Here is a 51,796-nt window from a genome sequence, read left to right on the forward strand (position 1 = left end):
CTTATACTTGGGCGTTTTGCGAAAACTGCTATACTTTTTTAGGTCACATAAATAAACACCTCGAATAAATTTTATTAGCTGTAAAGTTTCATATAATTATAAAATAGTCTAAAAAAACAGACCTAAATATTATACCAATTTAGCTTTAAAAATACTGGAATATTTATTGAGGATGTTGTCATTCCGAGGAACGAGGAATCTCATAATTTGAATAACTTGATGAGATTCCTCGTTCCTCGGAATGACAAACTGTATGTTTTTTTATCCCAGTAAATTTAAACTTTAAATGGTATTAGGTTGATGTCTAAATCTTTCAATCGGTTTAAATTTATTTATTCTCTTACAATATTTGCGCCTATGGCTCTTAAGCGTTCATCTATACGCTCGTAACCACGATCTATTTGTTCGATGTTTTGTATAATACTGGTTCCTTTTGCAGTAAGTGCAGCGATTAGCAACGAAATTCCGGCTCTAATATCTGGCGATGACATTGTGGTTGCTTTGAGTTGCGATTCGAAATCATGTCCCATAATAACAGCTCTGTGCGGGTCGCAAAGCATAATTTTTGCGCCCATATCTATTAGTTTATCTACGAAGAACAAACGACTTTCGAACATTTTTTGGTGTATCAAAACATCCCCTTTTGCTTGTGTTGCCACTACAAGAATAATACTTAATAAATCTGGTGTTAATCCTGGCCAAGGCGCATCGGCAATAGTCAAAATCGAACCATCAATATCGGTTTTTATTTCATAGTTCTCATGTGTAGGAATGTAAATATCATCGCCTCTTTTTTCTAAAGTAATTCCTAATTTTCTAAAAGTATTTGGAATAATACCTAAATTGTCCCATGATACATTTTTGATGGTAATTTCGCTTCTTGTCATAGCCGCAAGACCAATCCAAGAGCCTATTTCGATCATGTCTGGTAAGATTCTATGCTCACAACCACCAAGAGAATCTACTCCTTCTATAGTTAATAAGTTAGATCCTACGCCAGTTATTTTTGCCCCCATCGAGTTTAGCATCTTACATAATTGTTGTAAGTAAGGTTCGCAAGCGGCATTGTATATGGTTGTAATTCCTTGGGCAAGAACAGCTGCCATTACAATATTTGCGGTTCCAGTTACCGATGCTTCGTCGAGTAGCATATAAGCACCTTTTAGTTTGCCATCAACTTCTACACCATAAAAATGGTCTTCTCTTTCGTATCTAAACTTAGCTCCAAGATTTATAAATCCTTCAAAGTGTGTGTCTAAACGTCTTCTCCCTATTTTATCTCCACCTGGTTTAGGAATATAGCCGCAACCAAATCTTGCTAATAAAGGCCCAACGATCATGATCGAACCACGAAGCGAACCGCCTTCTTTTTTAAAAGCTTCGGTTTTTAGATAATCTATATTTACTTCATCAGCCTGAAAAGTATAATCTCCAGGGCCATTTTTTTGAATTTTTACACCTAAATTTCCAAGTAAAACAATTAGTTTATTTACATCAATAATGTCTGGAATATTAGTTATCCTAACTTTTTCCGAAGTTAGTAATGCTGGACATAAAACCTGCAACGCTTCGTTTTTTGCTCCTTGTGGTGTGATTTCTCCTTTTAGTCGGATACCGCCTTCTATTTTGAATGTGCCCATCTTTAAATTTTAGATTTCAGATTTTAGATTTCAGATTTCAGACCGTTATCTGCTATTTGAAACTTACCCTCTGTAATTTTTATATTGGTTTTCTGTTATTATTTTTATTCATCATTGGTTTACCATTTTTTACAATTTTTGGTTTACCATTATTATTGTTTGTCTGAATTTTGTTAGACATGCGTTTGTTAGTCCGCATCAAATCATTAGAGTTTAATAACTCTTCTGTGCTTTGTGTCAAGTTTATTTTTCCGTCAGACAATTCTAATAAATGCTCAAAAATAACTTCATCAGTCACTGTATCTTTGTTCCAGCTCAAATAAGATTTTTTCATGTGCGTAGCAATAACTTTGCACAAAGCGTTTTTTAGTTCGCCTTCTTCCCATTTGTTTGCCACATCAATCATATACTTAATATTGTTTCCGTAAAAACGATATTTAGGAAAATTTTGAGGGTATTTTAAAGGGTCAGGGCGCATTTTTAAAACCTCACGCGAGGGGATAGGATACGGAGAATCTACCTCTAATTTAAAATCAGACATGATAAATATCTGATCCCATAACTTATGCTGAAAATCTATCACATCACGCAAATGTGGGTTCAAATTCCCCATCACCGATATAATGTATTTTGCCGCTTTATTGCGCTCATCTCTATCCTCGATAGCCGTAGCTTGATCTACTAAAACATGCAAATACCTCCCGTATTCAGGAATAATAAGAGGCTTTCTTTCAGAATTATATTCTAAATTTTGCACCACATCGCCAGCAATTTCTTTTGTATATTTTATATTCATATTTACAGGGAAACGATACCTTTTATAGTACCTACTTCTTGGTATTTAGCAATTATTTCATCGGCATTTTTCATAGTAACATCTACAGAAACACTGGTAAATTTGCCCGTTTTAGATTTGGTTGTTTTTATTACTGCCCCCATACAATCAAAAGCATTTTCAACACGCATTACATTGTCATCTACCGTAGGCACGATAAATTTAAACAAATATTCCGCAGGCCAATTATTACTATTATCTAATTCTACTTTCAATCGTTCGTAGAACTCTTCAATTTTCTTATCCATTATTCAACTTAAAAGAAAAGCAAATATACAATTTTAGCATTATAAATTAGGATTTTTTGAAGCGAATTACTCGGGTATTTTTGCAATCGCAATTCCTGCTGCTGGAAGTCGCTTTCGCAAGAAAAATGCGAAGAGCTCCAACAATTCCAGCGTCAGGGCTAGTTAGGATTTTGTATTACCCCCTTGGCTAGTTTTAGCACCAAGAAGATCTTTCTAATTTCAGGATAGTCACTATTATTTTAGGACTGTACGTTACTAATACGGCGCAAAAAAGCAACACAGATTTCTTCAATAGCATCTATAAAATTTGTGTTAACCTGCAAAAGTAATGCCAAAAAAAGACAGGTACACATTAAAGGTAGCCATACTATTATTTTAATACCTTACCGGTTGGCTTTGCTCGGGTCGTAATTTTTAATTATCTTTGCGCCTTATTTTTTAAAAAAGTGCAAAAAGAAATTGTTGTTATCATAGGAGGACCAGGAACAGGCAAAACCACAATCATAGATGGCCTACTGTCTAAAGGTTATTGCTGTTATCCAGAAATTTCTCGAGAAGTTATTCTCGAGGCCAAAAAAGAAGGAATAGAACAATTGTTTCTAGAAAAACCATTGCTTTTTAGCGAATTATTACTAGAAGGAAGAAAAAAACAGTTCGAAAACGCACTAGCAGAAACTCATGACATTGTTTTTCTTGACCGAGGAATACCAGACATTCTAGCCTATATGCACTACATAGGCGATAGTTATCCCTCTTTTTTTGATGCTGCTTGTCGTAGCAATACTTATACTAAAATATTTATTTTACCACCATGGGAAGATATATATGTTTCTGATAATGAGCGATATGAAAGCTACGAACAAGCAAAACTTATTTACAATCACCTTGTAGAAACTTACCAAAAATACGGTTACAATCTTATCGAAGTCCCAAAAGATAGTGTAGATAATAGAATTCTTTTTATCTTAGAGCAAATTTAGATTTTAATAAATCTAAAGTCTAAACTCTAAAATCTAAATTTTAAATGCAAAGAGCATTACAAATTCTTCAAAAACATTGGCATTACGATTCTTTTAGACCCGTTCAGGACACTATAATACAATCTGTTCTCGAAGGAAATGACACTTTCGGACTCATGCCCACTGGTGGCGGAAAATCATTATGTTTCCAAGTTCCAGCTATGGTTAATGATGGTTTGTGCCTAGTAATTTCGCCTTTGGTTGCCTTAATGAAAGACCAAGTAAATCAGTTGCAAGCCCGTAATATAAAAGCCATCGCACTAACAGGCGCTATAAAGGCTAATGAGTTAATAAATTTACTAGACAATTGTCAATTTGGCAACTACAAATTCCTCTATTTATCGCCCGAAAGATTAGAACAAGACTGGGTTCTAGAGCGAATAAAAGCCTTACCCATTTCGCTTATAGCTATCGATGAAGCACACTGTGTATCGCAATGGGGACACGATTTTAGACCTTCTTATTTAAAAATTAAAAACTTAAAATCTCATTTCAATAAAACTCCATTTGTAGCACTCACCGCATCGGCAACGCCACAAGTAAAAGATGATATTATTACATTATTAGGATTAGAAAACCCAAAGGTTTTTCAGCAATCCTTTGCCCGAGATAATTTAGGGTATTTTATTATTCCTGCCGAAGACAAAATTTATAAACTACATCAGATTTTACAAAAAAATCCAGAATCGGCTATTATATATGTACGAAACAGGAAAAATTGTCACGAATATGCTTCACATTTATCAGTTTTAGGGCATAAAACTACTTTTTATCATGCAGGTCTATCAGTAAAAGAAAAAGAGGCCAATATGAATTCTTGGATGCGGGACGAAAAAAACGTTATGATAGCCACTAGTGCTTTCGGAATGGGGATTGATAAGCCCAATGTAAAAACAGTTATACATATTAACTTACCCGAAAATTTAGAAAGTTACTACCAAGAAGCAGGACGAGCAGGACGAAACGGAGAAAAAGCTTTTGCTGTTTTAATAAGTTCGCCCTCGGATATTATTATGGCCGAAAGCCAGTTTATAGCTGTTTTGCCAGATACTGTTTTCTTGAAAAATGTTTTTGTAAAACTTTGTAATTATCTCAGAATCGCTTATGGGGAAGGAATTAATGAAGAGTTTTCTTTTAATTTGAATCAATTTTGTAGTTATTATAAATTACCAACATTAAAAACCTACAATGCACTTCAGTTTCTAGATCGGCAAAGTATCATTTCTCTTTCGCAAGAATTTTCGGAGAAAGCACAAGTTCAATTTTTAATAGAATCTAAAGAAGTTATTAGATATATTAGTTTAAATCGTGATGACGAGCCAATTGTTTCAATAATTTTAAGAACTTATCCAGGTATTTTCGATTTGCAAACCAATATTAATACCGATTTTATTGCAAAAAAATCAAATACAACCGAAGCTAAAGTATTAAATTTGTTAGAAAAATTGCAAAAAATGGAAATAGTTGCTTATTTTTCACAAAAAAACGAATCTAAAATAACATTTCTAGAAGTTCGTGAAGACGACAGAACCATCAATCGAGTTTCGAGACATTTAGAAAAGCAAAATTTAGTCAAAAAACAACAATTACAATCAGTTGTAAACTACGTTTCTAATAAAGATACTTGTAAAAGCAAATTACTTTTACAATATTTTGGAGAAACAGCGACTAAGGATTGTGGCGTTTGTTCTTATTGTAGCAATAAAAAAAAGGCAACACATAATAGGGAAGAAATTAGAGCTAAAATGATTAGGATATTGACCAAAAACCCAATGAATTCTAGAGCATTAACCGCAATGTTATCTGTCGAAGAATCTGAAATATTAAAAATATTGCAGCAATTGTTAGAACATAACATCATTAGCATCAATACAAAAAATGAATATATAATAAGATAAAATGCCACAATAATTAGTATTAAACTAACAAGGATATGGTAGGCATTTCAGCTTCCAATAAAAAATAAATAGAATAAATACAGATGAAAGCATTACGAATCGTTTTTATGGGAACCCCAGAATTTGCAGTAGGAATTCTAGATGCCATTGCAAAACAAAACAAGCACGAAATAGTAGGTGTAATTACCGCAGCCGATAAACCTGCGGGAAGAGGTCAGAAAATAAAATATTCGGCAGTAAAGGAATATGCTTTACAAAAGGAACTCACTTTATTACAACCAACAAATTTGAAAGACGAATCTTTTTTGTTAGCCTTAAAATCGTTAAACGCAAATCTTCACATTGTAGTTGCTTTTAGAATGTTGCCTAAAGTTGTTTGGGCTATGCCAGAACTAGGAACGTTTAATTTGCACGCATCACTTTTGCCAAACTATCGTGGTGCAGCACCTATAAATTGGGCCATTATAAATGGCGAAACAAAAACAGGGGTTACTACTTTTTTTATTGATGACAAAATAGATACTGGTGCCATGATTTTAAGTAAAGAATTAGAAATTTCCGAATCTGAAAACGTAGGCGACCTTCATGATAAATTGATGGTTTTAGGCTGCGATGCAGTTTTAGAAACTTTAGATAAAATTGCCCATGGTAATGTGGTCACCACAATTCAGGAAGATACGTCAGATATAAAAACTGCATACAAACTAGATCGAGACAATTGCAAAATAGATTTTACAAAAAATATAACCGAAGTGTATAATCTAATACGAGGCTTAAGCCCTTATCCTTCGGCTTGGTGTAACTTTCGAGATGCAGATCAAGAATTTAGTATTAAAATATATGATACAAAACAAGAAGTGTTATTGCATGATTACACAATAGGAAGCGTAATTACGACCAAGAAAGAAATAAAAATTGCAGTTCTTGGCGGTTTTATTCAGGTATTGTCTTTACAATTTCCAGGAAAAAAGAAAATGATGGCTCACGAATTACTAAATGGGCTCACTTTTTCTGAGTTTGCTATGGTATTTTAAAGGCGTAAGTTGTTTTTTTTTAAATTAAAAAAGCCTATTTATCAACAAAAAAACAAAGTTATCAACAAAACAAGTAAAAAATTTGCTTAACTGTTGTGAGAATAGGAAATCCTATTAAATTTGTATGTATAAGTATAAATTATTAACCAATCATTAATATAATTATTATGAACAAATCAGATTTAATCGATGCAATGTCAGCTTCAGCTGGAATTACAAAAGCTGCTGCCAAATTAGCCTTAGAATCATTTTTAGGCAATATTGAAGAAACTTTGCAAAAAGGTGGAAGAGTTTCTCTAGTTGGATTTGGATCTTGGTCTGTATCTAACAGAGCTGCAAGAGACGGAAGAAACCCACAAACAGGAGCAACAATTAAAATTGCTGCTAAAAACGTAGTGAAATTTAAAGCAGGTGCTGAATTAGAAATAGCAGTAAATAAATAATATTTTATTATAGAATACAGAAGCTACGCATTGCGTGGCTTTTTTTTTATTTTTTTAACGATTATATTTGGTTTATACGTGTATTATTTGTTAAATTTAGATAAAAATAGAATATTATGATAGCTGTAAAACCAAAAAAAGGACATTTGCTAGTAGCAGAACCTTCTATAACAGGGGATTTATCTTTCAATAGATCGGTAGTTTTGCTAGCAGATCATAACTGTGAGGGGTCTGTTGGGTTTATCTTAAACAAACCTTTGGGTTATACCATTAACGATTTAATTCCTGAAATATCGGCAAGATTTAAGGTGTATAATGGAGGACCTATCGAGCAAGATAATCTATATTTTATACACAATATCCCGCAGCTAATTCCCAATAGTATCGAAATTGCTGAAGGTATTTATTGGGGAGGGTGTTTCGATTCTACTCGCGATTTAATTAATCAGGGAAAGATAACTCAAAATAATATTCGCTTTTTCCTAGGATATTCGGGCTGGGATGCAGCCCAATTGCAAGAGGAGTTAGAGTCTAATTCTTGGATTATTTCTGAAAATAATCTTCACAATAAAATTATAGGGAAATCATCAACAGATTTGTGGCGTGAAAAAATAAAGGAACAAGGGGGGGATTATTTAATATGGTCTAATGCGCCCGAAAATCCCATTTTAAACTAGCCTAATCTAATTTTTGCATTTAACTTTGTAATTAGTTGAGCTGCAATACTAGACTGAAACTCTTTTTTTCGGTATTTTGTTATGGGCTGAATACCAGTAATTACATTTGTAATAAACAATTCGTCTGCTTTTTGCAAATCGAAAGGGGAAATTACCGCTTCAGTAATTTCAATATTTTCAATCGTTTTTGCTAAAGATAAAATTTGCTTTCGCATGATACCATTTAAGCAACCTTCAGAAATTGGAGGGGTATATAAAACCCCTTCTTTTAGCATAAAAATATTCCCGTTTAAAGCTTCGATTACATTCTTATCTTCATTAATTAGAATGCAATTATCTAAGCCATTTTCGTTTGCGTAAATACTTCCTGTAATATTGATTAGTTTGTTTGTTGTTTTCAGTGTAGAAAATAGCTGTTTCGAGATATAAAAATCTTTATATAAATCGACTTCATAATTTGCTTTTTGAATTGCGTAAAGCGGTTTTTCAATTTTAGAAACTGAAATATCATAAGCTACATTGTTGTTTTCGGGTAAGTAATAACCGCCATCTTTTCTAAAAACAGTAATTCTAGCTCTACCCGATGCTTGAACGTTCTCTTCTTTTGCTTTAGATAACAGTTCGCCTTCAAAGAATTCCATGGTGAAATTCATAGGGATTTCCATTCTTAAAATTCGCATAGAAGACATTAATCGAAAATAATGATCTTCTAAAAATAGAATTTTATTGTCTAAAATCTTGACAGTTTCAAAAACTGCATCACCATATAAAAACGCACGATTATTTTGCATATAAAAAAGATCTGAAAAATTCAGTGCAAATATAAGTTTAATATCTTTTAGAAACTACACAGATCCTATAACATGTTTTAAATCTGAAATTTGATTTTCCCACAACAATTTCGATTCTTGTATGTCATTTGGCTCAGCATAATCTACAATCATAAGAGAAACATCTTTCGTAATTTCGTCAACAAGGATTTTTAGCTCAAAATAATATTCTGTATCTTTATTATCGTTGTCCATCCATTTGAACTTAATTTTTTCTCCAGTTTTTTTAGAATATAATCTTGCTTTTTCTTCGGAGTCATTCCAAATAAAGGTGTAAAATTCGCCACGTGAGTTTACATTATCTGCAAACCATTCTTGTAGTCCAGAAGGAGTTGATATGTATTGGTATAACAACTGCGGAGACGAGTTTATAGGGAATTCTAATTCGTAGCGTATTTTATTTTGCATAGTTTATAATTTGGGTCTAATGTATATAATTATGGTTTGATAAAAAAATCTTTTTTAATAAAAATTTTTATCAAAAATGTTTGTGGTTTTTAAATATAGTGTTATATTTGCACCCGCATTGAGATATGTAAAACTAAATAAATGGCGAGATAGCTCAGTCGGTTAGAGCGCAGGATTCATAACCCTGAGGTCACGGGTTCAACTCCCGTTTTCGCTACAAAAAAAAGTCCAAAACTTAGTTTTGGACTTTTTTTATATTATGTTTTCTGTGTTTTTTATCCTCGAGCCGTTTTGTTTGATTGTTAGAGGGTTTGTAATAATATTGGCTGTAATTTAATTTGTTTTAATGGCATAGTATAATCATATATTTGTATTAGGTTTTGTTTTACTTTAGTTCTAGTAAAGCATAGCCTTGTGAGCAAAGTATAGGTTTGTGTAGCTCTTTTTTATGTTCCTATGTGTTTGTGTTTTAAAATAGTGAGTAAAAAACTCACTATTTTAAAACCCGTCAATAATAAAGGATTTACTCTTGAATTTTTAAAGGTAAGCCTTCTATTTGCAACTGATTTGTCTTTAGTAATTTATCACTTTGGTGAAAACCCAAATTAGCCTGTTCTCTTAAATAGGCCATTTTTATAGCGGCAATCGCAGCTTCTGTGCCTTTGTTTCCGTGTATTCCTCCGCTTCTGTCTATAGATTGTTGTTCGGTATTATCTGTTAATAAACAGAAAATAGTAGGTATGTCAGATAAAACATTTAAATCTTTTATGCCTTGTGTTACGCCTTCGCAGACAAACTCGAAGTGCATAGTTTCTCCTTTTATTACGCAACCTATTGTAATTACTACATCAGGTTTTTGGGTTTCAATCATTTTTTTTGCTCCGTAAATGAGCTCGAAACTTCCTGGAACATTCCAGCGGATAATGTTTTTGTGTAGTGCACCACAATCTGTTAGTGCTTCAATTACACCTGAATATAATCCTTCGGTAATGTGATCGTTCCATTCTGAAATAACAATCCCAAACCGAAAATTTTTCGCGTTTGGGATTGTGTTTTTATCATAATTAGATAAGTTTTTATTTGCTGTAGCCATCTTTGTCAGTTAAAAATTAAAAAGTTACGAATTAAAAATTAATATAAATACTTTTAATTTTTAATTGAATTTATTGTGTCATTCCTATTAACGCATCTATATTTTGTGCTTCTGGTGTTGCTTCAAAATTATCTTTAATATCTGTAAAATATTTTAAGGCATCTGCTTTTTTGCCCAAAGACATGGCTGTTTGTCCTGCTTTTAGTAAAAAACGTGGTGTTGTAACATCATTTTTATTACTTTCTGCTGCTTTTATATAAAACTCTAAAGCTTGTTCTGGCTTTTTTAATTCTGAATACGCATCTCCTGTTGCTCCAATTGCTATGGCGTTTGTAAAAGCATCATCAGATTTAAAATTTGCTAAATGATCTATTGCAGCTTGAAATTTCTTTGTGTTTAGTAAAGCCATTCCGGCATAATATTCTGCTAAGTTTCCTGCATCAGTACCTGAGTGTGATTTGATGATGTCTAGAAAACCTTGTTTTCCATCGCCTCCGTTTAGCGCTAAATTATATAATGAATCGCTTGCAGTTCCTTCTACGGCTTTCTTAAAGTATTGTTGCGCTTGGAACATATCACTTGCTGCTTCGCTTTCTTTTGGCCCAGAAACAAATTTATTGTATAATAAATATCCGGCTGTTAGTAAGGCAATGCCGCCTACAATAGATAAAATGATATTCTGATTTTTTGCCACAAATTCTTCTGTTCTTGAAGCAGTTTCGTCTAATGTATTAAAAACGCCAGCAGTTGCGCTGTCTTTTTCATCAATATTAATTTCGTTTTCAATATCATTTACGTCAGTTTCTACTTTTTCTTCTTCAGGTTTTGGAGCTTTATATCCTCTTTTATTGTAAGTTGCCATTTATAATTTAATTTAATGAGTTGCAAAAATAAAATTTTTATTCATAAATAAAAGCTGTTTGACTGTTATTTTTAATAATTTACAATCCTAATTGAAATGCACCAAAATATATTGCCCAAAAGTCGAAATTTGCAATGTCATAATATGAAAGTCTTGTGCGAAACTATTTTTGTTTATTTTTGATATTTCATTGGTGTAAAAAATAAAAAAATAAGCGTTTTAGAGTTTAAAACTCATAACTTGCAATCGTGTCTAACTTTATTAAAAAGGCATTCCTATTATTATATGTATCTAAAAAAAATCTCATTATTTAATTTTAAAAATTTTAGCGACACTAGTTTCAATTTCGAGCATAAAATAAATTGTTTCGTGGGTAAAAATGGTGTTGGAAAAACAAACGTACTCGATGCAATTTATCATTTGTCTTTCGGGAAAAGCTATTTTAATACGTTGGCCGTTCAAAATATAAAACACGATGAAGATTTTTTTGTGATTGATGGCGAATTCGACAAACAAGAAAGATCAGAAAATATTCTTTGCAGTTTAAAAAAAGGACAAAAAAAAATATTGAAGCGCAACGGAAAAATATACGAAAAGTTTTCTGATCATTTAGGATTTATACCATTAGTAATTATTTCTCCAACCGATGCCGATCTTATTCGAGAAGGAAGCGAAACTAGACGAAAATTCATAGATAGTGTAATTTCTCAATTAGATAATCAATATTTACAGGGGTTAATTTTGTACCAAAAAGTATTAAGTCAGCGCAATGCATTGCTTAAATATTTTGCGGTAAACCGTGTTTTTGAAACAGGAACTTTAGATATTTATAACGAACAATTAAATGATTTGGGGCAAAGTATTTTCGAAAAAAGAAAACAATTTTTAAACGATTTTATTCCCATTTTTAATTCATTTTATCAAAACATTTCTAATTCGGCCGAAACCGTGCAATTAGAATACGAAAGTCAGTTAGAAAAACAAGATTTATTATCGCTTTTGCAAGAAAATATTAATAAAGACAGGTCCTTACAATATACAAGTGTTGGGGTGCATAAAGACGATTTGTCTTTTAATATAGCACATTACCCTATTAAAAAATTTGGTTCTCAGGGACAACAGAAATCTTTTCTGATTGCTTTAAAATTAGCTCAATTTGAATTTGTAAAAAAACAAAGTGGGGAAAAACCTATTTTACTTTTCGACGATATTTTTGATAAACTAGACGAAACTCGTGTCGAAAAAATTGTAGCAATGGTAAATAATGATGATTTTGGACAGTTGTTTATTTCCGATACACATTCCCAGCGAACAGAAAATATTGTAAAAATGACCCACCAAAGTTATAAGATATTTAATCTTTAATTGTTATATTAGCTAAAAAAATAAAAATGAAAAAAATAATTTCTATTCTATTTATAAGTTTACTATTTATAAGTTGTAAAGGACAAACAGAAAAAGCCATACAAACAATCGATGTAAAGGCTTTTGCTCAAAAATTGCAAACCACAAAAAACCCTCAATTACTAGATGTTCGAACGCCACAAGAATATGCTGTCGAGCATATTGGAGACGCTACAAACGTAAACTGGAACGCCACAAGCTTTGTTTTGGAAGTAGAAAAATACGACAAAACAAAACCCGTTTTTGTATATTGCAAAGTAGGAGGAAGAAGTGCACAGGCGGCAGATAAACTTGCACAATTGGGTTTTACAACCATATACAACCTAGACGGTGGTATGATGAAATGGAACGCTAGCGGAATGGCACAACCAAATAATAAAATTATAGGAATGTGCAATCAAGAATTTAATGAGTTATTAAAATCGAACAAAAAAGTAATGGTTAATTTTTATGCAGAATGGTGCGCACCTTGCAAAAAAATGAGTCCATATATCATCAAGATGCAAGATGAAATGAAAGACAAAGTAAATATTGTAAGGCTAGATGCCGATAAAAATAAAACCCTTGTAGAGGCTTTAAAACTTGATGGTTTACCAGTAATTATACTTTATGAGAATGGGAAAGAAATATGGCGAAACATAGGTTATATTACAGAAGAAGACTTAAAAAAACATTTGTAAAATGATTACCAAAGAAGCCATTCAGTTTATTGACGATTTAAAAGCCAATAACAACACAGAATGGATGCATGCCAACAAAAAACGATACGAAAGTTACAAAAAAGATTATCATCAGTTTATTGCATCTGTTTTACAAGAAATGAAACCTTTAGACAAATCGTTAGATTTATTAGAAATTAAGAATTGCACTTTTCGCATCAATCGTGATATTCGATTTTCTAAAGACAAGCAACCCTACAAAACCAATATTGCACTTTGGCTAAGTACTAATAGAAACCGAAAAAACAGTCCTGGTTATTATATTCATTTCGAAAAAGGAAGTTCCTTTATTGCCGGTGGTGTTTGGTGTCCCGAAGCCAATGAACTAAAAAGTATTAGGAAAGAAATTGCTTTTTTTTATGATGATTTAGAAGCCATTGTAAACAATTCGATTTTCAAAAAACAATTCGTAGCCATTACTCGAGAAGATAGTAATTTGTTAAAAAAAGCACCAAAAGGGTATGAACCCAATCATCCTGCTATCGAATTTTTAAAGCTAAAAAGCTATACTTGTTCTCAAAAAATTGATGATAAGTTCTTTTTAGACAAAGATTTTTCTAAAAAAATAGCTCAAAAACTAATTGCGCTAAAACCGTTAAATGAGTTTTTAAACAGGGCTCTAGAAACCGAAGAATAAAATAGTACAATGCAAAAAAAACGAATTCTTTTTCTTGGAGAAACCTATAGAGCCGACGCCATAACTTGGATGAATGGCTTGAAGGAATTTGGTGATTTCGAAATTGTAACCTGGGAGTTAAAAACACGAAGTTCTGGTATCTCTAGGCTAAAAAGATTAATAGAATTAGCTAGAACATTTGTAACCATAAAAAGTATTGCTCGAAAATTTAATGCCAATATGGTTATTGCCGAAAGGACCACTAGTTACGGATTTCTTGCTGCGCTTTCAGGAATAGAACCAGTAGTTATTGCACAACAAGGAATAACAGACTTATGGCCTCTAAATTCACCATTGTATCCGTTTAAAAAAATAATTCAGGACTATGCGTTTAAAAAAGCTGATTTGATACATGCTTGGGGCGGTGTTATGGTAGCAAATATGCAAAAATGCCATGTAGATAGGGCTAGAATTTTGGTTTTACCAAAAGGAATAAATTTAACTCGTTTCCAATACCAAGAAAATTGCAACAAACCATATATTAAAGCAATTGTAACACGATCGTTACTAGCAGAATATAAGCATGACTTAATTTTGAAAGCTTTTGCAATACTAAAAAAACAACACATTCCATTCGAATTAACCATTGTTGGCGATGGGATTTTATTAAAAAGCTTAAAACTACGGGCTAAAGAATTAAAAATTGAAGAACACGTAACATTTACGGGACTAATTAGCAACAACGACTTGCCACAATTATTGCAAAACGCCAATATTTATATCAGTATGCCAACAACCGAAGGCGTTTCGGCATCATTATTCGAAGCTATGGCTTGTGGCTGTTTTCCAATTGTGACTGATTTACCTGGAAACAGAAGCTGGATTACACAAAAAGAAAACGGAATTTTAGTAGCCTCTGAAAACACTAAGCAGTTAGCTGAAGAAATTATTTGGGCTTTTAAAAATACCGAAATCAGACAAAAAGCCGTTTTAGAAAACAGAAAATTTGTAGAAAAAAACGCAAATTATGCTGTTAATATGAAAATAATAGCAGACAAATACCATCAATTAATAAACCAAAAATCTATTTAATTTATGTGTGGTATAAACGGAATATTGCATCTTAGTAGCAAATTGGTCGATAAAAATCAACTGGTAAAAATGCGTGATGTTCTAGCACATCGCGGCCCGGACGATGCTGGTATTTTTATCGAAAAAAATATAGGGTTGGGGCACAGACGATTGGCTATTATCGATACTTCATCGGCAGGGCATCAGCCTTTTTATTCTGAAAACGGACGATATGTTATTGTGTTTAATGGAGAAATATACAATTACAAAGACTTTTATGCTGAATTAAAAGATAAAGGAGTTGCACTAAAATCCGATTCGGATACCGAAGTTTTACTCAAACTATACGAATTGTATGGTCTAGAAATATTACCTAGACTAAACGGAATGTTTGCCTTTGCTATTTGGGACAAAGAACAAAAAAAACTAGTTTTGGCTAGAGACAGAATGGGGGTGAAGCCTTTATATTATTCGTTATACCAAAGCACTTTGTATTTTGCTTCAGAGCAGAAAGCACTTTTTGCAGCAGGAATTCCTATACAAATATCAGAAAGCGGTTTAGAAGAGTATTTCTTCAACAGATTTGTAGCAGGCGAAAATACCTTATACAATCATGTAAACAAGATTTTGCCAGGACACTACATGACTATTTACGAAAACGGAAACTCTAAAACTACAAAATGGTGGAATCTGAAAGAAGAAATACAAAACCACGAAACAATTGCAAATCCAAAAAAATGGTTCGAAGAAACTTTTTTCGAATCTGTAAGACTCCGTATGGTTAGCGATGTTCCTGTTGGGGTTTTGCTAAGTGGCGGCTTAGATTCTGGTTCTATATTATCATCGTTATACCATCAGGATTACAAAAATATTCAAACCTTCAATATTGGTTTTTCTGAAGAAAAGCACAACGAGTCTTATTTAGCAAAAAATATTACAGAAGAATATAATTATGAATATAATTCTATGAAGGTTGAAGGAGATTTGCTTTACGATAGTTTGTTAGAATCTTCCTATTTTCAAGACGAGCCTCTCATGCACCTTAACGAGCCACATTTGCTTGCTGTATCTAAATTAGCCAACGCTAAAGTAAAAGTATTACTCTCTGGCGAAGGAGCAGACGAACTTATGGGGGGCTATGTTCGCTATAAAGCCTTAAGGCGGCCAACCCTGCTAAAAGCAATTTCTTACTTAAGTAATTTCAATTTCTTAAATAACAATCCAAGATTTAATAAGCTATTGCGATATTCAAAAATAACAAATAATTCAGATTTAGTACTCTTTAATAGTACCAGTGTTTATCCAAATGATATTCACGAATTTTATGGAGAAAAGAAAGAACCAATAAACGAATACCGTTATCAGCTCCTAAACGAAGCGAAAGAATTGTATCCTAATAGCCTGCAAAGGCAAGCGTTATATTTTGACCAGCATACCTATATGTGTTCGCTTTTAGACAGAAATGATCGCTGTACAATGGGTGCATCTATCGAATGTCGTGAGCCATTTTTAGACCAACGACTTGTTGCTGGTTTAGGAACCTTAGATGACAACTGGTTGTTTTCTGGAAAAAAAGGAAAATACATCTTAAAAAATACCATGCAAGACAAACTCCCCCAAGATATTCTTAATTTCAGGAAAATTGGGCTTAGCGTACCTTGGGAGAACCAATTATTATCTAATGATAAGTTTAAGGAAGAATTGCGAAATTTTGCAAAAAGTGAAATTTTTAGCATGCCTTTTTTAGAAAATTTAAACGGAAAAAAAATTGTCGAACAAATTGAAAAAGGGGACAAAAAAATAATCCCTTACATTATGCCTTTGTTTATGTTGCATATTTGGCAAAAAAAATATTTTCAGAAATTTATATAAACTCAAAAGTTTAAAAGGCGAAAAGTCATAATGTCCGCATATCGAAAAACAGCACCAATTTAGTAAGGTTTTATAATTTTAGCCCTTATCAGTTATATTTTTCAATTCTTTAAACTATTTTTGTTTTTAATAAAAGTACAATCTTATACTTTATGGCTTTTCGACTTTTAAACTTTTGACTTATTTATGACTATAATTTCTAATTTTTCTCTAAAAAAGCACAACACTTTTGGTATCGATGCCAAAGCTAAACAATTTGTAGCAGTACATTCTGTTGATGATTTACAAATAATTTTAAAAGAAAATCAAACAGAAAAAAAATTTATTTTAGGCGGCGGAAGCAATATGTTGCTCACAAAAGATATAGATGCGTTGGTTATTCACATCGATTTAAAAGGCAAAAAAATCATACAAGAAGATGATAATTTTGTTTGGTTAGAAAGCCAAGCTGGCGAGAATTGGCACGAATTTGTACTCTGGACCATCAATCAAAATTTTGGCGGATTAGAAAATATGTCACTTATTCCGGGCAATGTAGGTACAACACCTGTACAAAACATAGGCGCTTACGGAGCCGAAATAAAGGACACTTTTGTTTCCTGCAAAGCAATGAATATTGCCACTCAAGAAATGAAAATTTTTACAAATACCGAATGTCATTTTGGTTATAGGGAAAGTGTTTTTAAACACGAAGCAAAAGACCAATATATAATTACGTCGGTAATTTATAAATTAACAAAAAAAGAACACAAAATAAACATTTCCTATGGCGATATCAAATTAGAATTAGCCAATAAAAATATCGAAACGCCAAGTTTAATAGATGTTTCAAACGCTATAATTACCATTCGTCAGAGCAAATTGCCTGATCCGAAAGTATTAGGAAATAGCGGAAGTTTTTTTAAAAATCCAATCGTATTAAAATCTGAATTTGAGCCTATTCATAAAAAATTTCCAGAAATGAAATTTTACGAAATTTCCGATACCCAAGTAAAAGTTCCAGCAGGTTGGCTAATAGAGCAAGCAGGTTTCAAAGGAAAACGTTTTGGTGATGCAGGAATACACAAAAACCAAGCCTTAGTTTTAGTTAATTATGGCAATGCAACTGGACAAGAAATCCTAAATGTATCTGAAGATATACAAAAAACAGTTTTTGAAATGTTTGGTATTAGTATTGAAGCCGAAGTAAATGTGATTTAAGAAAAATAAAACACATTATGAATAAGAAAAACATCCTGTCTACTTCAAATTTAAGTATTGGTTACAAAGCAAAAAACACAACAATTGTAATTGCTAAAAACCTTAATTTAAATTTTCAGGAAGGCAAACTCATTACATTAATTGGAGCAAACGGGATAGGAAAATCTACATTATTACGAACATTAACAGGAATTCAGAAACCTATTTCTGGAAATGTTTTTTTAAATAACAAGTTGATCGAAAGTTATGACAACCACACATTGGCTCAAAACTTAAGTCTAGTTCTCACCGAAAAATTACCGCCAAGTAATTTGACTGTTTACGAATTAGTAGCACTAGGAAGACAGCCATATACAAATTGGATTGGAAAACTCTCTACCACAGATATTCAGAAAATAAACGAAGCCATACAACTCACAAATATTGCCCATTTATCAGACAAAAAACATTTCGAAATTAGCGATGGGCAATTGCAAAAAGTATTAGTGGCAAGAGCTTTGGCACAAGATACGCCACTTATTATTCTAGACGAACCCACCACACATTTAGATTTATTGCATAAAGTATCACTTTTTAAATTACTAAAAAAACTCACAAAAGAAACAGGTAAATGTATCCTATTTTCGACTCACGATATCGATTTAGCCATTCAGTTAAGTGATGAAATGGTAGTAATGACTTCAGAGAAAATATTTCAAAACCAACCTTGCAATTTGATTTCTGATGGAACTTTTAATACTTTATTTAAAGACGAAAACATTATTTTTGATAATGAAAAAGGAAAATTTGTGGTAACTTAATTCCGTTAAATATAAAAAATTAAATTTTTAATGCAATCTGCCTTCTCGCTTCGCCTACCACAAAGGCTACAGAATTAGCAATATTATAACTTCTAATCTTATCAGACATAGGAATTGTTAAATGATTTTCGAATAAATTTAAAATCTCTTTGCTTAATCCTACACTTTCTTTACCAAAAACCAACCAATCTCCTTCCTGAAAATTTGCTTCATAATATGATGTTTGAGCATGAGAAGACATCATAAAAACTCTCGATTTATCTGGAATTTGGTCTATCCATTCTTGCGTATTTTTATATTGAAACCAATCGAGATGTACCCAATAATCTAATCCAGAACGTTTCAAATTTTTGTCATTAATTTCAAACCCAAACGGATGAATTAAGTGCAAACGATTTCCTGTTCCTACACACAAACGACCAATATTTCCTGTATTGTTAGGAATTTCTGGTTCTACCAAGACTATGTTTAGCATTTTTTATTAATTTTTGACATTGATATTCTCATTTATTTTCGAAAAATCGCTCGTTTCTAAAACTTCTCTCGCCTGCAAATTGCCTAGATGTATGTTTCCTACACGAACTCTTACCAGTCGTAAAGTTGGAAAACCAACAGCTGCAGTCATTTTTCTTACTTGACGAAATTTTCCTTCGGTTACCACGATAGAAGCCCATGAAGTTGGTCCGTGACGTTCGTCTCTAATTTTCTTGCCACGCTCGCCAAAGTTAGGAATTTCATTTACAATAAAAGCTTTACAAGGTTTGGTCATGTATTTTGTACCCTCGAAACCTATTTCTACTCCATTTTTCATTTTTTCGATAGCTTCTTGGGTTATAAGCCCATCAACTTGAACATAATACTCTTTTTCAACCTTCTTGCTACGAACTATTTCGCTCATTTTGCCATCGGTTGTTAGTAGTAATAAGCCTTCCGAATCTTCGTCTAACCGACCAATTGCCATGATTCCTTCAGGAAAATCGTATAATTCTCCTAAAAGTTTTTTCTTGCGTTTTAATTCGTATTTAAACTGAGATAAATATCCGTAAGGTTTATGAATGATAAAATGTTGGTGAATTGTCATTTTGCAAAAATACATTTTCATTTTATCATTTTTGAAAATAATAAATTGATTTTATTCCCTATTTTTACATCTTAAAATGTAATCAATGTCAGAAGTTTTAGTTTTAGCATCATTTATAATTGCCCTTTTTATTGGGGTTTTTATTGGAAAAATTATTTTTACGGCAAAATTTCAATCCGAAAAAAATGTTTTTGAAGAAAAATTAAACGCATTAAAAGAACAATCTCAAATCGAGAAAAGCTCTTTTGATAAAGTTTTACTTCAATTAAATACCGAAAAAGAACAAATTCGTACCGAAAAAGAAGTTGCAAATATTCAACTCGCAAAAAAAGAAGCCGATTTCGATTCTCTTTTAGAAAAAAATAAAGACCAGAAACAAGAAGTCGAGCAATTGCAAGAAAAATTTACCAAAGAATTTGAAAATTTAGCCAATAAAATTTTAGAAGAAAAAACCAATAAATTTACGGAACAAAATAAAGAGAATATGAAAAATATTCTTACTCCTTTGCAAGACAAAATTCTTCATTTTGAAAAAAAAGTCGAAGATACACACAAAGAAAGTATCGACTACCATGCAGCATTGCGTCAGCAAATACTGGGATTAAGCGAAATGAATGCGCAAATGAGTAAAGAAACATTAAACCTTACTAAGGCATTAAAAGGAGATAGCAAAATGCAAGGTAATTGGGGCGAATTAGTGTTAGAACGGGTGTTAGAAAAATCAGGATTAGAGAAAGGTCGAGAATATATAGTACAGCAAAGTTTTACAACCGCCGAAGGCAATCGTGTTTTTCCAGATGTTGTGATTAATTTACCTGATGGCAAGAAAATGATTGTCGATTCTAAAGTATCTCTAACTGCTTACGAGAAATACATTAATGAGGAAGATGATATTTTAAAATCTGGATACCTCAAAGAACACATCAATTCAATCAAACGACACGTAGAACAATTAGGCGATAAAAATTACCATGATTTATACCAAATGGAAAGTCCTGATTTTGTGCTTTTATTTATCCCAATAGAACCCGCTTTTGCATTGGCACTAAACGAAGATACTACCTTGTATAATAAGGCTTTCGAGAAAAACATTGTAATTGTTACGCCATCAACATTATTAGCTACATTGCGTACTATTGATAGTATGTGGGCAAACCAAAAACAACAAGAAAATGCCTTAGAAATAGCACGTCAAGCAGGTGCTTTATATGATAAATTTGAAGGTTTTGTTGCTGATTTGATAAAAATTGGAAAGAAAATTGACGAAAGTAAAATAGAGTATTCAGGTGCTATGAACAAGCTTATAGAAGGTAAAGGGAACCTAGTTACCAGTGTTGAGAAGTTAAAAAAAATGGGTGCAAAAGCAAAAAAATCTTTGCCCGAGAGTATTATAAATAGGGCTGAAGCCAATGAAAACAATCTTTTAAACTAAAAATATTATGTTACGAAAAAGCCTTTTTATCATAATTACAACCCTTGTTTTAGTCATTATGGGGTATTTTACTTTTTTATACTATGCGACTTATAGCGAAGGGGTTCGTTCTGGCGAATTAATAAAATTTAGTCACAAAGGAATGATTTTTAAAACGTGGGAAGGAGAAATTAGCCAAGGAATTTCTGGCGCTCAAATTTTTTCTTTTTCGATAATGGACAGCGAAAAAAAAGTGATTTCAGATTTTAAAGAGATGGAAGGGCAATATGTAAAAATTACTTATATAGAACGTTACAAAACTTTTCCTTGGTGGGGCGATTCTAAATATTTTATTACTGCTGTAAAAAAAGATGTTTCTCCATTTAAATTAAAATAAATGAATAGCATTTTTAAAACCGTAAAAGCATCTAAAGTTACTATTTCTGAATTAATGTTGCCTTCGCATACTAATTTTTCAGGAAAAATACATGGTGGTTATATTTTGTCCTTATTAGATCAAATTGCATTTGCTTGCGCTTCAAAATTCTCAGGTAATTATTGCGTGACTGCTTCTGTAGATACTGTCGATTTTTTAAATCCTATAGAAGTTGGCGAGCTAGTAACAATGAAAGCTAGTGTTAATTATGTAGGAAAAAGTTCTATGATTATTGGTATTCGTGTAGAAGCAGAAAATATTAGAACAGGGGTAGCCAAACATTGTAATTCTAGTTATTTTACGATGGTTTCTAAAGAGACTGATGGGAAAAACGCATTGGTTCCAGGGCTTATTTTGTCGAATCATGACGAAATTAGACGTTTCTATAATTGCTTAAAAATGATTGCCGTTAGAAAAGAGAAGCAAGAACATGAAGATGTTTTCGATTTCAAATCTGATGCTGCGATATTAAATTTAAAAAATTATAATGTTCAGTTAGAGTTATAAAATTTGAATTCTAAAAATTTATTTCTTCAAATAAATTAAGTTTATCTATATGAATGATGGTTTTTGTATTGTCATTGCTATGTTTAAACATTTGTAAAAACTTGGCTCCGTACACAATTTCTTTAAAAATATAGGAAGTTCTAATAGCTACTGTATTGCTAAACATTTCGTCGAAAGCTTTCAGAAACACTAAAACTTCTCCTTTTTCGTTAGCAAAATCATCTTTAGTAAATTCGAACAAAGGGCTTTCTTCTGTAATATGATGTACTAAGGTCCAGCTTAACGTTAAAGCATTTATGGTGCTATATTCTAAATCTAACGGAAAAAACCTATTTACATATACCCCGTTTTCTTCAACTGTCATGGCTAGTGTTAGTTTCGCTTCGGCATCAGTCAAATTTGTATTTTTATAAGAAGCGACACGAATCATTAATGACTTTCCACCTTGAAAAGGAGCGATTATAGCATTTTCAGAAAATTTTAAATGTGCTTTTGGCCTACTAAACCTTCCGTAGAATAAACCTGTGGCAATGGCAAATCCTAAAAGTCCTATTAGTGCTTCGCCAGAAGCAACTGCGCTTGTTAAAAATCCTTCGGGACTTATATGCCCATATCCTACTGTTGTAAATGTTTGTGCACTAAAAAAATAAATTTGACCAAACTTTTCTATTTCAGAACTGGCAATAATACCGTTTAAATGTTCGATGCCAATAAAATAATAGATGGTGGCAAAAATAAAATTAACGAAAATAAAAACCAAAAAGATCATTAATTGAAATTTCCACGCAGGCAAGCGCAAAAGTGTGTGAAACCAACTAATCTGATCAAAAAAAGGCAAACCTCTTTTTTCAATATTAGCTGAGCCGTCTTTTGCTAAAAATCGTCCACCATAATTAGAAGCATTAGTTCCAAAACCAGTTTGGTTGTCTGTTTTAAGGTTTTTTCTTGTTTTTTTAAATACTTTCATACGGTAAATTTAGAGTATTTTTTATTCATAAAAAAAGTCCCAATTAAGGGACTTTCCATTTTATTTACTTAAATACATTTTTCGTCTAGAGTACAATTCATAAAACTGATCATCTTTTAAATCGTCTATAAATAAAATACTTTCACCTGTAGATTTCATTTCTGGCCCTAAAGCTTTATTTACATTTTGAAATTTACTAAACGAGAAAACAGGTTGCTTAATCGCATATCCTTTTAGTTGCGGATTAAATGTAAAATCTGTTACTTTATGATGTCCTAACATGACTTTTGTAGCATAATTCACATACGGTTCGCCATAGGCTTTTGCTATAAACGGAACCGTTCTAGAGGCTCTTGGATTGGCTTCGATAATGTAAACTGTATCATCTTTTATTGCAAATTGAATGTTTATTAATCCAACAGTTCTAAGTGCTAATGCAATTTTCTTTGTATGGTCTTTTATTTGTTGCATCACAAACTCACCTAAATTAAACGGTGGTAAAGTCGCGTTTGAATCGCCTGAGTGAATACCGCAAGGTTCTATATGTTCCATGATTCCTATAATGTACACATTTTCTCCATCGCAAATGGCATCGGCTTCGGCTTCAATGGCACCATCTAAATAATGGTCTAAAAGCAATTTGTTTCCTGGTATATTTTTCAATAAATCGATAACATGCTCTTCGAGTTCTTGTTTATTGATGACAATTTTCATTCCTTGTCCACCTAATACATACGAAGGGCGAACGAGTAATGGAAAATCTAAAACATCTGCAAGAGCTGAAGCTTCGTCTGCATTTTCTGCGATTCCGAATTGTGGAAACGGGATTTTTAAATCGGTTAATAATTCTGAAAAACGGCCTCTGTCTTCGGCTAAATCTAAAGCATCAAAAGAAGTTCCAAGAATTTTTATGCCATATTTAGATAATTTTTCGGCTAGTTTTAAGGCAGTTTGTCCGCCTAATTGTACTATAACTCCTTCTGGTTTTTCATGACGGATAATATCGTAAATATGTTCCCAAAAAACAGGTTCGAAATATAATTTATCGGCCGTATCAAAATCGGTCGAAACCGTTTCTGGATTACAGTTTATCATGATGGTTTCGTAACCACATTCTTTAGCGGCTAAAACTCCGTGTACACAAGAGTAATCAAATTCGATTCCTTGCCCAATTCTATTGGGTCCAGAACCCAAAACAACGACTTTCTTTTTTGGAGTTACGATGCTTTCGTTGTGTACGTGTTTTTCGCCTGAAGCAGTTTCTATTTCAGCCTCAAAAGTCGAGTAGTAGTAAGGGGTAAGGGCTTTAAATTCGGCAGCACAAGTATCTACTAATTTATATACTCTATTAATGTTTTGCTCTTCACGTAATTTATAAACTTGACTTTCTAGACAACCCATCATGTGGGCAATTTGTCTGTCGGCAAAGCCTTTTTGTTTGGCTTCTAGTAATAAATCTCTAGGTAAAGTATCTATTTTATATTTAGAAATTTCTTTTTCTAAACTGTATAATTCTTCGTATTGTTTTAAAAACCACATGTCTATTTTTGTGATTTCGTGAATACGTGACAACGGAATTCCCATGGCAATCGCATCATAAATTACAAAAACCCTGTCCCAACTGGCGTGGGTAAGTTTGTCGATAATTTGCTCGTAATTTTTGTAGCCTTTTCCGTCTGCACCCAGTCCGTTTCGTTTAATTTCGAGTGATTGTGTGGCTTTATGCAATGCTTCTTGAAACGAACGTCCAATCCCCATTACTTCTCCAACTGATTTCATTTGCAGACCTAATGTTCTATCAGCACCTTCAAATTTGTCGAAATTCCAACGTGGAATTTTTACAATCACATAATCTAAAGTAGGTTCGAATAAAGCTGAGGTCGATTTTGTAATTTGATTTTGAAGTTCATCTAAATGATAACCCAAAGCCAGTTTCGAAGCAATTTTTGCAATAGGATACCCCGTTGCTTTAGATGCTAATGCTGACGAGCGCGACACACGAGGGTTTATTTCAATCGCTACAATATCTTCTTTATCATCGGGCGAAACGGCAAATTGCACGTTACAACCTCCTGCGAAATTTCCAATACTACGCATCATTAAAATCGCCATATCACGCATTTTTTGGAATGTCGTGTCAGATAGCGTCATGGCTGGTGCTACGGTTATAGAATCTCCTGTATGAATCCCCATTGGATCCATGTTTTCTATAGTACAAATAATAACAACATTGTCATTTTTGTCACGAAGTAATTCTAATTCGTATTCTTTCCACCCCATTAATGCTTTGTCGATAAGGACTTCGTGAATGGGTGACATTTCTAATCCGTAGGTTAGTTTTTCGTCGAAATCTTCTTTTTTGTAAACAATGGCAGCTCCTGTTCCTCCTAAGGTGAATGAAGGTCGAATTACTAGCGGGAAACCAAATTCTTGCGCAATTTCTTTTCCTTTAAGGAAAGATGTTGCGGTTTTTGCAGGGGCTTGCGGAATGCCTATTTTATTTAAAAGGTTTTTAAATTTTTCTCGGTCTTCGGTAATTTCGATAGCGTTTACATCGACACCAATTAGTTTTACATTAAAATCTTTCCAAATTCCTTTTTCGTCAGCTTCTAAACAAAGATTTAAGGCTGTTTGTCCGCCCATTGTTGGCAAAACCGCATCAATTTGTGGATGTTCTTTTAGGATTTGAATGATAGATTTTGTGGTCAGTGGTAACAAATATACATGATCTGCCATGGTTGGATCAGTCATGATGGTTGCTGGGTTAGAATTGATAAGGATTACCTCGATTCCTTCTTCACGAATAGAACGTGCTGATTGTGATCCTGCATAATCGAATTCGCAAGCTTGCCCGATTACGATTGGTCCTGATCCTATAATTAAAACCGATTTTATTGAATTGTCTTTTGGCATCGTAGTTGTAGTTAGTTGTGTTATTAGTTGCTCAATTTAGCGAGCTAAAGCTTATACCTGAAACCCACTGGGCTTTCTCCTCTTAATATCAAATTTTTTATTTTTCCTTTAAAAATAAAAAGATTGAGGGAATAGCGGGAAATAGCTTCAAATAATTAATACTGTTTTATGAACGGATTTAAAAAAAAGCCGCTACTAATAAAAGTAACGGCTCTATATTGATTGTTAGATCATTATTTTTTGTGTCTTGGTTCGCAAGAAACAGTTAATTTATGTCTTCCTTTAGCACGACGACGAGCTAAAACTTTTCTTCCATTTGCAGAAGCCATTCTGTCCATGAATCCGTGTTTGTTTCTTCTTTTTCTTTTCGATGGTTGGAACGTTCTTTTGCTCATTTTGTGTATGTTTAAATTCTTTTATATATATCTTGTTGCAGGTTTCTTTCAAACCGAGTGCAAATATACAATGATTTTTTTTTCTTGCAAGTGGTTTTATAAAAATATTTTAATTCTTTTACTATATTTGCCATTCATTTATAAAAACTCTACTATGTTTCATAGAAATATTAAGCTTGTAATAGCGGCTCTGATTATATTTACTGGAATTTGGCAATTTACCGAAGGGAATATTGGGAACGGAATTTTCCTTATTTTGCTAACGGCAATTCCTGTTTTCTTGTATTTTAAAAACGAATTTATTCTTTTGGCTTTCCTGAAGTTACGAAAACAAGATTTTGTGGGGGCGCAAAATTGGTTGAATAAGATAAAAAATCCAGAGACGGCATTGGTCCAAAAGCAACAAGGTTATTTTAATTATTTGCACGGTTTGATGCTTTCTCAGTCTAATTTAATCCAAGCAGAAAAATATTTTAAGAAGGCGATTAGTCTGGGATTAAGTATGGATCAGGATTTGGCCCTTGCAAAACTAAATTTGGCAGGAATTGCTTTAAGTAGAAGGCGTAAGATAGAGGCTACTAATTTATTGTCTGAAGTTAAAAAATTAGATAAGCAAAATATGTTGAAAGATCAGGTTAAAATGATGAAGGATCAGATGAAGAAGATTTAATTGTTATGATTTTCGAGTGATTGCGTTATTAATTCGTGCTTTTGCTTGTTGAAGTGAGAATTTTTAAAATATTTGACGCTTTTAAATTTTAAAATGATATTGTTTTTAGATATATTATAAAAACCACGTGTTTTGCGTGGTTTTTTTATGCTTTTAGGTTTCTAATGGGATTGTTTGCACTATTTTTAGGTTTGAATTTGCTATGATATAAAAATATACAATTTGTTGTTTTTCCTTGGTTGAAATGACAATGTTATACCATTTTATTATCGAATTTACTTGTAATAACAAATATTGGTTTGTTATTGCGAGGAATGAGAAATGCTATTAAGTTATTCAGATTATGAGATTTCTAGTTCTTTGTAAGACAATATATACACTAAATATCCCTCTGTTTTTAAGGCTAAAACGGTATTGTAACCTTAAAAGTAAATTTTATTCTGTTTGTTAGTTGATAAGGATAATAGCGGAACATGGTTTTTGTTTTGGTGTTTTTAGAAAATAGTGTTATAAAAAAAAATCAGGTAAAATTTTTACCTGATTTTTTATGTTATAATAAGCTTTGTCTTACATCATGCCTGGCATACCGCCACCCATTTGTCCGCCACCAGCATTTTCTTCTTTTATTTCTACTAAAGCGCATTCGGTAGTAAGGATCATTCCTGCAACTGAAGCAGCGTTTTCTAAGGCTACACGGGTTACTTTTTTAGGGTCTATAATTCCAGCTTTTAGCATATCTACATATTCATCAGTTTTAGCATTGTAACCAAAATCACCAGAACCTTCGGCAACTTTTGCAACTACTACAGAGCCTTCTAGACCTGCGTTTTCTACAATGGTTCTTAGGGGAGCTTCTACTGCACGAGATACGATTTGAATTCCTGTGGCTTCATCGGCATTGTCTGCTTTAATGTCTTTTAAGACGTTTTTAGCTCTTAGTAACGCTACGCCACCACCTGCAACTATTCCTTCTTCGACAGCTGCGCGAGTTGCGTGTAATGCATCGTCTACACGGTCTTTCTTTTCTTTCATTTCTACTTCTGAAGCTGCGCCAACATAGAGAACAGCAACACCTCCAGCTAATTTAGCCAAGCGTTCTTGTAGTTTTTCTTTGTCATAATCAGAAGTAGAAGCTTCCATTTGACCTTTTATTTGGTTTACACGATTTTTAATCATATCAGCTTCTCCGGCGCCACTTACAATTGTAGTGTTGTCTTTATCGATAGTTACTCTTTTTGCAGTTCCTAACATTTCGATGGTTGTGTTTTCTAAAGTAAATCCTCTTTCTTCAGAGATAACAGTTCCTCCTGTTAAGATGGCAATATCTTCTAGCATTGCTTTTCTTCTGTCGCCAAAACCTGGTGCTTTTACAGCAGCAATTTTTAAGGCTCCACGTAGTTTGTTTACTACTAATGTAGATAATGCTTCTCCGTCTACATCTTCGGCAATGATTAATAATGGTTTTCCTGATTGTGCTACTGGTTCAAGAACGGGTAATAATTCTTTTAGAGAAGAAACTTTTTTATCATACAGAAGGATGTAAGGGTTTTCTAATTCTGCATCCATTTTTTCAGGATTGGTTACAAAATATGGCGAAAGGTATCCTCGATCGAATTGCATTCCTTCTACAACATCTACATAAGTATCTGTTCCTTTGGCTTCTTCAACAGTGATAACTCCTTCTTTTCCTACTTTTGCGAAAGCGTTTGCTATTAATTCGCCAATTACTTCATCATTGTTTGCAGAGATAGACGCAATTTGTTTTATTTTTTCTGAATCGCTTCCCACAACTTTAGCTTGTTTTGTCAAGTCGGCAACAATTGCTTCGACAGCTTTGTCTATTCCTCGTTTTAAATCCATTGGGTTAGCTCCAGCTGCTACATTTTTTAAGCCTTCTTTTACGATAGCTTGTGCTAAAACGGTTGCCGTTGTAGTTCCATCTCCAGCCAAATCATTGGTTTTCGATGCTACTTCTTTTACCATTTGAGCTCCCATGTTTTCTAGAGGGTCTTGTAATTCTATTTCTTTGGCCACTGTAACTCCGTCTTTGGTGACTGTTGGTCCGCCAAATGATTTTCCAATAATCACATTACGTCCTTTTGGTCCAAGTGTTACTTTTACTGCGTTTGCTAATGCGTCTACGCCACGTTTTAATCCGTCACGTGCTTCTATATCAAATTTTATATTTTTTGCCATTTTTTTTTGCTTTAGGCAGAAGGTTTTAGACAATGTGCCAAACCAAACTGCGGTTATTTTTTTGTTTTTTTTGTTGATTAATGATAAAGGTTATTGCTTATTAATTAATCAGTATTTGTTTTAATTTGTAAAATTACTTTTCCAAGATTTCAAATGATTCTATTTTTAATATAATCTAAGTCTTTAGGAAGAATTAATAAATATTCTGTTTTACTTGCGCACCTAAGGCTATATTTAGAAATTGGTTAAATTCTTTGTCTTAAATTTCTTCTCTATCCTTCGCATATATTTGTAGCAATAGAAGGAGAGTCTCTTCTAATTTGACTTCTTAAAGCGTGTGATTTTTGTTTTCCAAAAGTTGAAGTTATTTTATAGCCTTCAAAATTATCGAATGCTCCAATTGTCAAATATCATATTTTTTAAAATCTCTCTTTAAAGCTATACAATTGCCAAAATGTCTTCTTCACGCATGATTAGGTAATCTTTTCCTTCTAGCTTTAATTCGGTTCCTGCGTATTTTCCGTAAAGGACAGAATCTCCAACTTTTACAGTAAGTGGTTCGTCTTTTTTGCCATTTCCTATGGCAACTACGGTTCCTTTTTGTGGTTTCTCTTTGGCAGTGTCTGGAATAAAAATTCCTGAAGCTGTTTTTGTTTCGGCAGCTACTGGTTCTATAAGAACTCTATCTGCAAGTGGTTTGATATTTAATGCCATAATATTATATGTTTATTTTGTTTTAATGCTGTTATTGTCTTTTCAGAAATTATGCCAAGGATTTAAAACTGACATTTTTTCTTAATAAAAAATGCCAGCATTGACAGGCTGGCACTTTGGTTTTGTATTTCGTTAGAAATTATTTTTTTGTTCCTTCTGTTACTGGTTTTGTAGCAGGTGTTTCGGTTGTTTTTGTAGCTGCTGGAGTTGCTTGTGGTGCAGTTGGAATTGCTGGTGCTGCAAGAGCGCTTTCATCAATTACTTTTGATCCAGTATCGCTGTTGTTTCCATTAAAGCTTAAGCTTGACATTAAAATTAATACAATTAATATAGCACCAAGATACCAAGTACTTTTATCTAAAAAGTCTGTTGTTTTTTGTACGCCTCCCATTTGAGTGGAACCGCTTATAGAAGAAGATAATCCGCCACCCTTAGGGTTTTGAACCATTATGACTACGATAAGTAAAAAACAAACTATTGTTATTAAGACCAAAAAAATTGTAAATGTGCTCATTGTTTAACTATTATTATTTTGTTGTAACATTTTTATATCCGAAATTCTGTCTGCAAAGAAAGTAATTTTTTCTGGATATTTCAAAATTAATATTTCATAAGCTTGAATTGCTTTACTATATTTTTTTTGTTCTAAATAAACTTTGGCTAAAGTTTCGGTCATTAGATATGAATTATCTTCTGTTTTTATAGTAATAACTGGTGTTAAAGTGTCTTTTTTTGCTGGCGAAATTTTAGGATTTGTTTCTATGAATTTGTCGATAATTTCTAATTTTGACGATAAATTATTTTCTGAAATTTGATTTTCTTCTCTAATTATGGGTTTTATTTTTGCTAATTGTAACCATTCTTGAAACGAATGGGTTTCGGAATTATTAAATATTAAGGGTTTCCCTATTTCTAATTTTTCTTCGGTGGTTAGATTTTTAGCTACTTCTGGTGTTGTTTTTTCTTGAAGATCTTGATTGGCTTTTTTGATTGATGAAATAATCGATTTTTCGAGTTTATTTATTTCAGGTTTTACATCATTCTCAATAATTAGAGTGGTGTTCTCTACAAGTGTTGTGTGTAGGGTTTTAGCTTCTTCAATTGGTTCTTTGTTGATGCTTATAAAATTTTCGGAAGTTATCAAATCAAATAATATACTTCTATCGGTTGTAAAAGTTGCCGTCTTTTTTAATTCAGAATTGTATTTGAAACTACCTTGTTTGTATAAATTTTTTAATTGTAAACTTCTGGCACTTTGAAAATAAGGAAAATCATCTAAGATTTTTTCTAAAGCAATTATTTGCCTGTTGTTGAAGGCTTCTGGGTTGTTTAGTAGATAAGTATATTCTGTTACGTTCATTTTTAGATTTCAGATTTTCTTTGCCAGTTTGCTGGTACTTGGGTCGGATTTCAGATTTTGATCTGATTGTATATTGGCTAAAATTTAATGTTTAAAACATTACCATTTTGCTAATGTATCTTTGAACATATCTTGAGATATGCGTTCGAAAATTATTTCAAGCGATTTTTTTAGTTGTGCGCCTGTTGGTAAATTGTTGCCGGGAAAATCATCATAAAAAGAAAAACGTTTCTCGAAATCTTCTTCTGGCTTCTTTTTGTTTGAAAACTTAAGATTGATAGTTATTGATAATCTACTTTGTGCTGCAGTTAGATCGGCAGTTGCAGACATTGGGCTGATTCTGTAATCTACAATTTCGCCTTCGTAAACTAAATCGCCATCTGTTGCGGTTAGATTTAGGTTGGTCTGGTTTTGTATTAAATCTTGTAATCTCCTTGTAAAATCTCGGTCTATTCCTGGTTCTACTAGCGGTGAGACATTCTGAAAATAACTTACTTGAAAAGTTTTTGCGTCTATTTTTCCTGTTCCAGTAAAATTGTAAACTGAACAACCTTGTAGCACAAAAAAGGAGGAAATTAAAATTATGTGTTTTATTTTATTCATTTTATCTAAAAAATGGCTTTGTGAGTTGCCAGGTTATTATCAAAGATATTTAATTAAAATTATCCGTTTGTCAATTAAAGGTCAAATTGTTTTATTTTTCTGTATAAAGTTCTTTCGGAAATGCCTAATTCGTCGGCAGCAGCTTTGCGTTTTCCTTTGTTTTTTTCTAATGATTTTTTAATCATTTCAATTTCTCGTTGTTCTAGTTTTAAGACCTCTTCTTCTTCGATTGTTTCTGCGAAATGAAATTCTTCTTCATTTTCATCAAAAACACTTTCTTCATTATGGTTGTTGAATGTTGGATTTCTTGGTTCTTCTTCAAACGAAATTTCGCTATTAACTTCTTTAGAACCGTATATTTTTTGTATTAAACTGGTGTTTATTTCTTGTGCATTTGCAGGGCCGTTTTTTATTAATTCTAAGGTGAGTTTTTTCAAATCGTGCAAATCGCTTTTCATGTCGAAAAGAACTTTATATAAAATATCTCTTTCGGTCGAAAAGTCGTTTTCTGATTTTTTATTTTTAATGACCGAAGGCAAATTAGTTCCTTCTTGGGGCAAATAGGATAACAAAGTATTGCCCGATATGTCACGATTGGTTTCTAATACAGAGATTTGTTCTGCCATGTTTCGCAACTGCCGAATGTTTCCTGACCAGCGAAATTTTTGTAAAACAGAAACTGCGTTATCGTCTAAGCGCAAAGGCGGCATTTTGTATTTGTGTGCAAAATCTGCAGCAAATTTCCTAAATAATAAATGAATGTCATCTTTTCGGTCACGTAAAGGTGGTAGTAAAATATCGACGGTGCTTAGTCTGTAATATAAATCTTCACGAAATTTTCCTTTTTCGATGGCATCAAATAAATTAACATTGGTTGCGGCTACAATTCGTACATTAGTTTTTTGTACTTGGCTTGATCCTACTTTTATAAACTCTCCGTTTTCTAAAACACGCAACAAACGTACTTGTGTTGTTAGTGGTAATTCGCCTACTTCATCTAGAAAGATAGTACCACCATCGGCTACTTCAAAATACCCTTCACGAGTTCCTGTTGCTCCGGTAAATGCGCCTTTTTCATGTCCAAAGAGTTCGCTATCTATGGTTCCTTCGGGAATAGCACCACAGTTTACAGCAATGTATTTTCCGTGTTTTCTGTGCGAAAGGGAGTGTATTATTCTTGGAATATTTTCTTTACCAACACCACTTTCTCCGGCTACTAATACCGAAATGTCAGTAGGAGCAACCTGAATGGCTTTTTCTATGGCACGATTTAGTTTCGGATCGTTTCCAATAATTTCGAATCTTTGTTTTATTGATTGTACTGTTTCCATAATTTTCTTTCACCACGAATTACACGAATCTCTTTTAAATAATTATTCTTTTGTGTTGTAAAGATTTGTTTTTGCAATTTACTATTATTCCTAATTTGTTTTAGGCAGTATTTATATAATTTAAAGTTTACGCAATATGTTCGTCTCTATTTTTATTTTTTTTCTAAAATAATTTGATCAAAAACCATGAAATTCGCATAAAACTGATGTGCTAGAATTACATCTTTTTATCTTTCAGATGAGATATCATTTTTTAAATTCGTATTCTAAAGCATCTTTGTAAACAATTTTATCTAAGTCTTTTCTTAAGATTCGATGGGCTTCTATGCAGAGGCCAATAATTTTATAAGATGCTTCTTTTTTGTATAAATTGATGCTCTATTTTTTACCACAAATTATATAAATCAGCACAATTTTTAAATAGCCATTGTTTACATCATGATTATTATAAAAAGAAATTTGTATTAATTTGTGGTTAATGTTTTTTAATTCATTTCAGAATATCCAACGGCTTCTCCTTTTAAAGTTCCGCTTGTACAACTTTTAATCTTTACATTTACAAAATCTCCAATCTTATAATGCTCTTTAGGAAAAACGACCGTAATGCTTTGCGAATTCCTCCCTGAAAACTCTTCGGTCGATTTTTTAGATACTTTTTCTACTAAAACTTCTACAGTTTGACCTATAAAATCTTCACTTCGCCACCAAGCGTGTTTTTGTTGCAAATCGACAATTTCTTGCAATCTTCTGGCTTTTATTTCATCAGAAACATCGTCTTTCATTTTGCGACCTGCCAATGTTCCTGGGCGTTCTGAATACGAATACATATAACCGAAATTATACTTTACATATTGCATCAAACTTATAGTGTCTTGATGGTCTTCTTCTGTTTCGGTAGGAAAACCAGCAATCATGTCTTGCGAGATCGATGCGTTTGGAATAATTGCTCTAATTTTATCAATCAAAATCATATACTCTTCACGCGTGTGCAAGCGATTCATTTCTTTTAATATACGATTGCTTCCTGATTGAACGGGTAGGTGAATGTGTTTGCAGATGTTGCTATGTTTAGCCATAACATGTAATATACTTTCGTGCATATCTTGCGGATTAGAGGTCGAAAAACGAATTCTCATTTTGGGAAAACCAACCGCCACCATTTCTAGTAATTGGTCAAAATCGACAGCAGTCGCTTTTTGTATTTCGCTAGCATTTGTGAAATCTTTTTTCAATCCGCCACCATACCAAAGGTAACTGTCTACATTCTGGCCTAAAAGCGTAATTTCTTTAAACCCTTTGTGCCACAAATCCTGAATTTCTGCCATGATGCTTTGCGGTTCACGGCTGCGTTCGCGGCCACGAGTAAAGGGCACTACGCAAAAGGTACACATATTATCGCAACCACGAGTAATTGCAACTAGGGCTGTAATTCCGTTGCTCATCAATCTAACGGGAGAAATATCGCCATATGTTTCATCTTTACTCAAAATCACATTTATGGCATCACGACCTTCTTCAACTTCGTTCAATAAATTGGGCAAATCTTTATAAGCATCAGGCCCCACGACTAGATCTACAATTTTTTCTTCTTCCAGAAATTTGTCTTTCAAACGTTCGGCCATACAGCCTAAAACGCCTACTTTCATTTTGGGGTTAATGCGTTTTACGGCATTATATTTCTCTAAGCGCTTGCGAATGGTTTGTTCTGCTTTATCACGAATAGAGCAGGTATTTACCAAAACCAAATCGGCTTCTTCCAGTACATTTGTAGTATTATAGCCATTTCCAGAAAGTATAGAGGCTACAATTTCCGAGTCCGAAAAATTCATCGCACAACCGTAACTCTCTATAAAAAGTTTCTTGGTGTTTTCTGGTTTGTTTTCTAAAATAAGACTTCCGCCTTGTTTGCTTTCTTCGATAATCTTTTCCATAAGTCAAATTCTTTTACAAAGATAATGCAAAAGAAAAATTCTGACAAGATGTCAGTTGTTATTTAACAAATTTTATATCTATTTAGCTAATAGCTAAGGGTGTTTTAATAAATGCTGTAAAATATTTATTTTCCTTTTCTTCTTTTAAAGTCTTTATATGTGTGTAAAGTGTAGGGTTAACTGATTTTATTGTAATGCCTAACACGTAAATACTTTGATTAATATTGTTTAATCGAACGCAAAAAAAAAAACAGAGATTTACTTTTTTAAGTAGTCTCTGTTTGTTTGTAATTAATATGATTGATTACTGGTAATTATATAATTTTAAAATTAATCTTTAATTACTTATTTTTTTTAGAATCCCTTCGTAAAAAAGGATTGATGAAATTAATTCAATTTTATCTACATAAGGAAGGAAAATTCTTTCAAAAGTAGCCATTTTGTTAGCGAAATCAGCTTCTATAGCACGTTTAGTATCAAGTTGTTTAACGATTTCTGGGGTTTCTATTATACCCAAATCTTTTGCTGTTGTTTTTGGGTCTGTTGTTAATCCAATTAAATGGAGTGAATAGGTAAAAGCATTTGTTCTTTCAACATACAAATCTATTAACTGACCTTTTTTCATGGCTTCTAATTCTTTTTGTTCATGAAATTTTGTGACAGTCGTTTTACCAGTTATAATTAGACGACTTTGGGAATAACCAAATGACACACATAGTATTGTAAAAGTTAATATGTATAATAATTTTATAGTCCTCATTTTTTTTATTTTTATAGTTTATTTTTTTATTAGAATTTTTTAATACCTAGCATTCCATCTTTAATGACCTGGTTCCAAGGTTTTTCTCCAAAATAGATTCCGAAAAAAGCTTTTTTGAAATCTTCTCCTTCTACAGAGCCTACTTGTATATCATTTAAATAGATAATCGTAGTTTTTTTTACTGGCGAATATGAAAATAAGAATATATCATCATCTTTATACTCTGACTTTACAATGTTTTTAATTAGTTCTATTCTACTTTCTAAGCCTGTAATATTTCCTCCAGTACTATTTTGGAACCCTTGTGTAATTGTGTTTTCCCAACGGCTTCTTTGTACTAGTGATGAGATAATGTGAAATCTTAGTGCGACTGGTTTGTTTTGGTCTAAAAATACTTTAGGATCGGTTGATTTTTCAGACAAATATAAGGAGCAAAAGTATAGTTTGTAAAATTTTGCTTCTCTTAGCGCGTAGCCATTAAGGTCTAAATTGTCTCCCTGAGAGACTATTTTGGTTGGAATTGAAATGTTTTCTGCTACTTGCATATTTTGAGAATAACTCATTAGGCTTAATGACGAAAACAACAGTAAGAAAATTCTTTTTTTCATTTTTTATTTATATTTAATTTACACAACAATTGGATTATGATATTTACTTTTTAGCTGAAAAATCTATGTTAAAATTTAAAGTAGATAAAAAGGTATGATTATTTTCTTTTGCAATTCCATTAGATCTTTCGATAAAATGATTTAGATATGCGAATTGGATATTTGTATTTTTATTAAATCTCCATCCTAATCCAATTATGGCTCTGTTTTGATCGTATATATTTGCGGCAATTTTATTACCAACATTTAAAAATATTTCGTCAGAAGCTGAGAAAAATAATGTTCCATCAGTCATCTCTTTTTTTGTTAATGGGATCTGAATTCTGAGCCTATATCTTATACGTTGTCTAAATTTCCAGTCTTCAGAATCTGGATGAAGTGCAAGGTATTCTTCTGAGGGACGCACATATTCATTGTTTACTTTAACCTTATTCTGAATCCATCGCTGTTCAAACCTAAAGCGACTGTCATATAAAATTCTATTAGTAGATGGGTGTGTTATAGATAATTGTTCGAATAGTCTTTGTTCATTATAAGAATAATTATTGTAGATGTTTTCTTTAATATTTCTGCTTAATGCACCATAACTATACGTCTCATTGTGCGCCCAACCTAATGTAACAGTGTGTGTTTTGTTTACTTTGTAGTTTATACCTAGTTTGAGTTCGTTCTGAATTGGTTTAGAAAACCCTTCGTTTCTTCTCCAGTTCAATTCTGTTAGAATACTCCAGTTTTTAGTAATAGAATTATTTCCGGATAAGGATATCCAAGCGTTGTTTTCATTAGCTTTTTTTACATCTTGAGGATGTAGCTGAATGGATAATAAAATAAAAAAGGCATAGTAAATTTTTCTCATAAATTTTTTTTGCAAAGATTAACCTAAATTTAACAATTACCTAATGTTTGTATATTTTTTTTTTCTGTTTAGACTGTCTTTCTGTTTGATTAAAAAGGGGTTAGTAAATTAGAACTCTCTTTTTAAAAGAAAAAGGCGCTTTTTTAGTTTGTTTTTAAAATTTTATGGCGAAAGATTAAGGATTGAGAAGTCTGTATAAAATTATTAAGTAAATTGGGCTGTTTTTTATTAAATAGGCTAAAGTTTCTGTATGGTTGTTATTGCGCTACTAATTGTTTGCTTACATAAAAAGAAGCTGTATAAAATAAATATTTGGATATGTAAAAAAATAGCTTCAAGGTTAGTGTAAGAGGTTTGTTATTGGGTAATGATCAGGTTTTAGCTTGTTTGTTTTTTTTATAAATTGAAGTCTTATATATTGTGTATAATTAACTTGTTTGGTGATTTATATTGCTTTTTAAAATATTGAAAGGTTAAAATTTAAAAAAAAAATATACTTTTGCCAAATCAATAAAATAGCAATGGCAAAGAATTTAGTAATAGTCGAATCACCTGCAAAGGCAAAAACAATCGAAAAATTTCTTGGAGCAGATTTTCAAGTAGAATCAAGTTATGGGCATATTGCCGACTTGCCTTCTAAAGAAATAGGAGTCGATGTGTTAAACGGGTTTACACCCAAATACGAAGTTTCGCCCGACAAAAAAGCCTTGGTTACCAAACTTAAAGGACTTGCTAAAAAAGCCGATATGGTTTGGTTAGCTTCCGATGAGGATCGCGAGGGAGAAGCCATTTCTTGGCATCTTGCCGAAGAACTAAAACTAGATCCTAAAAAAACAAAGCGTATTGTTTTTCACGAAATTACAAAAACAGCTATTCTAAAAGCAATAGAAAATCCACGTGAAATAGATTATAATTTAGTCAACGCACAACAAGCGCGTCGTGTTTTAGACAGATTAGTGGGTTACGAATTATCGCCAGTATTGTGGCGAAAAATTAAAGGCGGATTGTCGGCTGGTCGGGTACAATCAGTTTCAGTTCGATTAATTGTAGAGAGAGAACGAGAAATCATCAATTTCAAACCAGTTGCTACATATTCTGTTCAAGCCGAATTTACTAACGAAGCTGGTAAGTCATTCAAAGCAAAACTGCCTAAAAATTTTAATACAAAAAAAGAAGCCGAAGATTTTTTAAATAAAAATATTGGGTCTATATATAAGGTAGGAGATCTAGAAACAAAACCTACCAAGAAAACACCAGCGGGACCTTTTACCACTTCGACTTTGCAACAAGAAGCCGCTCGTAAATTGTATTTGCCAGTGGGAATAACCATGCAATTAGCACAACGGTTGTACGAAGCAGGACTTATTACTTATATGAGAACAGATAGTGTAAACTTATCTAAAGATGCGATGGAAGCAGCTCAAGATGAAATCATTAAATCTTACGGAAAGGAATATGCTAAACCGAGAACTTTTGTTAATAAAAGCAAAGGTGCACAGGAAGCTCACGAAGCGATTCGTCCTACGGATATGTCGCGCCATACGGTAAATATCGACCGAGATCAAGCACGTTTGTATGATTTAATTTGGAAAAGAACATTAGCATCTCAGATGGCTGATGCCGAATTGGAACGTACCAATGTTAAAATAGAAGCCAATAATCATTCAGAACTTTTTACAGCCTCTGGAGAAGTAATTAAGTTTGAAGGATTTCTAAAAGTATATTTAGAAGGACATGATGATGACGAAGAAGAACAAGAAGGAATGTTGCCTTCGATGAAAGTAAATGAAAAATTAATAAATAATTATATTACTGCTACCGAAAGATATTCTCGTGCAGCAGCAAGATATACCGAAGCTTCTTTGGTAAAAAAATTAGAAGAATTAGGTATCGGTCGTCCATCTACTTATGCACCAACAATTTCTACAATTATTAATAGAAATTATGTCGAAAAAGGAAATTTAGAAGGCCAAGAAAGAAATTATACCCAACTAACACTTCAATCGGGTAAAGTAGGCGAGAAGTTGCTCAAAGAAAATACAGGATCAGATAAAGGAAAATTAGTTCCCACAGATATTGGTACAATTGTAACAGATTTCCTAGTGAAGAATTTCGATAATATTCTTGATTATAATTTTACTGCCAAAGTAGAACAAGATTTCGACGAAATTGCAGAAGGAAACATGCAGTGGGCAAAAATGATGCAGGATTTTTATGATAAATTTCACCCCACAGTAAAAGATGTCGAAGCTAATGCCGATAGAGAATCGGGCGAAAGAATTTTAGGAATAGATCCAAAATCTGGAAAACCAGTTTCTGTCCGTTTGGGTAAATTTGGACCCATGGCACAAATTGGCGCTGCCGATGACGAAGAAAAAACATTCGCAAGTTTGTTGAAAGAGCAAAATATAGGCAACATTACTTTAGAAGAAGTATTAAAATTATTTTTACTTCCAAAAAATCTTGGGACTTATAAAGGAGAAGAAATCGAGGTTTCAAACGGGCGTTATGGTCCTTTTATTCGTTTCGGAACCACCTTTGTTTCCTTGCCAAAAGGAGAAGAACCATTAAATGTTGATTTAAATAGAGCCCAAGAATTAATAGACGAAAAGTTACTAGCTGACGCACCTATTGCAGTTTATAAAGGCGAAGGCGTTCAAAAAGGAACAGGTCGTTTTGGCCCTTTCTTAAAATGGAATGGTATTTTCATCAATGTCAGTACAAAATATAATTTTAATAATTTGTCGCAACAAGATATTGAAACGATTATCGAAGATAAAATTCAAAAAAACATCGATAAGGTAATTCATAATTGGGAAGCTGAAGGTATTTTGGTTCAAAAAGCCCGTTGGGGAAGATCTGAAATTACCAAAGGAAAAATAAAAATTGAACTAAGTAAAGATTTTGATGCTGCAAAATTAACCTTAGCAGAAGCACAAGAAATGATTGCTAAGAAGACACCAGTAAAAAAGGCACCAGTAAAAAAAGCAGTGGCAAAAAAACCTGCTGTGAAGAAATTAGTCGCAAAAAAGAACTAAGATATGGTATTCGATTTTTTACAACCATTAGACGAATTTTTTTTAGAATTCATTCAACGATTGTCACCCCAAACGTTGGGTAAGAACGTTGTTTTTCATACAAATACAGAATTTCCAAACCTCGAAAAGGTGTCAATCGCAATTATTGGTGTTTTAGAAAATAGGGGGTTGGGCGATACAAACGAAATAGTAGATCTGTCAAACATAAGGAAAGAGTTTTACAGTCTGTTTGTAGGTAATTGGCAAACACAAATTGTCGATCTAGGTAACATCGCAGCAGGAGAGTCGTTAGAGGATACTTATTATGTTCTAAAAACCGCTATGGCGCAACTTATTAAAAATAAAATTATTCCTGTTATTATAGGCGGTTCGCAAGATTTAACATATCCCATGTATAGGTCTTACGACTTGTTAGAACAAATGGTTAACGTGGTTTCAATAGATAGTAAATTCGATTTTGCACGAGAAAACAGCTTCCAATCTGAATCATATTTAACAAAAATGATTGTCGAAGAGCCAAATAATTTATTTAATTATAGTAACATAGGTTTTCAAACCTATTTTAATCCGCAGGAAGAAATAGATTTAATCGAAAAATTATATTTTGATGCCTATCGTTTGGGTGAAGTATGTAGCAATCCAACAATTTCAGAGCCTGTTTTTCGTGATGCAGACTTGGTTAGTGTCGATTTGTTGTCGGTAAAATCTTCAGATTCAGGTAATTTCACTACATTTGTACCCAACGGTTTTTCAGGTAAAGAAATTTGTTCTTTATCAAGATATGCCGGAATTAGCGATAAGGTGAGTAGTTTCGGGGTTTTTAATCACAAAAACACAAAGCAAGAATCAGTTTTAATAGCTCAAATAATATGGTATTTTATAGAAGGATTTCATTTCCGGTCTAACGAATATCCGTTTGGTACAAAAGAAGATTATATTAAATATATAGTAACTTTAGAAGAAGAACTTATTTTTTATAAGAGCAATATTACAGAAAGATGGTGGATCGAAATACCATTTATTTCAATGCAAAACAATAAGTTGAAGAAATCTACGTTATTGCCTTGCGTATATGAAGATTATTTAGCCGCGTGTGCAGGCGAAGTACCAGAAAGATGGTGGAAAGCACAAAGAAAAAACATCATTTAAGTTTTTAATCGCATAAAATATAGCAAAAAACAACTATTTTCAATTTTTTTAAGGTTTTTTTAATAAAAAAATTGTTTTTTTGAAAATAAATAAATAGGTTTACGCCCTTAAAAGATATGAATATATACTTAACCCAAATTTATATGAAGAAGTTCATTTTATTAGCAGTACTGGTTTCATTTTTATACAGCTGCGGTTCAGGAGACAAAGGAGAGCTTGTAGGAGTTAAAGGTAAAGCTTGGCATACTGAAAAGCCTTTTGGTATGACGTTAGTGCCTGGTGGTGCTTTTATCATGGGTAAATCCGATGACGATTTAGCGAATGTACAAGATGCTCCAACTAAAACAGTTACTGTTCGTTCGTTTTATATGGATGAAACGGAAATTACAAATAGTGAATACAGACAGTTTGTGTACTGGGTCAGAGATTCTATTGTTAGAACGCGCTTAGCGGTTTTAGCAGATGAATTAGGAGAAAAAAATGACTCTAAATCTAAGTCTTCTAAAAAAGGAGGAAGTATAGCTGATTACGCATTTGTTGATGCAGATACTACAAATATGAGTGTGTATGATAAATATATGTACGATAATTATTACAGTGTTGGTTCTGGTGATGATCCTTATGCAGGAAGAAAGTTAAATCATAAAGTAGATTTAAAATGGAAGACAGGTCAGTATCCAGATGCACATTATGCTGAAGTCATGGATTCTATGTATATTCCTTCTGAAGAAGCTTATAACGGTTTGAGAACTATAGATGTTGATAAATTAAAATTTCGTTACTCTTGGATGGATATTCAGGCGGCAGCTAAAGCGAAAAAAGGGAAGCGTAAAGAATTTATACGCAAAGAAGAAGTTAAAATTTATCCTGACACAACCGTTTGGATTAAAGATTTTGCTTATTCTTATAATGAGCCAATGCATAATGATTATTTCTGGCACCAAGCGTATAGTCAGTATCCAGTAGTAGGTGTGTCGTGGAAGCAAGCTAAAGCATTTTGTGCTTGGAGAACTTTATTTAAAAACTCGTTTGTTAAAAAACAAAAAGGAAGAGATTTAATAAATAGTTTCCGTTTACCAACAGAAGCTGAGTGGGAATATGCTGCTCGTGGTGGTATAGAATCTGGGACTTATCCTTGGGGAGGACCTTATGCTAGAAATGATAGAGGTTGTTATTTAGCAAACTTTAAGCCAAGTCGTGGGGATTATGCAGCTGATCAAGCGTTGTATACTCTTGAAGCCCAATCTTATGAGCCAAATGATTATAATTTATATAATATGTCAGGTAATGTTGCAGAATGGACGGATTCGTCTTATGATCCCGCAGCTTACGAATATGTTTCTACAATGAATCCAAATGTAAATGATGTTAAGAACATGCGTAAAGTAACACGTGGTGGTTCTTGGAAAGATGTTGCGTATTACTTGCAAGTAGGTACTCGTGATTTCGAATATGCAGATTCTGCAAGAAGTTATATCGGATTCCGTACATTACAAGATTATATGGGAACTGATGCAACAGGAAACGCAGGAAAATAATTAATTAACCAAACTTTATTTTATATTTAACTTAACTAAATTTTATTATTATGGCAATTTTAAGCAAAAAAACAATGAACTTCGCTTACGGTATGGGAGCGGCAGTGGTAATTATTGGAGCATTATTCAAAATTACTCACTTTGAAATAGGACCTTTAACTGGTACTGTTATGTTATCCGTAGGGTTATTAACTGAGGCAGCAATTTTTGCTTTATCTGCGTTTGAACCAGTTGAGCATGATTTAGATTGGTCATTAGTTTATCCAGAATTAGCTGGCGGAGCAGCTTCTGCTAAGAAGAAAGAAGTAAAAGAAGTAAAAGAAGACACACAAGGATTATTGTCTCAAAAATTAGATGCAATGTTAAAAGAGGCTAAAATTGACGGAGAATTAATGTCAAGTTTAGGAAATAGTATAAAAAATTTCGAAGGTGCTGCAAAAGCAATCTCACCTACTGTAGATTCTATGGCTGGTCAAAAGAAATATGCTGAAGAAATGACTATGGCAGCAGCTCAAATGGAGTCATTAAATAGCTTATATAAAGTACAGTTAGAAAGCGCTACTCGTAATGCGCAAGCAAACAGCGAAATAGCAGATAACGCTTCTAAATTGAAAGAGCAAATGCAGTCTATGACTTCTAATATAGCTTCTTTAAATAACGTTTATGGTGGTATGCTTTCTGCTATGAGTAACAAAGGATAATTAGTTTTTAACTAAATTTATTTACTAACAAAACTAATTTAAAAAAAATGGCAGGAGGAAAATTAACCCCTAGACAGAAGATGATTAACCTGATGTATCTGGTTTTTATCGCAATGTTGGCAATGAATATGTCCAAAGAAGTATTATCAGCTTTTGGATTAATGAACGAAAAATTTGAAGGTGCGAATACTTCTTCTGATGCGATGAATGCGCAAATGCTAACTTCGTTAGACTCAAAAGCGGCAGAAGCTAAAGGAGAGTTTTTAGTGGCCTCTCAAACAGCTCATCGAGTAGAAGGAATTACTAAAAAATTCTATGACTACATAGCAACACTTAAAGGAACTGTTCTTGAGGGTGTTGAAAAAGATAAAGAGACTGGAAAATTACCTTACGAAGCAATGGATAAAGGTGATAATATTGACAATGCTTGGTTCGTAGGTGAGGGGTATTCTCCTAAAGGAAAAGAAATTGTTGCTACTATCGAAAAATATAAAGCAGACATGAAAGCGGCTTGTCCGGATAAAAAATATGCAAATATTATATCTGAAATTGCTAACAAATTTGATTTGTCTGATGTAGCTAATAAAGATGGTGTTAAGATTAAATACCTTGAGTATCATTTTGATAAATTCCCTGCAGTTGCTTCTTTAGCAAAATTATCTGCTTGGCAAAGTGATGTTAAGAAAGCAGAATCTGATGTGTATAGTGCTGCTTTAGGAAAAGCGGCAGTTGCGGCAGCTTCTTATAGTAATTATCAAGCTATTGTAGTTTTAGAAAAAAACGCTTATTTTCAAGGGGAAACTGTAAAAGGTAAAGTTGTTTTAGGTCGTTATGACGAAAACACTAAGCCAACATCTTTTCAAGGTCCTGGTAGATTAGAAAATGGTCAGGCTGTAATTTCATTAACCGCTGGTTCTGTTGGTGAGCAAAAAATTAATGGTCAATTTACTTTCTTAGAAGATGGTAAGACAATTCCATTAAAATTTGCTGGTAATTATGTTGTTGTGCCTCGTCCTAACTCTGCTACAATTTCTGCAGATAAAATAAATGTTGTTTACCGTGGTGTACCTAACCCAATGACAATCTCATTTGCTGGAGTAGCTAATAATAAAGTACACGCATCTGCTGCAGGTATGTCTGGTAGCGATGGGAAATATGTATTAAGAGCTGGTGCTGGAACTTCTGTTATGATTAATGTAACTGCAACTTTGCCTGATGGTAAAGCTGTTTCTGACAAAAAAGAATTCCGTATCAAAGGTTTGCCTGCTCCAACTGGAAAAATACGTGGTGAGGTAGCTGCAAAAGGTCAAAAAAGTAATTTAGAGTCTTGTACAGTATCTGCAGTAATGGAAGATTTCGATTTTCCAGTCACTGTAAATGTTACACAATTTAATATCAAAGTACCTGGACAACCTACAATAGTTGTTTCTGGAAGCAAAATGGATAGCAGAGCAAGATCTGCAATTGCTAAAGCAACTAGAGGAGATGTAGTGGTTATTTCTGAAATTAAAGCTAGCTTCTCTGGAATAGACCAAGTTGCAAAAAGAGTTTCAACTTGTACATACGAAGTACAATAATAGTTTAAGAATTTCGTTTTAGTTCTATAAACTTTACAATTATAAAATTATGAATTGGAGAAATTTATTAGTAGTTATTATTTTTATTGCAGGAAGTTCAACTTCTTTTGCACAATCTAACTTGTTGAATGCTAAAAATCCTAAAGAAATTGGATTAAAATCTGCAGCACAACAACTAAAAGATAATGACAAACCATTAGAATATGGTTATGTTGATGATAGAGATATTTTAATGTCTAAAAAAACATGGGAAATAATAGATCTTGATGAAAGAATTAACTTTCCTTTGTATTATCCTATAGATACGTCTAATGTAGGTAGTGATCGTCGTTCATTATACGATGTATTGGTAAAAGGTATTAAATCTGGTAAAATTACCGAAGTATATGGCGATAGTTATTTTAGAGAAAAGAAAACATTAAAAGATATTAATGCTTCTTTAACTAAAACTGATACTACAGATGCTGGTAGAGAGCAAATGAATGAAGATCCACAAGCTTTTAGAACCAGAGTGACTGAAGTGCCTATTTATGAAATGGTTAAAGTTGGTAAAAAAACTAAAAAGAAACAAGTTGGTACAGAAAAGAAAACTATTCCTGCTACCAGAACTATTTCTGAAGAGTTTATTAATAAAACTGATTTAGCATCAATAGACGTTTCTGATTATAGAATAGTTGGTTTGTGGTATTTCGACAAACGTCAATCTGATTTGCGTTACAGAATCTTAGGAATCTGTCCTGTTATTCCTGATGTTTACACCATGGATAAACCAGAAAAAGAATACATCGATTTATTTTGGGTTTTTTATCCAGGAGCAAGAGAAATATTACATGAATGGAAAGCATTCAACGATAAAAACTCTGCAATGCCTATTACTTTCGATGATTTGTTAAACTCACGTCGTTTTAATGCACTGACTTATAAAGAAGAAAACGTATATAATGATAGAGAAATAGTAGATTACATGAAAGACAATTCATTAATGCAATTGTTAGAATCTGAAAGAGTAAAAGATAAAGTTCGTAATTTCGAGCAAGATATGTGGAATTACTAATATAAATTTCTCCAATTTAATTAAAAAACTCTTACCAAATTGGTAAGAGTTTTTTACTTTTACAAAATGATTGACTACCTAATTATTGGCTCCGGAATTGCAGGTATTTGTTTTGCAGAAACTGCATTACAAAATAATAAGACTATTTTAGTTTTTGATAATGATTCTCAAAACTCCTCAAAAATTGCTGGAGGGATATACAATCCAGTTATATTAAAACGCTTCAGCGAAGTCTGGAATGCTACAGAACAAGTAAAATTCCTAAATGATTTTTATCCTAAAGTAGAAAAACGGTTAAACATAAAAATAGATTTTAAAATACCAGTTCTGAGAAAATTCTTTTCAGTAGAGGAACAAAATAATTGGTTTATCGCTTCCGATAAACCCAATTTAACCCAATTTCTATCTACAAATATTCTCCACAAAACCTATTTAGGTATCAATTCTCCTTTTGGTTTTGGAAAAGTTTTGCACACAGGTTACCTAGATACAGCACTGCTATTAGCGTCCTATCGCACTTATTTAAACCAAAATAAAATATATTCTCACGAAAGTTTCAACTATTCAGAATTAACACAACATTCAGATTATATTTCGTATAAAAATATAAAAGCAAAAAACATTATTTTTGCCGAAGGTTTTGGTTTGCACGCCAATCCGTATTTTAATCATTTGCCATTAGACGGTACAAAAGGAGAGCTCCTTATCATAAAAGCACCAAACTTAAATTTAGATTGTATCTTAAATTCTAGCGTTTTTATTTTGCCCTTAGGCAATAATCTCTTTAAAGTGGGCGCTACTTACAACTGGGCAGATAAAACCAATAACCCAACGGAAGACGGAAAGCAAGAATTGCTAGAAAGAATCAACGAATTGTTAGAGTGTAAATTCGAAATTATTGAACATTTTGCAGGAATTAGACCAACAGTCAAGGACAGGCGACCACTTGTAGGGACACACCCCGAATATAAAAACATACACATACTAAACGGATTAGGTACCCGTGGCGTAATGCTTGGGCCATCGTTAGCTCATGATTTATGGCAACATATAGAGCACGGAACCCCATTAAATGCAAATAGCAATATTAATCGATTTGATAAAAAAAAGTAGGAGCACAACATTTTAGTCCAAACTACATTTTTCCTGCTATCACTACAATCTGTCATTGCGAAGAATAAAAAATAATAAAACAAACCATTTCTTTATCGCAATAACAGGATTTTCGCTTCTATCAGGGCTAAAATTCAGCAAAAAAGGCTATTTCAGCTTTTTTTTCCAATCTTTGTCAAAATGGATAAAGAAATTAATCCAGATATTTCTAGACAAACGCATGATAATAGGCATAAACAATACCAACGTAGCACCAATAGACAAAAATGAAACTTTTAGTGTACTACCAAAAACTAAAAAACTAATAACAAAAGCGGCAACACTAAACGCAATTCCAATACCATAACTCACATACATTGCACCAAAGAAAAAAGAAGGCTCAATCTTGTATCTCGTCCCACAATGGCTGCAAGTTTCATGCATTTTAAAAATATTAGTCAAATGAAACGGATTTTTATCCATATACATACTTTCTTCGTGACATTTAGGACAACTTCCTGTTAAAATGCTATTTAATTTCAATCCTTTTTTTAACATTTGCAAAAAAATTAGTTTACCATGATTTTGGTAACGCAAATTTAGGATTTATAACACGAATTTAAGTAGTTTTAATCTTAAAATATTTCAATCTTTTAATTAAAATTTAATGCTAAACATACACAATTTGTCAGTTTCCTTCGGAGGAACATATTTATTTGAAGAAGTAACCTTCAGGATGGGCGCTGGCGATAGGGTAGGACTTGTCGGGAAAAACGGAGCAGGGAAATCGACCATGCTAAAAATACTAGCTGGAGATTTTAAACCAGATTCAGGAAGTATCTCTACGGCAAAAGAAGTTCAAATAGGATTCTTGCGCCAAGATATCGATTTTGAAGAAGGAAGAACCGTTCTCGAAGAAGCCTACCAAGCATTTATAGAAATAAAAGCAGTCGAGAAAAAACTAGAAGAAGTAAACCACCAACTGGTTACTAGAACAGATTATGAGAGCGAAGAATATTCACTAATTATAGAAGATTTATCAGACTTAACACACCGTTTCGATTTGTTGGGCGGTTACAATTATGTGGGAGATACCGAAAAAATTCTTTTAGGATTGGGTTTTAAAAGAGAAGTTTTCGACAACCTGACAGAAACATTCTCTGGCGGATGGCGTATGCGTATCGAATTGGCTAAATTATTACTTCAAGCAAACGATATCTTACTACTCGATGAGCCAACCAATCACTTGGATATAGAAAGTATCATTTGGTTAGAAAGCTTCTTGCGCAATTATCCGGGTGTTGTGGTTATTGTATCGCACGACAAAATGTTTCTAGATAACGTAACCAATCGAACCATCGAAATCTCACTAGGAAAAGCCTACGATTTTAATAAGCCATATTCCCAATATTTAGAATTGCGCCACGAAATTCGTGAAAAACAATTGGCAACCCAAAAAAATCAAGCCAAAAAAATAGAAGAAACCGAAAAGTTAATCGAAAAATTTCGTGCCAAAGCATCAAAAGCTTCTATGGCGCAATCATTAATAAAAAAATTAGATAAAGTAGAGAGAATCGAAGTCGATGAAGACGATAATTCAGTCATGAATATTTCATTTCCAGTATCTAAAGTACCAGGAAAAGTAGTAGTCGAAGCCGAATATGTTACAAAAGCTTATGGCGACAAAGTTATCTTAAAAGATATTAATTTACTAGTAGAACGAGGAAGCAAAATTGCATTTGTTGGGCAAAACGGACAAGGGAAATCTACTTTTATCAAAGCCATTGTTAATGAGTTTGAATATCAAGGTTCAATCAAACTAGGACACAATGTACAAGTAGGCTATTTTGCTCAAAACCAAGCAGAATATCTAGATGGCGAAATTACCTTACTTCGCACCATGGAAGACGCCGCAACCGATACCAATCGTAGTAAAGTACGAGATATGTTAGGATCATTCTTATTTCGTGGCGACGATGTCGAGAAAAAAGTAAAAGTCCTTTCAGGAGGAGAGCGTAATCGCTTGGCTTTGTGTAAACTATTGCTGCAACCTATCAATGTTTTATTGATGGACGAACCCACAAATCACTTAGATATTAAATCTAAAAACGTCCTGAAAGCCGCTTTGCAAAAATTCGAAGGAACCTTACTTTTAGTATCTCACGACAGAGATTTCTTACAAGGAATGTCAAATTTAGTTTACGAATTCAAAGACCAAAAAATTAAAGAATACTTAGGCGATATTAATTATTTCTTAGAACAACGCAATCTAGAAAATATGCGTGAAGTCGAGAAAAAAGACATCGAAAAGAAAGAAGCACCAACAACAAATGCAAAAACAACCTACGAAGATCAGAAAAAAAACAAATCCCTTCAAAATCGTTTAAGTAAAATAGAAAGTCAGATAAAACAATTAGAGAAAGATATCCAAACAGACGATAAGTCATTAGCCTCTAATTATGACAAACACATAGAAGACGCAAAATTCTTCATTGCCTACAATAAGAAAAAGTCCGATCTAGACAAATTATTAGAAGACTGGGAACTTGTACAAAACGAAATAGACAGCAATAAATAGGAGCTATTTCCAGCTTTCCATTTCAAACAAAGTTTACTGAACTCCGATTAAAATGTAATTTAAGTGAAGTAATCTTTTTTGCAGCATTGTTTTTTTATATACCCTAAAAGGAGCTTCCTTTGGTCGCTCTTTTTGGGCAATAAAAAATACAATTTTCCTGCAAAAGGATTTACACTACAATTTGGGCTAAGGAAAATCTCAAAAAAAAAACAGAACTAAAAAAATTTAAAACCCACCCCTCGCATAGCCAAATAAAACAGCAAGAACCATTCTAAATCGTAATTACTTAAAAGGATTCCGTTCAATCCAGCTCACTTCGGGATCAAAATACTGAAATAATTTACCTATGTATTTATTAATAATAGGATTAGAATGACAAATAAAACCAACCATCTGAATAGGTTTTGCACCAACCGAACTTTTTATTTCGAGCGCAGTTCTAGAAAAAATAAGTTTCGAATATTTTTTACTAATCGAGTAGCCAATCATATCATAAAGCATATTTAAATACAACATTCTTTCTTTCTGATGTGCATCATCATAGCCAAGAAAGTAAGTGTCTAACGCATCTCCGTTTGCAATCATAGTATTAAAACCAATAAGTTTTTGGTCAAGAAAATAACCATAAAAAAGAAATTTTTCTTGCAGTATTTCTTTCAAATTAGCAAAATGATTTTCGGTCAAATAAAAAGTATTGAAAGGCGCATTTTTAGTCACATTAAAATACAATTCGTTTATTTTCGATTCATAAACCCTAATTTCGTCTAAACTCATTTGACGCTTAGAAACCATTTCCGACTTTTTTCTAGCTCGTTTATAATGGTCACGATACTTTTTTGTAAGTGCAGCTGTATAATCACTTTCGTTTTCCCATACATCATCATTGGTGAAAACCATATTAGGTTGCGTCGAAAACTGATAATATTTCTTAAAACCATCAATTTTAAAATTCTCACTTTCGGGAACCGTAAAATCTTTAAACGAAGTGATATGAATTTTTATACCTTCTTTTTTTAAATTAATTTTAAGTTGAAAAACAGCTTTTTTTAGTATCAATAATCCTTCTTCAATTTCGACATGATTACTAAAACAGTATGTATTTTGTCCGGTAAGCATATTGTTTCCAACAAAAAGAACATTGGCTGCAAAATTTCTAAAGGCAAAATCACGCAATTTAGATTTGATGCAACTTTTATTTACGCCAAACGAAGAAACTTGTGTTAAGTTTAAAGTTTGCGTAACTGCAATTCCAATAAGTTCTTCGTTTTTAAACAAAGCAATGTAATGAGGAATCATATTTTTTGGCGAGGATGTGTCTAAAACCTGTAAATATTTTTTAGATAAAAAAATATTCTTTACAGCAACATTATCCCATTTTTCTGGAAGTTGTGACGCATTTTTATAAATACGAAAGGTGTAATTTGTTTTTAAAAGCATAAAAAAATCTCTCCGCCAAAAGTAAACAGATTTATGTTTAATTAAATGTTAAAATTATTTTCAAACACAAATAATAGGTCTTAAGAATCGTTAATGTTAACTAGTTTTCTACAAGTAGTTTAGAGCTAAATTAAGCTTTATTTCGGATTTGCCAAATCTTCTAAATGCAAAACTAACTTCAAATTAAGTCTAAAACCCAAATTACTTGTAGCGTGTGTTAATAC

At 32.8% G+C, this 51,796-nt stretch carries 49 protein-coding genes and 1 tRNA gene; 25 read left to right on the top strand and 25 right to left on the bottom strand.

All coding sequences use genetic code 11. The features are described 5' to 3' along the window. Positions 1-332: 332 nt before the first annotated feature. The 3 genes from murA to B0A57_RS06045 form a co-directional block, all read right to left on the bottom strand. A complete protein-coding gene (gene murA / locus B0A57_RS06035) occupies positions 333-1,640 on the bottom strand; it encodes a UDP-N-acetylglucosamine 1-carboxyvinyltransferase (protein WP_011964114.1) in 1,308 nt (435 codons plus the stop codon). 79 nt (positions 1,641-1,719) lie between these two features. Continuing rightward, positions 1,720-2,436, bottom strand: coding sequence for a DUF4290 domain-containing protein (locus tag B0A57_RS06040; protein ID WP_011964113.1), 717 nt, complete (start codon positions 2,434-2,436; stop codon positions 1,720-1,722). A 2-nt stretch (positions 2,437-2,438) separates the two neighbouring features. Beyond that, complete coding sequence (locus B0A57_RS06045; RefSeq protein WP_011964112.1) at positions 2,439-2,723, bottom strand: DUF493 family protein; 285 nt, start codon at positions 2,721-2,723, stop codon at positions 2,439-2,441. Positions 2,724-3,169: 446 nt separating this feature from the next. On the opposite strand from B0A57_RS06045, the gene B0A57_RS06050 reads away from it, so the two are divergent. The 5 genes from B0A57_RS06050 to B0A57_RS06070 all read left to right on the top strand — a co-directional run bounded on the left by B0A57_RS06050 (position 3,170) and on the right by B0A57_RS06070 (position 7,794). Further along, positions 3,170-3,703, top strand: a complete 534-nt coding sequence (locus B0A57_RS06050) for an AAA family ATPase (RefSeq protein WP_011964111.1) — start codon at positions 3,170-3,172, stop codon at positions 3,701-3,703. 44 nt (positions 3,704-3,747) lie between these two features. After that, a complete protein-coding gene (locus tag B0A57_RS06055; protein ID WP_034098789.1) occupies positions 3,748-5,640 on the top strand; it encodes a RecQ family ATP-dependent DNA helicase in 1,893 nt (630 codons plus the stop codon). Positions 5,641-5,723: 83 nt separating this feature from the next. Beyond that, positions 5,724-6,674, top strand: a complete 951-nt coding sequence (gene fmt / locus B0A57_RS06060) for a methionyl-tRNA formyltransferase (protein WP_038466723.1) — start codon at positions 5,724-5,726, stop codon at positions 6,672-6,674. A 167-nt stretch (positions 6,675-6,841) separates the two neighbouring features. After that, the gene (locus B0A57_RS06065; RefSeq protein WP_011964108.1) at positions 6,842-7,117 is read left to right on the top strand and encodes an HU family DNA-binding protein; all 276 of its coding nucleotides are present in this window, start codon (positions 6,842-6,844) and stop codon (positions 7,115-7,117) included. Positions 7,118-7,233: 116 nt separating this feature from the next. After that, entirely contained in the window at positions 7,234-7,794 is a 561-nt protein-coding gene (locus B0A57_RS06070) for a YqgE/AlgH family protein (protein WP_011964107.1), read from the top strand. Here B0A57_RS06070 and B0A57_RS06075 read toward each other — a convergent pair. Both B0A57_RS06075 and B0A57_RS06080 read right to left on the bottom strand, forming a co-directional pair. Further along, positions 7,791-8,585 (bottom strand): aminotransferase class IV, encoded by a 795-nt coding sequence (locus B0A57_RS06075; protein ID WP_011964106.1) that lies wholly within the window; start codon positions 8,583-8,585, stop codon positions 7,791-7,793. The two genes, B0A57_RS06070 and B0A57_RS06075, sit on opposite strands and share 4 nt — an antisense overlap. A gap of 54 nt (positions 8,586-8,639) precedes the next feature. Further along, on the bottom strand, positions 8,640-9,032 hold the full coding sequence (locus tag B0A57_RS06080; protein WP_011964105.1) for an START-like domain-containing protein: 393 nt from the start codon (positions 9,030-9,032) through the stop codon (positions 8,640-8,642). Positions 9,033-9,175: 143 nt separating this feature from the next. Here B0A57_RS06080 and B0A57_RS06085 point away from each other — a divergent pair. Next, positions 9,176-9,249 (top strand) — tRNA-Met (locus B0A57_RS06085). A 306-nt stretch (positions 9,250-9,555) separates the two neighbouring features. Here the strand turns inward: B0A57_RS06085 and ribH are convergent. Both ribH and B0A57_RS06095 read right to left on the bottom strand, forming a co-directional pair. After that, the gene (gene ribH / locus B0A57_RS06090; RefSeq protein WP_034098785.1) at positions 9,556-10,125 is read right to left on the bottom strand and encodes a 6,7-dimethyl-8-ribityllumazine synthase; all 570 of its coding nucleotides are present in this window, start codon (positions 10,123-10,125) and stop codon (positions 9,556-9,558) included. 70 nt (positions 10,126-10,195) lie between these two features. Further along, positions 10,196-10,987 carry a tetratricopeptide repeat protein gene (locus tag B0A57_RS06095; RefSeq protein WP_011964103.1) on the bottom strand — a complete coding sequence of 264 codons (792 nt, stop codon included), beginning with the start codon at positions 10,985-10,987 and terminating at the stop codon, positions 10,196-10,198. A 285-nt stretch (positions 10,988-11,272) separates the two neighbouring features. On the opposite strand from B0A57_RS06095, the gene recF reads away from it, so the two are divergent. The 7 genes from recF to B0A57_RS06130 all read left to right on the top strand — a co-directional run bounded on the left by recF (position 11,273) and on the right by B0A57_RS06130 (position 18,669). Next, the gene (gene recF / locus B0A57_RS06100; RefSeq protein ID WP_034098784.1) at positions 11,273-12,352 is read left to right on the top strand and encodes a DNA replication/repair protein RecF; all 1,080 of its coding nucleotides are present in this window, start codon (positions 11,273-11,275) and stop codon (positions 12,350-12,352) included. A 26-nt stretch (positions 12,353-12,378) separates the two neighbouring features. Further along, positions 12,379-13,071 (top strand): thioredoxin domain-containing protein, encoded by a 693-nt coding sequence (locus B0A57_RS06105; RefSeq protein WP_011964101.1) that lies wholly within the window; start codon positions 12,379-12,381, stop codon positions 13,069-13,071. Position 13,072: 1 nt separating this feature from the next. After that, a complete protein-coding gene (locus tag B0A57_RS06110; RefSeq protein ID WP_011964100.1) occupies positions 13,073-13,747 on the top strand; it encodes a DUF2461 domain-containing protein in 675 nt (224 codons plus the stop codon). A gap of 9 nt (positions 13,748-13,756) precedes the next feature. Then, complete coding sequence (locus B0A57_RS06115) at positions 13,757-14,818, top strand: glycosyltransferase (RefSeq protein WP_034098783.1); 1,062 nt, start codon at positions 13,757-13,759, stop codon at positions 14,816-14,818. 3 nt (positions 14,819-14,821) lie between these two features. Then, the gene (asnB, locus tag B0A57_RS06120) at positions 14,822-16,669 is read left to right on the top strand and encodes an asparagine synthase (glutamine-hydrolyzing) (RefSeq protein WP_034098782.1); all 1,848 of its coding nucleotides are present in this window, start codon (positions 14,822-14,824) and stop codon (positions 16,667-16,669) included. Between the two features lie 186 nt (positions 16,670-16,855). Continuing rightward, positions 16,856-17,869 (top strand): UDP-N-acetylmuramate dehydrogenase, encoded by a 1,014-nt coding sequence (gene murB, locus B0A57_RS06125; protein WP_034098781.1) that lies wholly within the window; start codon positions 16,856-16,858, stop codon positions 17,867-17,869. A gap of 17 nt (positions 17,870-17,886) precedes the next feature. Continuing rightward, the gene (locus B0A57_RS06130; RefSeq protein ID WP_034098780.1) at positions 17,887-18,669 is read left to right on the top strand and encodes an ABC transporter ATP-binding protein; all 783 of its coding nucleotides are present in this window, start codon (positions 17,887-17,889) and stop codon (positions 18,667-18,669) included. Between the two features lie 19 nt (positions 18,670-18,688). Here the strand turns inward: B0A57_RS06130 and B0A57_RS06135 are convergent, their stop codons facing one another. Then, a complete protein-coding gene (locus tag B0A57_RS06135) occupies positions 18,689-19,144 on the bottom strand; it encodes a tRNA (cytidine(34)-2'-O)-methyltransferase (protein ID WP_011964095.1) in 456 nt (151 codons plus the stop codon). A 6-nt stretch (positions 19,145-19,150) separates the two neighbouring features. After that, positions 19,151-19,744 carry a pseudouridine synthase gene (locus B0A57_RS06140; RefSeq protein WP_034098826.1) on the bottom strand — a complete coding sequence of 198 codons (594 nt, stop codon included), beginning with the start codon at positions 19,742-19,744 and terminating at the stop codon, positions 19,151-19,153. Positions 19,745-19,835: 91 nt separating this feature from the next. On the opposite strand from B0A57_RS06140, the gene rmuC reads away from it, so the two are divergent. Genes rmuC through B0A57_RS06155 form a run of 3 tightly spaced genes read left to right on the top strand, consistent with a single transcriptional unit; the run spans position 19,836 to position 22,104 of the window. Continuing rightward, positions 19,836-21,182 carry a DNA recombination protein RmuC gene (rmuC, locus tag B0A57_RS06145; RefSeq protein WP_034098779.1) on the top strand — a complete coding sequence of 449 codons (1,347 nt, stop codon included), beginning with the start codon at positions 19,836-19,838 and terminating at the stop codon, positions 21,180-21,182. 7 nt (positions 21,183-21,189) lie between these two features. Then, a complete protein-coding gene (locus B0A57_RS06150) occupies positions 21,190-21,558 on the top strand; it encodes a 6-phosphogluconate dehydrogenase (protein WP_011964092.1) in 369 nt (122 codons plus the stop codon). Beyond that, positions 21,559-22,104, top strand: coding sequence for an acyl-CoA thioesterase (locus B0A57_RS06155; protein ID WP_011964091.1), 546 nt, complete (start codon positions 21,559-21,561; stop codon positions 22,102-22,104). It abuts the gene before it with no gap. 10 nt (positions 22,105-22,114) lie between these two features. On the opposite strand, the gene B0A57_RS06160 is transcribed toward B0A57_RS06155, so the two are convergent. The 3 genes from B0A57_RS06160 to rpmH all read right to left on the bottom strand — a co-directional run bounded on the left by B0A57_RS06160 (position 22,115) and on the right by rpmH (position 26,379). Further along, positions 22,115-23,071 (bottom strand): ion channel, encoded by a 957-nt coding sequence (locus B0A57_RS06160; protein ID WP_011964090.1) that lies wholly within the window; start codon positions 23,069-23,071, stop codon positions 22,115-22,117. A 60-nt stretch (positions 23,072-23,131) separates the two neighbouring features. Further along, positions 23,132-25,984 (bottom strand): carbamoyl-phosphate synthase large subunit, encoded by a 2,853-nt coding sequence (gene carB / locus B0A57_RS06165; RefSeq protein ID WP_011964089.1) that lies wholly within the window; start codon positions 25,982-25,984, stop codon positions 23,132-23,134. A gap of 233 nt (positions 25,985-26,217) precedes the next feature. Then, positions 26,218-26,379, bottom strand: coding sequence for a 50S ribosomal protein L34 (gene rpmH / locus B0A57_RS06170; protein ID WP_007136275.1), 162 nt, complete (start codon positions 26,377-26,379; stop codon positions 26,218-26,220). A 154-nt stretch (positions 26,380-26,533) separates the two neighbouring features. Between rpmH and B0A57_RS06175 the strand changes: the two genes are divergently transcribed. Next, complete coding sequence (locus tag B0A57_RS06175) at positions 26,534-27,049, top strand: membrane protein (RefSeq protein WP_011964088.1); 516 nt, start codon at positions 26,534-26,536, stop codon at positions 27,047-27,049. 567 nt (positions 27,050-27,616) lie between these two features. Here the strand turns inward: B0A57_RS06175 and groL are convergent. The 11 genes from groL to B0A57_RS06235 form a co-directional block, all read right to left on the bottom strand. Then, positions 27,617-29,245 carry a chaperonin GroEL gene (gene groL, locus B0A57_RS06180; RefSeq protein WP_011964087.1) on the bottom strand — a complete coding sequence of 543 codons (1,629 nt, stop codon included), beginning with the start codon at positions 29,243-29,245 and terminating at the stop codon, positions 27,617-27,619. Between the two features lie 272 nt (positions 29,246-29,517). Then, positions 29,518-29,652, bottom strand: a complete 135-nt coding sequence (locus B0A57_RS06185) for a four helix bundle protein (RefSeq protein ID WP_080731698.1) — start codon at positions 29,650-29,652, stop codon at positions 29,518-29,520. Between the two features lie 31 nt (positions 29,653-29,683). After that, positions 29,684-29,959 carry a co-chaperone GroES gene (locus tag B0A57_RS06190; RefSeq protein ID WP_011964086.1) on the bottom strand — a complete coding sequence of 92 codons (276 nt, stop codon included), beginning with the start codon at positions 29,957-29,959 and terminating at the stop codon, positions 29,684-29,686. A 139-nt stretch (positions 29,960-30,098) separates the two neighbouring features. After that, positions 30,099-30,473, bottom strand: a complete 375-nt coding sequence (gene secG, locus B0A57_RS06195; RefSeq protein ID WP_011964085.1) for a preprotein translocase subunit SecG — start codon at positions 30,471-30,473, stop codon at positions 30,099-30,101. Between the two features lie 3 nt (positions 30,474-30,476). Beyond that, on the bottom strand, positions 30,477-31,319 hold the full coding sequence (locus B0A57_RS06200; protein WP_034098776.1) for a tetratricopeptide repeat protein: 843 nt from the start codon (positions 31,317-31,319) through the stop codon (positions 30,477-30,479). A gap of 99 nt (positions 31,320-31,418) precedes the next feature. Beyond that, positions 31,419-31,922, bottom strand: coding sequence for an LptE family protein (locus B0A57_RS06205; protein ID WP_011964083.1), 504 nt, complete (start codon positions 31,920-31,922; stop codon positions 31,419-31,421). A 74-nt stretch (positions 31,923-31,996) separates the two neighbouring features. Further along, on the bottom strand, positions 31,997-33,253 hold the full coding sequence (locus tag B0A57_RS06210) for a sigma 54-interacting transcriptional regulator (protein WP_011964082.1): 1,257 nt from the start codon (positions 33,251-33,253) through the stop codon (positions 31,997-31,999). A gap of 485 nt (positions 33,254-33,738) precedes the next feature. Beyond that, positions 33,739-35,184 (bottom strand): tRNA (N6-isopentenyl adenosine(37)-C2)-methylthiotransferase MiaB, encoded by a 1,446-nt coding sequence (gene miaB / locus B0A57_RS06220; protein WP_011964081.1) that lies wholly within the window; start codon positions 35,182-35,184, stop codon positions 33,739-33,741. A 337-nt stretch (positions 35,185-35,521) separates the two neighbouring features. Continuing rightward, positions 35,522-35,944: a hypothetical protein gene (locus B0A57_RS06225; RefSeq protein ID WP_011964080.1), complete on the bottom strand. Its 423-nt coding sequence runs from the start codon at positions 35,942-35,944 to the stop codon at positions 35,522-35,524. 29 nt (positions 35,945-35,973) lie between these two features. Beyond that, positions 35,974-36,552, bottom strand: coding sequence for a chalcone isomerase family protein (locus B0A57_RS06230; protein ID WP_080731699.1), 579 nt, complete (start codon positions 36,550-36,552; stop codon positions 35,974-35,976). Between the two features lie 43 nt (positions 36,553-36,595). Continuing rightward, a complete protein-coding gene (locus tag B0A57_RS06235; protein ID WP_034098772.1) occupies positions 36,596-37,408 on the bottom strand; it encodes a DUF2490 domain-containing protein in 813 nt (270 codons plus the stop codon). A 521-nt stretch (positions 37,409-37,929) separates the two neighbouring features. Here B0A57_RS06235 and topA point away from each other — a divergent pair. The 7 genes from topA to B0A57_RS06270 all read left to right on the top strand — a co-directional run bounded on the left by topA (position 37,930) and on the right by B0A57_RS06270 (position 47,578). After that, a complete protein-coding gene (topA, locus tag B0A57_RS06240; protein ID WP_034098770.1) occupies positions 37,930-40,446 on the top strand; it encodes a type I DNA topoisomerase in 2,517 nt (838 codons plus the stop codon). A 3-nt stretch (positions 40,447-40,449) separates the two neighbouring features. Next, positions 40,450-41,595, top strand: coding sequence for a formimidoylglutamase (locus tag B0A57_RS06245; protein WP_011964076.1), 1,146 nt, complete (start codon positions 40,450-40,452; stop codon positions 41,593-41,595). Between the two features lie 143 nt (positions 41,596-41,738). Next, positions 41,739-43,133: a T9SS ring complex lipoprotein PorK/GldK gene (porK, locus tag B0A57_RS06250; RefSeq protein WP_011964075.1), complete on the top strand. Its 1,395-nt coding sequence runs from the start codon at positions 41,739-41,741 to the stop codon at positions 43,131-43,133. A gap of 50 nt (positions 43,134-43,183) precedes the next feature. Then, the gene (gene porL / locus B0A57_RS06255; RefSeq protein WP_011964074.1) at positions 43,184-43,834 is read left to right on the top strand and encodes a type IX secretion system motor protein PorL/GldL; all 651 of its coding nucleotides are present in this window, start codon (positions 43,184-43,186) and stop codon (positions 43,832-43,834) included. Between the two features lie 47 nt (positions 43,835-43,881). After that, positions 43,882-45,411 carry a type IX secretion system motor protein PorM/GldM gene (gene porM, locus B0A57_RS06260; RefSeq protein WP_038466733.1) on the top strand — a complete coding sequence of 510 codons (1,530 nt, stop codon included), beginning with the start codon at positions 43,882-43,884 and terminating at the stop codon, positions 45,409-45,411. A 49-nt stretch (positions 45,412-45,460) separates the two neighbouring features. Further along, complete coding sequence (gene porN / locus B0A57_RS06265; protein ID WP_034098768.1) at positions 45,461-46,465, top strand: type IX secretion system ring subunit PorN/GldN; 1,005 nt, start codon at positions 45,461-45,463, stop codon at positions 46,463-46,465. 66 nt (positions 46,466-46,531) lie between these two features. Then, positions 46,532-47,578 (top strand): NAD(P)/FAD-dependent oxidoreductase, encoded by a 1,047-nt coding sequence (locus B0A57_RS06270; RefSeq protein WP_034098766.1) that lies wholly within the window; start codon positions 46,532-46,534, stop codon positions 47,576-47,578. Between the two features lie 147 nt (positions 47,579-47,725). On the opposite strand, the gene B0A57_RS06275 is transcribed toward B0A57_RS06270, so the two are convergent. Next, positions 47,726-48,115 carry a DUF983 domain-containing protein gene (locus tag B0A57_RS06275; RefSeq protein WP_016362013.1) on the bottom strand — a complete coding sequence of 130 codons (390 nt, stop codon included), beginning with the start codon at positions 48,113-48,115 and terminating at the stop codon, positions 47,726-47,728. A 109-nt stretch (positions 48,116-48,224) separates the two neighbouring features. Between B0A57_RS06275 and B0A57_RS06280 the strand changes: the two genes are divergently transcribed. Beyond that, positions 48,225-50,135: an ABC-F family ATP-binding cassette domain-containing protein gene (locus tag B0A57_RS06280; RefSeq protein ID WP_034098764.1), complete on the top strand. Its 1,911-nt coding sequence runs from the start codon at positions 48,225-48,227 to the stop codon at positions 50,133-50,135. A 282-nt stretch (positions 50,136-50,417) separates the two neighbouring features. Here the strand turns inward: B0A57_RS06280 and B0A57_RS06285 are convergent, their stop codons facing one another. After that, positions 50,418-51,572, bottom strand: a complete 1,155-nt coding sequence (locus B0A57_RS06285) for an 8-amino-7-oxononanoate synthase (RefSeq protein ID WP_034098761.1) — start codon at positions 51,570-51,572, stop codon at positions 50,418-50,420. Positions 51,573-51,796 lie beyond the last annotated feature (224 nt).

This window comes from Flavobacterium psychrophilum DSM 3660 = ATCC 49418, from assembly GCF_002217405.1.
GTDB lineage: Bacteria > Bacteroidota > Bacteroidia > Flavobacteriales > Flavobacteriaceae > Flavobacterium > Flavobacterium psychrophilum.

Excerpts from the sequence above, each read along its gene's own strand:
- murA (WP_011964114.1), bottom strand. The coding sequence starts at position 1,640 with ATGGGCACATTCAAAATAGAAGGCGGTATCCGACTAAAAGGAGAAATC.
- B0A57_RS06040 (WP_011964113.1), bottom strand. The coding sequence starts at position 2,436 with ATGAATATAAAATATACAAAAGAAATTGCTGGCGATGTGGTGCAAAAT.
- B0A57_RS06045 (WP_011964112.1), bottom strand. The coding sequence starts at position 2,723 with ATGGATAAGAAAATTGAAGAGTTCTACGAACGATTGAAAGTAGAATTA.
- B0A57_RS06055 (WP_034098789.1), top strand. The coding sequence starts at position 3,748 with ATGCAAAGAGCATTACAAATTCTTCAAAAACATTGGCATTACGATTCT.
- fmt (WP_038466723.1), top strand. The coding sequence starts at position 5,724 with ATGAAAGCATTACGAATCGTTTTTATGGGAACCCCAGAATTTGCAGTA.
- B0A57_RS06065 (WP_011964108.1), top strand. The coding sequence starts at position 6,842 with ATGAACAAATCAGATTTAATCGATGCAATGTCAGCTTCAGCTGGAATT.
- B0A57_RS06070 (WP_011964107.1), top strand. The coding sequence starts at position 7,234 with ATGATAGCTGTAAAACCAAAAAAAGGACATTTGCTAGTAGCAGAACCT.
- B0A57_RS06075 (WP_011964106.1), bottom strand. The coding sequence starts at position 8,585 with ATGCAAAATAATCGTGCGTTTTTATATGGTGATGCAGTTTTTGAAACT.
- B0A57_RS06080 (WP_011964105.1), bottom strand. The coding sequence starts at position 9,032 with ATGCAAAATAAAATACGCTACGAATTAGAATTCCCTATAAACTCGTCT.
- ribH (WP_034098785.1), bottom strand. The coding sequence starts at position 10,125 with ATGGCTACAGCAAATAAAAACTTATCTAATTATGATAAAAACACAATC.
- B0A57_RS06095 (WP_011964103.1), bottom strand. The coding sequence starts at position 10,987 with ATGGCAACTTACAATAAAAGAGGATATAAAGCTCCAAAACCTGAAGAA.
- recF (WP_034098784.1), top strand. The coding sequence starts at position 11,273 with ATGTATCTAAAAAAAATCTCATTATTTAATTTTAAAAATTTTAGCGAC.
- B0A57_RS06105 (WP_011964101.1), top strand. The coding sequence starts at position 12,379 with ATGAAAAAAATAATTTCTATTCTATTTATAAGTTTACTATTTATAAGT.
- B0A57_RS06110 (WP_011964100.1), top strand. The coding sequence starts at position 13,073 with ATGATTACCAAAGAAGCCATTCAGTTTATTGACGATTTAAAAGCCAAT.
- B0A57_RS06115 (WP_034098783.1), top strand. The coding sequence starts at position 13,757 with ATGCAAAAAAAACGAATTCTTTTTCTTGGAGAAACCTATAGAGCCGAC.
- asnB (WP_034098782.1), top strand. The coding sequence starts at position 14,822 with ATGTGTGGTATAAACGGAATATTGCATCTTAGTAGCAAATTGGTCGAT.
- murB (WP_034098781.1), top strand. The coding sequence starts at position 16,856 with ATGACTATAATTTCTAATTTTTCTCTAAAAAAGCACAACACTTTTGGT.
- B0A57_RS06130 (WP_034098780.1), top strand. The coding sequence starts at position 17,887 with ATGAATAAGAAAAACATCCTGTCTACTTCAAATTTAAGTATTGGTTAC.
- B0A57_RS06135 (WP_011964095.1), bottom strand. The coding sequence starts at position 19,144 with ATGCTAAACATAGTCTTGGTAGAACCAGAAATTCCTAACAATACAGGA.
- rmuC (WP_034098779.1), top strand. The coding sequence starts at position 19,836 with ATGTCAGAAGTTTTAGTTTTAGCATCATTTATAATTGCCCTTTTTATT.
- B0A57_RS06150 (WP_011964092.1), top strand. The coding sequence starts at position 21,190 with ATGTTACGAAAAAGCCTTTTTATCATAATTACAACCCTTGTTTTAGTC.
- B0A57_RS06155 (WP_011964091.1), top strand. The coding sequence starts at position 21,559 with ATGAATAGCATTTTTAAAACCGTAAAAGCATCTAAAGTTACTATTTCT.
- B0A57_RS06160 (WP_011964090.1), bottom strand. The coding sequence starts at position 23,071 with ATGAAAGTATTTAAAAAAACAAGAAAAAACCTTAAAACAGACAACCAA.
- carB (WP_011964089.1), bottom strand. The coding sequence starts at position 25,984 with ATGCCAAAAGACAATTCAATAAAATCGGTTTTAATTATAGGATCAGGA.
- rpmH (WP_007136275.1), bottom strand. The coding sequence starts at position 26,379 with ATGAGCAAAAGAACGTTCCAACCATCGAAAAGAAAAAGAAGAAACAAA.
- B0A57_RS06175 (WP_011964088.1), top strand. The coding sequence starts at position 26,534 with ATGTTTCATAGAAATATTAAGCTTGTAATAGCGGCTCTGATTATATTT.
- groL (WP_011964087.1), bottom strand. The coding sequence starts at position 29,245 with ATGGCAAAAAATATAAAATTTGATATAGAAGCACGTGACGGATTAAAA.
- B0A57_RS06190 (WP_011964086.1), bottom strand. The coding sequence starts at position 29,959 with ATGGCATTAAATATCAAACCACTTGCAGATAGAGTTCTTATAGAACCA.
- secG (WP_011964085.1), bottom strand. The coding sequence starts at position 30,473 with ATGAGCACATTTACAATTTTTTTGGTCTTAATAACAATAGTTTGTTTT.
- B0A57_RS06200 (WP_034098776.1), bottom strand. The coding sequence starts at position 31,319 with ATGAACGTAACAGAATATACTTATCTACTAAACAACCCAGAAGCCTTC.
- B0A57_RS06205 (WP_011964083.1), bottom strand. The coding sequence starts at position 31,922 with ATGAATAAAATAAAACACATAATTTTAATTTCCTCCTTTTTTGTGCTA.
- B0A57_RS06210 (WP_011964082.1), bottom strand. The coding sequence starts at position 33,253 with ATGGAAACAGTACAATCAATAAAACAAAGATTCGAAATTATTGGAAAC.
- miaB (WP_011964081.1), bottom strand. The coding sequence starts at position 35,184 with ATGGAAAAGATTATCGAAGAAAGCAAACAAGGCGGAAGTCTTATTTTA.
- B0A57_RS06225 (WP_011964080.1), bottom strand. The coding sequence starts at position 35,944 with ATGAGGACTATAAAATTATTATACATATTAACTTTTACAATACTATGT.
- B0A57_RS06230 (WP_080731699.1), bottom strand. The coding sequence starts at position 36,552 with ATGAAAAAAAGAATTTTCTTACTGTTGTTTTCGTCATTAAGCCTAATG.
- B0A57_RS06235 (WP_034098772.1), bottom strand. The coding sequence starts at position 37,408 with ATGAGAAAAATTTACTATGCCTTTTTTATTTTATTATCCATTCAGCTA.
- topA (WP_034098770.1), top strand. The coding sequence starts at position 37,930 with ATGGCAAAGAATTTAGTAATAGTCGAATCACCTGCAAAGGCAAAAACA.
- B0A57_RS06245 (WP_011964076.1), top strand. The coding sequence starts at position 40,450 with ATGGTATTCGATTTTTTACAACCATTAGACGAATTTTTTTTAGAATTC.
- porK (WP_011964075.1), top strand. The coding sequence starts at position 41,739 with ATGAAGAAGTTCATTTTATTAGCAGTACTGGTTTCATTTTTATACAGC.
- porL (WP_011964074.1), top strand. The coding sequence starts at position 43,184 with ATGGCAATTTTAAGCAAAAAAACAATGAACTTCGCTTACGGTATGGGA.
- porM (WP_038466733.1), top strand. The coding sequence starts at position 43,882 with ATGGCAGGAGGAAAATTAACCCCTAGACAGAAGATGATTAACCTGATG.
- porN (WP_034098768.1), top strand. The coding sequence starts at position 45,461 with ATGAATTGGAGAAATTTATTAGTAGTTATTATTTTTATTGCAGGAAGT.
- B0A57_RS06270 (WP_034098766.1), top strand. The coding sequence starts at position 46,532 with ATGATTGACTACCTAATTATTGGCTCCGGAATTGCAGGTATTTGTTTT.
- B0A57_RS06275 (WP_016362013.1), bottom strand. The coding sequence starts at position 48,115 with ATGTTAAAAAAAGGATTGAAATTAAATAGCATTTTAACAGGAAGTTGT.
- B0A57_RS06280 (WP_034098764.1), top strand. The coding sequence starts at position 48,225 with ATGCTAAACATACACAATTTGTCAGTTTCCTTCGGAGGAACATATTTA.
- B0A57_RS06285 (WP_034098761.1), bottom strand. The coding sequence starts at position 51,572 with ATGCTTTTAAAAACAAATTACACCTTTCGTATTTATAAAAATGCGTCA.